General features: G+C 59.8%; 45 protein-coding genes and 1 pseudogene (2 of these 46 cut by a window edge). 34 read left to right on the top strand and 12 right to left on the bottom strand.

Annotated features, from left to right (window positions below; translation table 11 throughout):
* Both FHS09_RS13000 and hda read left to right on the top strand, forming a co-directional pair.
* A protein-coding gene (locus tag FHS09_RS13000; RefSeq protein WP_183460558.1) for a DUF2066 domain-containing protein crosses the window boundary here: on the top strand, positions 1-1,077 show its 3' portion. Its footprint begins 12 nt before the window's first position; the window shows 1,077 of its 1,089 coding nt (coding positions 13-1,089); its start codon lies off the left edge, out of view; its stop codon occupies positions 1,075-1,077.
* A gap of 1 nt (position 1,078) precedes the next feature.
* Positions 1,079-1,804, top strand: a complete 726-nt coding sequence (gene hda, locus FHS09_RS12995; RefSeq protein WP_183460556.1) for a DnaA regulatory inactivator Hda — start codon at positions 1,079-1,081, stop codon at positions 1,802-1,804.
* Positions 1,805-2,088: 284 nt separating this feature from the next.
* On the opposite strand, the gene FHS09_RS12990 is transcribed toward hda, so the two are convergent.
* Positions 2,089-2,250, bottom strand: coding sequence for a hypothetical protein (locus FHS09_RS12990; protein ID WP_183460554.1), 162 nt, complete (start codon positions 2,248-2,250; stop codon positions 2,089-2,091).
* Between FHS09_RS12990 and FHS09_RS12985 the strand changes: the two genes are divergently transcribed.
* Both FHS09_RS12985 and FHS09_RS12980 read left to right on the top strand, forming a co-directional pair.
* On the top strand, positions 2,249-2,557 hold the full coding sequence (locus FHS09_RS12985) for a hypothetical protein (protein WP_183460552.1): 309 nt from the start codon (positions 2,249-2,251) through the stop codon (positions 2,555-2,557). The genes FHS09_RS12990 and FHS09_RS12985 overlap by 2 nt on opposite strands.
* 289 nt (positions 2,558-2,846) lie before the next feature.
* Positions 2,847-3,785: a universal stress protein gene (locus tag FHS09_RS12980; RefSeq protein ID WP_183460550.1), complete on the top strand. Its 939-nt coding sequence runs from the start codon at positions 2,847-2,849 to the stop codon at positions 3,783-3,785.
* Between the two features lie 54 nt (positions 3,786-3,839).
* Here the strand turns inward: FHS09_RS12980 and FHS09_RS12975 are convergent, their stop codons facing one another.
* Together FHS09_RS12975 and sodB are read right to left on the bottom strand one after the other, a co-directional pair.
* Positions 3,840-5,738, bottom strand: coding sequence for a DUF885 domain-containing protein (locus FHS09_RS12975; RefSeq protein ID WP_221191992.1), 1,899 nt, complete (start codon positions 5,736-5,738; stop codon positions 3,840-3,842).
* A 94-nt stretch (positions 5,739-5,832) separates the two neighbouring features.
* The gene (sodB, locus tag FHS09_RS12970) at positions 5,833-6,414 is read right to left on the bottom strand and encodes a superoxide dismutase [Fe] (protein WP_183460548.1); all 582 of its coding nucleotides are present in this window, start codon (positions 6,412-6,414) and stop codon (positions 5,833-5,835) included.
* 254 nt (positions 6,415-6,668) lie between these two features.
* On the opposite strand from sodB, the gene FHS09_RS12965 reads away from it, so the two are divergent.
* The 4 genes from FHS09_RS12965 to FHS09_RS12950 all read left to right on the top strand — a co-directional run bounded on the left by FHS09_RS12965 (position 6,669) and on the right by FHS09_RS12950 (position 10,242).
* Positions 6,669-7,403, top strand: coding sequence for a hypothetical protein (locus FHS09_RS12965; protein WP_183460546.1), 735 nt, complete (start codon positions 6,669-6,671; stop codon positions 7,401-7,403).
* Positions 7,404-7,565: 162 nt separating this feature from the next.
* Positions 7,566-9,083: a fumarate hydratase gene (locus FHS09_RS12960; RefSeq protein WP_183460544.1), complete on the top strand. Its 1,518-nt coding sequence runs from the start codon at positions 7,566-7,568 to the stop codon at positions 9,081-9,083.
* A gap of 361 nt (positions 9,084-9,444) precedes the next feature.
* Positions 9,445-9,789 (top strand): 4a-hydroxytetrahydrobiopterin dehydratase, encoded by a 345-nt coding sequence (locus FHS09_RS12955; RefSeq protein ID WP_183460542.1) that lies wholly within the window; start codon positions 9,445-9,447, stop codon positions 9,787-9,789.
* 222 nt (positions 9,790-10,011) lie between these two features.
* The gene (locus tag FHS09_RS12950) at positions 10,012-10,242 is read left to right on the top strand and encodes a DUF1272 domain-containing protein (RefSeq protein WP_183460540.1); all 231 of its coding nucleotides are present in this window, start codon (positions 10,012-10,014) and stop codon (positions 10,240-10,242) included.
* Between the two features lie 159 nt (positions 10,243-10,401).
* Here FHS09_RS12950 and FHS09_RS12945 read toward each other — a convergent pair whose 3' ends face one another.
* Positions 10,402-11,172: a TlyA family RNA methyltransferase gene (locus FHS09_RS12945; protein WP_183460538.1), complete on the bottom strand. Its 771-nt coding sequence runs from the start codon at positions 11,170-11,172 to the stop codon at positions 10,402-10,404.
* A 110-nt stretch (positions 11,173-11,282) separates the two neighbouring features.
* Between FHS09_RS12945 and nhaA the strand changes: the two genes are divergently transcribed.
* On the top strand, positions 11,283-12,707 hold the full coding sequence (gene nhaA / locus FHS09_RS12940) for a Na+/H+ antiporter NhaA (RefSeq protein WP_183460537.1): 1,425 nt from the start codon (positions 11,283-11,285) through the stop codon (positions 12,705-12,707).
* Positions 12,708-12,726: 19 nt separating this feature from the next.
* On the opposite strand, the gene FHS09_RS12935 is transcribed toward nhaA, so the two are convergent.
* From FHS09_RS12935 to FHS09_RS12920, 4 genes are all read right to left on the bottom strand, one after another.
* Entirely contained in the window at positions 12,727-13,491 is a 765-nt protein-coding gene (locus tag FHS09_RS12935; RefSeq protein ID WP_221191991.1) for an RES family NAD+ phosphorylase, read from the bottom strand.
* A complete protein-coding gene (locus FHS09_RS12930) occupies positions 13,488-13,850 on the bottom strand; it encodes an MbcA/ParS/Xre antitoxin family protein (protein ID WP_183460535.1) in 363 nt (120 codons plus the stop codon). Before FHS09_RS12930 ends, FHS09_RS12935 begins: the two co-directional genes overlap by 4 nt.
* A 119-nt stretch (positions 13,851-13,969) precedes the next feature.
* Complete coding sequence (locus FHS09_RS12925; RefSeq protein WP_183460533.1) at positions 13,970-14,737, bottom strand: Mut7-C RNAse domain-containing protein; 768 nt, start codon at positions 14,735-14,737, stop codon at positions 13,970-13,972.
* Positions 14,738-14,981: 244 nt separating this feature from the next.
* Entirely contained in the window at positions 14,982-16,103 is a 1,122-nt protein-coding gene (locus FHS09_RS12920) for a YncE family protein (RefSeq protein ID WP_183460531.1), read from the bottom strand.
* Positions 16,104-16,640: 537 nt separating this feature from the next.
* Between FHS09_RS12920 and FHS09_RS12915 the strand changes: the two genes are divergently transcribed.
* From FHS09_RS12915 to FHS09_RS12900, 4 genes are all read left to right on the top strand, one after another.
* Positions 16,641-18,011, top strand: coding sequence for a hypothetical protein (locus FHS09_RS12915; protein ID WP_183460529.1), 1,371 nt, complete (start codon positions 16,641-16,643; stop codon positions 18,009-18,011).
* Positions 18,012-18,020: 9 nt separating this feature from the next.
* Positions 18,021-18,401, top strand: coding sequence for an MmcQ/YjbR family DNA-binding protein (locus FHS09_RS12910; RefSeq protein ID WP_183460527.1), 381 nt, complete (start codon positions 18,021-18,023; stop codon positions 18,399-18,401).
* A gap of 17 nt (positions 18,402-18,418) precedes the next feature.
* A complete protein-coding gene (gene trxA / locus FHS09_RS12905) occupies positions 18,419-19,273 on the top strand; it encodes a thioredoxin (RefSeq protein WP_183460525.1) in 855 nt (284 codons plus the stop codon).
* Between the two features lie 102 nt (positions 19,274-19,375).
* Positions 19,376-19,693, top strand: a complete 318-nt coding sequence (locus FHS09_RS12900) for a YqfO family protein (protein WP_183460635.1) — start codon at positions 19,376-19,378, stop codon at positions 19,691-19,693.
* A gap of 56 nt (positions 19,694-19,749) precedes the next feature.
* Here FHS09_RS12900 and FHS09_RS12895 read toward each other — a convergent pair whose 3' ends face one another.
* Entirely contained in the window at positions 19,750-20,289 is a 540-nt protein-coding gene (locus FHS09_RS12895; RefSeq protein WP_183460523.1) for an NUDIX hydrolase, read from the bottom strand.
* Between the two features lie 207 nt (positions 20,290-20,496).
* Positions 20,497-21,519, bottom strand: a complete 1,023-nt coding sequence (gene adhP, locus FHS09_RS12890; RefSeq protein WP_183460521.1) for an alcohol dehydrogenase AdhP — start codon at positions 21,517-21,519, stop codon at positions 20,497-20,499.
* 424 nt (positions 21,520-21,943) lie between these two features.
* Between adhP and FHS09_RS12885 the strand changes: the two genes are divergently transcribed.
* The 11 genes and pseudogenes from FHS09_RS12885 to FHS09_RS23400 form a co-directional block, all read left to right on the top strand.
* Positions 21,944-22,555 (top strand): NUDIX hydrolase, encoded by a 612-nt coding sequence (locus tag FHS09_RS12885; RefSeq protein ID WP_183460519.1) that lies wholly within the window; start codon positions 21,944-21,946, stop codon positions 22,553-22,555.
* Between the two features lie 183 nt (positions 22,556-22,738).
* The gene (locus tag FHS09_RS12880) at positions 22,739-24,556 is read left to right on the top strand and encodes an ABCB family ABC transporter ATP-binding protein/permease (protein WP_183460517.1); all 1,818 of its coding nucleotides are present in this window, start codon (positions 22,739-22,741) and stop codon (positions 24,554-24,556) included.
* 252 nt (positions 24,557-24,808) lie between these two features.
* Positions 24,809-26,542: a dipeptidyl-peptidase 3 family protein gene (locus FHS09_RS12875; protein WP_183460515.1), complete on the top strand. Its 1,734-nt coding sequence runs from the start codon at positions 24,809-24,811 to the stop codon at positions 26,540-26,542.
* Between the two features lie 237 nt (positions 26,543-26,779).
* Positions 26,780-28,243 carry an AlkA N-terminal domain-containing protein gene (locus FHS09_RS12870; RefSeq protein ID WP_183460513.1) on the top strand — a complete coding sequence of 488 codons (1,464 nt, stop codon included), beginning with the start codon at positions 26,780-26,782 and terminating at the stop codon, positions 28,241-28,243.
* The gene (locus FHS09_RS12865; protein ID WP_183460511.1) at positions 28,240-28,740 is read left to right on the top strand and encodes a methylated-DNA--[protein]-cysteine S-methyltransferase; all 501 of its coding nucleotides are present in this window, start codon (positions 28,240-28,242) and stop codon (positions 28,738-28,740) included. Before FHS09_RS12870 ends, FHS09_RS12865 begins: the two co-directional genes overlap by 4 nt.
* 135 nt (positions 28,741-28,875) lie before the next feature.
* Complete coding sequence (locus FHS09_RS12860) at positions 28,876-29,406, top strand: gamma carbonic anhydrase family protein (protein WP_183460509.1); 531 nt, start codon at positions 28,876-28,878, stop codon at positions 29,404-29,406.
* Complete coding sequence (locus FHS09_RS12855) at positions 29,403-29,609, top strand: DUF1289 domain-containing protein (RefSeq protein ID WP_183460507.1); 207 nt, start codon at positions 29,403-29,405, stop codon at positions 29,607-29,609. Before FHS09_RS12860 ends, FHS09_RS12855 begins: the two co-directional genes overlap by 4 nt.
* Positions 29,610-29,681: 72 nt before the next feature.
* On the top strand, positions 29,682-33,239 hold the full coding sequence (gene dnaE / locus FHS09_RS12850) for a DNA polymerase III subunit alpha (RefSeq protein ID WP_183460505.1): 3,558 nt from the start codon (positions 29,682-29,684) through the stop codon (positions 33,237-33,239).
* A 122-nt stretch (positions 33,240-33,361) separates the two neighbouring features.
* Complete coding sequence (locus FHS09_RS12845) at positions 33,362-34,318, top strand: acetyl-CoA carboxylase carboxyltransferase subunit alpha (RefSeq protein WP_183460503.1); 957 nt, start codon at positions 33,362-33,364, stop codon at positions 34,316-34,318.
* A gap of 627 nt (positions 34,319-34,945) precedes the next feature.
* The gene (locus FHS09_RS22870) at positions 34,946-36,697 is read left to right on the top strand and encodes a glycoside hydrolase family 5 protein (RefSeq protein ID WP_246394983.1); all 1,752 of its coding nucleotides are present in this window, start codon (positions 34,946-34,948) and stop codon (positions 36,695-36,697) included.
* A 439-nt stretch (positions 36,698-37,136) separates the two neighbouring features.
* A pseudogene (locus FHS09_RS23400) lies at positions 37,137-37,448 on the top strand (cellulose binding domain-containing protein); the annotation flags it as partial.
* Here the strand turns inward: FHS09_RS23400 and FHS09_RS22865 are convergent.
* On the bottom strand, positions 37,415-37,648 hold the full coding sequence (locus tag FHS09_RS22865) for a hypothetical protein (RefSeq protein ID WP_246394981.1): 234 nt from the start codon (positions 37,646-37,648) through the stop codon (positions 37,415-37,417). The pseudogene FHS09_RS23400 and the gene FHS09_RS22865 sit on opposite strands and share 34 nt — an antisense overlap.
* Between FHS09_RS22865 and FHS09_RS12835 the strand changes: the two genes are divergently transcribed.
* Both FHS09_RS12835 and FHS09_RS12830 read left to right on the top strand, forming a co-directional pair.
* Positions 37,647-38,582 (top strand): glycoside hydrolase family 5 protein, encoded by a 936-nt coding sequence (locus tag FHS09_RS12835; protein ID WP_246394979.1) that lies wholly within the window; start codon positions 37,647-37,649, stop codon positions 38,580-38,582. The two genes, FHS09_RS22865 and FHS09_RS12835, sit on opposite strands and share 2 nt — an antisense overlap.
* A gap of 171 nt (positions 38,583-38,753) precedes the next feature.
* Positions 38,754-40,349 carry a cellulase family glycosylhydrolase gene (locus tag FHS09_RS12830; protein ID WP_183460499.1) on the top strand — a complete coding sequence of 532 codons (1,596 nt, stop codon included), beginning with the start codon at positions 38,754-38,756 and terminating at the stop codon, positions 40,347-40,349.
* 336 nt (positions 40,350-40,685) lie between these two features.
* Here FHS09_RS12830 and FHS09_RS12825 read toward each other — a convergent pair whose 3' ends face one another.
* Positions 40,686-41,225, bottom strand: coding sequence for a DegV family protein (locus FHS09_RS12825; RefSeq protein WP_246394977.1), 540 nt, complete (start codon positions 41,223-41,225; stop codon positions 40,686-40,688).
* A gap of 889 nt (positions 41,226-42,114) precedes the next feature.
* On the opposite strand from FHS09_RS12825, the gene FHS09_RS12820 reads away from it, so the two are divergent.
* The 8 genes from FHS09_RS12820 to FHS09_RS12785 form a co-directional block, all read left to right on the top strand.
* The gene (locus FHS09_RS12820) at positions 42,115-45,399 is read left to right on the top strand and encodes a TonB-dependent receptor domain-containing protein (protein WP_183460495.1); all 3,285 of its coding nucleotides are present in this window, start codon (positions 42,115-42,117) and stop codon (positions 45,397-45,399) included.
* A 342-nt stretch (positions 45,400-45,741) separates the two neighbouring features.
* The gene (locus tag FHS09_RS12815; protein WP_246394975.1) at positions 45,742-47,544 is read left to right on the top strand and encodes a cellulase family glycosylhydrolase; all 1,803 of its coding nucleotides are present in this window, start codon (positions 45,742-45,744) and stop codon (positions 47,542-47,544) included.
* 89 nt (positions 47,545-47,633) lie between these two features.
* A complete protein-coding gene (locus FHS09_RS12810; RefSeq protein ID WP_183460493.1) occupies positions 47,634-51,011 on the top strand; it encodes a family 43 glycosylhydrolase in 3,378 nt (1,125 codons plus the stop codon).
* Positions 51,012-51,245: 234 nt separating this feature from the next.
* Entirely contained in the window at positions 51,246-52,208 is a 963-nt protein-coding gene (locus FHS09_RS12805; protein ID WP_183460491.1) for an LpqB family beta-propeller domain-containing protein, read from the top strand.
* Positions 52,205-52,870, top strand: a complete 666-nt coding sequence (locus tag FHS09_RS12800) for a hypothetical protein (protein WP_183460490.1) — start codon at positions 52,205-52,207, stop codon at positions 52,868-52,870. The genes FHS09_RS12805 and FHS09_RS12800 overlap by 4 nt, the downstream gene beginning before the upstream one ends.
* 139 nt (positions 52,871-53,009) lie before the next feature.
* The gene (locus FHS09_RS12795; RefSeq protein WP_183460488.1) at positions 53,010-54,347 is read left to right on the top strand and encodes an endo-1,4-beta-xylanase; all 1,338 of its coding nucleotides are present in this window, start codon (positions 53,010-53,012) and stop codon (positions 54,345-54,347) included.
* A gap of 148 nt (positions 54,348-54,495) precedes the next feature.
* On the top strand, positions 54,496-56,259 hold the full coding sequence (locus tag FHS09_RS12790; protein ID WP_221191990.1) for a glycoside hydrolase family 6 protein: 1,764 nt from the start codon (positions 54,496-54,498) through the stop codon (positions 56,257-56,259).
* 103 nt (positions 56,260-56,362) lie between these two features.
* A protein-coding gene (locus tag FHS09_RS12785; protein WP_183460487.1) for a cellulase family glycosylhydrolase crosses the window boundary here: on the top strand, positions 56,363-57,671 show its 5' portion. The gene runs 86 nt beyond the window's last position; the window shows 1,309 of its 1,395 coding nt (coding positions 1-1,309); the start codon lies at positions 56,363-56,365; the stop codon falls past the right edge of the window.

The following is a 57,671-nucleotide window of genomic DNA, read 5'->3' as shown; positions in this document are numbered from 1 at the left end:
CTCCGGCTCTGCTCGCTACCATTGGCATTGCTACTCTGGGTGCTGGCCCTACCGGCCCAGGCCCGCGTGGTGCCGGACCTCTACGAAGTGGTGGAGGCTGTGCCCAGCCGCGGCACCACCGACCGCACCGCGGCCAGCAGCCGCGGGCTGGAGCGCGTGTTCGTGCGGGTTACCGGCGACGCCGCTATCGGCAGCAATCCGCGCCTGCAGCCGGTGCTGCAGCGGGCTCAGCGGTATGTACAGAGCTACCGCTACGAGACCGAGGACAACCAGCTTTACCTGCATCTTTCCTACGAACCCCAGGCCATCTCCGAGCAGGTGCATAAACTGCAATTGCCCATGTGGCCCAACAACCGCCCCGGTACCCTGGTGTGGATGGCGGTGGACACCCTGAGCGACGGGCGCAGTGTCCTGCGCCAGGAAGACTACCCGGAACTCTTCGCGGTACTGGACAGTCTCGCCATTGAGCGCGGCCTGCCGGTGGAATTCCCGGTGATGGACCTGAACGACCAGCGTAACATGCCCCTCGGTGAGCTCTGGGCCCAAGACGAGCAGGCCGCGGAACGCGCCGGCGTACGCTACGGGCCGGATGCCACCCTGATGGGCCGCCTGTTGCAGACCTCTGGCGAGCGCTGGCAGGCCAACTGGCTGCTGATCCATGGCGGCCGCAGCTACGCCTTCGATGCCAGCGGCGACTCTATGGAAGAGGTTGCCCTGCGGGGCATCAACGAAGCCGCCGATCTCCTGGCCCAGCGCTACGCCGTGCGCTCCGACAGCACCAGCCAGCAGAGTGCGGTGGTCCTGGAACTCTCCGGTATCGACAGCTTCGCCGACTACACCGAAGCCTCCAGGTACCTGCAGGAGCTGGCTGTGGTCAGCAGCGCGGGCCTGCTGTCGATCAACGGTGACCGCATGCGGGTGGCTCTCACCACCTCCTCGCGGCTGCAAAACCTGCAGGATGCCCTGGCCCTGAACCGCAGGTTGCAGGCGCAGGCGGACGAAGGCCCCATCGATCTCAGCGGCTATCGCGCGCCACTCGGCAGCGCGGAGCACCCGTTGCGCTACCACTGGCGTTGAGATGACCGCGGAAAAAGGTGTGCCGCAGCAGCTTCCGCTGGGAATATCCCTGCGGGACGACGCCACTTTTGCCAACTTCTACCTGGCCCACGCCGATCCCAATCTCCAGGTCGTAGAAGCCTTGCAGCGATTTGCCGAAGGCGGGGGTGGTGATACGGCGCTCTACCTCTGGGGCGAAGCCGGCAGCGGTGTCAGCCACCTGCTGCAGTCCGCCTGTCTGCACGCCGAGGCCAACCGGCGCAGCTTCCAGTACCTGCCGCTGGCAGAGCTCCTGGACATGGACCCCGCCCCTATCCTCGACGGCCTGGAACAGCTGGAACTGGTCTGCATCGACGATCTGCACCGGCTCGAACAGCAGCCCCACTGGCAGACCGCGCTGTTTCATTTATACAACCGGGTGAGAGACGGCGGCGGCCAGCTGCTGCTCGGCGCCCGCCAATCCCCTCGCGGCCTGGACATAGCGCTGGCCGACCTCCGTTCCCGCCTGCAGTGGGGGCTCATCTACCAGCTGCAGCCCCTCAACGACCGCGACAAAATTGCCGCCCTGCGCCGGCGCAGCCGCCTGCGCGGCTTCGATCTCCCGGAAGACGTGGCGCAATATATCCTCCACCGCGCGCCGCGGGGCACCCGGGCTCTGTTCCTCTGCCTGGAACAGCTGGATCGCGCTTCGCTGATGGCGAAGCGGAAGATCACCATTCCTTTTGTCAAGGAAGTGTTGGGAATCTGACAGCGGCGGACTATTTCTCCGGCGCCACCAGCGCACCGTAGACCAGTGCGCTGCTTTCCGTATCGATGTTCTGCAGTGCCGGGTCCTCCCAACGATCAGCTTGCCGCGGCAAGCCGTGTCAGGCGGTGGGATAGCATGGTGGCTCCAGTTATTGGTTATCTTTGGTGCAGTTTCACAATCGTAATTGAATACAGGTCTTGTGTAAGGCGAATATGAAAAAATTCTAATCTTAACCTGGCAGCTGTGGCTTTAATGGTTCTGCAGGTACAGCCCGCCCCCAGCATTCAACCGCTATTTCCTATTTCGAACAGGTCGCGATTGCGGGGGTAGTAGTCGTGGGCGTAGTCCAGTTCCCCTGGTGAATCGGCAAAGAGGGTGGCCAGGGATTGGCGCGCGGTGATGGCGTCGCCGACCTTGGCCAGGCGGGTGAGCCGCCGGTTGTCCATGGCCGCCACTGTCGGAAAAGCCGATGCTGCCGACGGGCAGCACCGCCTGGCCGACGGTATTCAGGGTGGCGATAATGGTTTTTTCCCCGGCCTGGATCTGCAGGCGGGTGTTGGCGGTAAACCCTTCGGCGCGACAAATATCACTGTCGCTGCGCATATACACCACCGCTTCCTCGTGGGTGTCTATCCCCATCCTGAAGGCTTGCAGCTGGCCGGTTTCATCCATCGCCTGCCTCGGTATCGCCGTTGCCGGATTGCGCCGGTTCACCGGAAAGAGCGGCCCGGAGCTTCCATAATGATTGGATAGGGGTCGGGCCTTAATGGCACTAAGTTGAGACCTGGGCGGCCCTGCTACCGGGGGCTTTTTGCGGGACACGCCGTGAATCCATCCCTGGAGGCTTGTCCGCGAGGTCCCTCTCGCAGACAGTCCCGCAAAAAGCCCCCGGCATCAGGTCCTTCGCATCATAGCTATCGCTTAACTTAGTGCCATTTGTAGTGCCATTTGGGTCGGGCCTGTTTTTGTCGCTATTGAATTCTAGTTGGAATGCACGGGTTGGCCTTTAATTCCGAGATACCAGAGGGGCGAGGTACTGGTTATGCAGAATTTTCATAACATCCTGTTTGTCAGCCACGCGATCGGCGATGAGAGCGGCAGCTTGATGCAGGCGCTCAGCGTTGCGCGCAATAACCGCGCACCGGTGAAGGTGGTGGTAGTCTGCCCGGATTTGCCGGAGGAGTTCGGGGAATACAAACGGGTGTATATGGATGCCCTCTCGGAGCGGGTGAGGGAATCTGTGAAAAACGTCCTCGGTTCGCTGAAGCTTGGTGAGGATGAGCTGGAGGTGGATATCGAGGTGGACTGCGGCAGCACCCCCGCCGAGCGCGTTATCCACCGGGTGCAGCGCGACGATTACGACCTGGTGGTCAAGAGTGTAGAGGGGAAGAAGCAGCGTGCGGGATTCAAGGCGATGGATATGGAGTTGCTGCGCAAGTGCCCCTGTCCAGTATGGCTGTGCCGTCCGGCCAAGCACTCTCCGGGCGATATCCGCGTAGCCGTGGCCGTGGACCCGGATTGCAAGGAACCCAATAGCTACGACCTGGCGATACGCCTGCTGCGGCTGTCGCACTCGCTGGCCGACAGTTGTAGCGACGAACTGCATATTATCTCCTGCTGGGATTACGACGTGGACGCCTACCTGCGCCGCAATTTCCCCATCAATGTCTCTGACGAGCAGCTGAACCGTGCAACTGAATCGGCGAGATCCAAACACCGCTCAAAGCTCGATGTACTGATCAATGCGGCGGGTATCGGCGATGTGTTGGATATCCACCACGCCATCGCCCGCCCGGACCGTTTTATCCCACTGGTAATCGAAGAGAAAAAAATCGACCTCCTGGTGATGGGAACGGTGGGGCGTACCGGTATCCCCGGATTTATCATGGGCAATACCGCGGAAAATATCCTGCAGAAAATCAGCTGTTCGCTGTTGGCGTTGAAACCCCGTGGCTATGTGTCGCCGGTGAAGGTCTATTGAAGGAGGGCGTTGACGGGGGATGCGGGCCGCGCAAGGCGGCCCGCGGAGTTGGGATTACTGTTGGGACTGCTGTGTCTTCACAGCGGCGACCCACTCGTCCACCAGCTCCTCCAGCACATCTAGCGGCACGGCGCCGTTGGCCAGGACGGTGTCGTGGAAGGCGCGGATGTCGAACTGGTCGCCCAGCTCGTTTTTGGCTTTCTCCCGCAGCTCCACGATCTTCAGCATGCCAATCTTGTAGGCGGTGGCCTGCGACGGCATCACGATATAGCGCTCGATCGCCTTGACCACGTCCCCCTGCGGGTTGGGGCTGTTTTCCCCCAACCAGCCGATGGCCTGTTCGCGGCTCCACTTCTTGCTGTGGATACCGGTATCCACCACCAGCCGGCAGGCGCGCCAGAGTTCCATGGCCAGGCGGCCGAAGTCGGAGTAGGGATCTTTATAGAAACCCATTTCCTTCGGCACCATCTCCGAGTAGAGCCCCCAGCCCTCGATATAGGCGGTGTAGCCGCCGAATTTGCGGAACTTGGGAATCCCCTCCAGTTCCTGGGCGATGGAAAGCTGCATATGGTGGCCGGGAATGCCCTCGTGGTAGGCCAGCGCCTCCATCTGGTAAGTGGGCATATCCTTCATGTTGTACAGGTTGGCGTAGTAGATGCCCGGACGCGAGCCGTCGGGGGCAGGGCGCTGGTAGAAGGCTTTGCCGGCGGATTGTTCGCGGAAGGGTTCCACCGCCTTGACGACCAGGTCGGCCTTGGGCTTGGTGATAAACAGCTCGTCCAGGCGGCCCTTCATGGTCTCGATCAGTTCAGTAGCCTCCTTCAGGTAGCGCTGCTTGCCCTCCTCGGTGTTCGGGTAATAGAACTGTTCGTCGGTGCGCATGAATTCGAAGAAGTCCTGCAGGCTTCCCTCGAATCCCACCTTTTTCATGATCCCGCGCATTTCGTCGTGGATGCGCTCCACTTCCTTCAGGCCGATCTGGTGGATCTCGTCGGCGCTGAGGTCGGTAGTGGTGGTGCGCTTCAGGGCGAAGGCATAGAAGTCGTCGCCGTTGGGGAATTTCCAGGCGCCGTCGTCGGTGGTGGCCTGTTGTTGCAGTTCGCCCATGTAATCGATCAGGTTTTCGTAGGCGGGCTTGGCACTGCCCAGCAGCGCTTTGCGGGCCTGTTCGATCAGTGCGGTTTTCTGTTCGTCGGGGATATCCAGTGCATCGACCTTGCCCTTGAAGTCGGCGAACAGGGTGCTGTCTTTCCCCTCCTCAAAGGGAGCGCCGGTGATCAGGTTGCGGCTGTCGTTGATCACGTAGGGGAAGACGAATTTGGGGGCGATGATACCGGCCTTGGCGCGCTCCTTGAGGTTCGCGATCAGCTGCTCGAAGTGTTTGGGCAGATTGTTGAGGCGCGCGATATAGGCGTTGGCGTCGTTGGCGTTGTCGATACGGTGCTGGTTGATCAGCAGCGAGGGCACTTCCGAGTGGGTGCCGAACATCTGGTTGACCGGGTAGTTGTACAGGCGCCACTTATAACCCTCGATATCCATCTCCAGATTGCGCTTGAGCAGAGAGAGGCTGAGGCGGGTGGCATCGTCCAGCTCGGCGGGATCGAGCTTGTTCAGCTCGGCCAACTGGCGCTTGTTGATATCATTGGTTTCGGCCTCGAATTTCGGCGATAGGTCGTCCCACTTGCCGTAGTCCTCCTTGATGCCCAGGAAAGTCTTGAATTCGGGGCTGCGGTCGAGGTGCTCCTGGAAAAAGTCCTCGAACATCTGGTTGGTCCGTGCGATAGCTTCGGCGTTGGGCTGGGTGGCTTTGCTATCTGTCGCTGTGTTCTCTGCTTTCTCAACGGTGGTGGTGTCGATAGCCTGTTCGGTGGCACTGGATTCCCGCCCCCGGTCACAGCCTGTCATCACCAGCACGCTTATGGCGGCGGCGATCAGGGTCTTGTTCAACTTCATGGTGGTGTTCCGGTCAAAGTCAAAAGCGTTGTTTTGTTTTGGGGTTCCGCATGAAAAAAGCGGGCACTGGGCCCGCTTGTTCCGACTGCCGTTATCAGGCGAAGTTCTGGTTGACGAAGTCCCAGTTCACCAGGCTCCAGAAGGCTTCGAGATATTTGGGGCGCAGGTTGCGGTAGTCGATGTAGTAGGCGTGCTCCCAGACATCGCAGGTAAGCAGGGCAGTCTGGTCCGAATCGGTCAGCGGGGTGCCGGCGTTGGAGGTGTTGACGATAGCCACAGAGCCGTCGCTCTTCTTCACCAGCCAAGTCCAGCCGGAGCCGAAGTTATTCACCGCGCTGTTGGAGAACTCCTCCTTGAACTTGTCGAAGGAGCCGAAAGCGGCGTTGATGGCCTCGGCCACTGCACCGGTGGGCTCGCCGCCGCCGTTGGGGCTCAAGCAGTTCCAGTAGAAGGTGTGGTTCCAGACTTGCGCGGCGTTGTTGAACACGCCGCCGGAGGAGGATTTGATCACCTCTTCCAGGGACTTGCCGGCCTCTGCGGTGCCTTCCAGCAGGCCGTTCAATTTGTCTACATAGGTCTTGTGGTGTTTGCCGTAGTGATACTCCAGAGTTTCCTCGGAGATGTGTGGTTCCAGGGCATTCTTCGCATAGGGGAGTTCGGGCAATTCGAAAGCCATGGTGTCTTCCTTCCTTTGTCTTAGGTTGTTGGTGGGGGCATTCTACACGCGTGGAGAGGCATTATTAACCCGGCGCGTGGTCGATAAGAGTAGTGGGGGCTGGTTCCGCAAAGACAAGCGTGTGGGCTAGGCTTTAGCTAAACCGATTACTTTTTCGTCAATTTTTTGGTATAACTGCCGCTGAATTCGACTAATCACAGAGCATGCGTATCGGCGATCCCGCCGCGCGCCTGTCAACACCGGATATGTCAACCATGCAACGCAGAGAGCCTACACTGGACGGCACCAGCGCAGCCGTAGAACCCCAACTGGAGCGCCCCATCGGCCGCTCCTTCCGCGAGCCGGCCGCCGAGCCGGAAGAGCGCAGCGGTGGCGGTGGTGTGTCCATGCTCGCAGTAGTGGCCCTGATCCTGGCGCTCGCCGGCCTGGGGGCCGCCGCCTTCCTGTACAACCAGTGGCAGCTCAGCCGCGTGGCACTGGTGGATGCGGAGAGCCGTATCGTCGAACTGGAGAAGCGCTTCGAAATGTCTGACGAGGAGTCCTCGGCCTCGGTGGAGGTGCTGAACGCCAAGGCGAAGGAGAATTCCTCGGAGATCCGCAAGCTGTGGGGCGTGGCCTATGACACCAACCGCAAGAACATCGCCGCCAATACGGGCGCCGCAGCCGCCAACAAGAAGCAGCTGGCCAGCCTGGCCTCCCAGGTCAAGGGCATGGAGTCCAGCGTGAAGAAGATCGCCGCGGTGGAGTCCTCGCTGACGGAACTGCGCAAGTCCAATACCGAAAGCCAGCGTGAACTCAAGGACTCCCTCGCCCGCCTGGAGCGCCAGCTGGCCTCAGTGCGCAGCGACCTGACTGCGCGGGTGGGGGCCAACGAGGAGGCTGTGGAGTCCATCGACGCCTACCGTCGGTCGGTGAACCGGGACCTGGTGCAACTGCGCGATGCTATCCGCAGCCTGCAGTCCGGCTCCGCTACTGCTTCCACTCCCTGACCGCATCCCGAGCCATATCATAGGTAGGGCGAACCTTGGTTCGCCCTTTTTCGTGGAACCACTCGGGCGAACACAGGCTTTCCCCCTCTGGATCCAATCCCCGCCAAAGTCCCACAATTCGTGTAAAATCGCCGCCTTCGAGATGTTACACCGGAGCCGGCCATGACCACTATCCGCCAGGATGACCTTATCAACAGCGTCGCCGATGCGCTGCAGTTTATCTCCTATTACCACCCACAGGATTTCATTCAGGCCCTGCACAAGGCCTACGAGAAGGAAGCCAACCCGGCGGCGAGGGACGCCATGGCGCAGATTCTGATCAATTCCCGTATGTGCGCCGAGGGCCACCGTCCCATCTGCCAGGATACCGGCATTGTGACCGTCAAGCTGAAAGTGGGCATGAATGTGCGCTGGGATGCGGAGATGAGCGTGACCGATATGGTCAACGAGGGCGTACGCCGCGCCTACCAGTTTTCCGACAATGTACTGCGCGCCTCAATCCTCGAGGATCCGGACGGCGCGCGCAGGAACACCGGCGACAACACCCCGGCGGTGATTCACTACGAGATAGTTCCCGGCGATACCGTCGAGGTCTATGTCGCCGCCAAGGGCGGCGGCAGTGAAGCCAAGAGCAAATTCGCGATGCTGAATCCCTCCGACTCGGTAGTCGAATGGGTGCTGGAGATGGTGCCGAAGATGGGGGCTGGCTGGTGCCCGCCGGGCATGCTCGGTATCGGCGTCGGCGGTACCGCGGAGAAGGCCATGCTGCTGGCCAAGGAGTCGCTGCTCGATCCCATCGATATCCAGGAACTGCAAGAGCGCGGGACCTCCAATCGGGCCGAAGAACTGCGCTTGGAGCTGTACGACAAGGTCAACCGGCTCGGCATCGGCGCCCAGGGCCTCGGCGGCCTCACCACGGTGCTGGATGTCAAGGTCAGGGACTACCCGACCCACGCCGCCAACAAGGCGGTGGCGATCATTCCCAACTGCGCTGCCACCCGCCACACCCACTTCACCCTCGATGGCTCGGGCCCGGCGCGTCAGGTCCCGCCGAAGCTTGAAGACTGGCCGCAGGTGGCGCGGGAAGCCGGTGGCAACACCCGCCGCGTAAACCTGGATACGGTGACCCGCGAGGACGTGCTCAGCTGGCAGCCGGGGGAGACCTTGCTGCTGAACGGCAAAATGCTCACCGGCCGCGACGCCGCCCACAAGAAAATGGTGGATATCCTCGCCGGGGGCGAGTCCCTGCCGGTGGACCTGGCGGGCCGCTTTATCTACTACGTGGGCCCGGTGGACCCGGTGCGCGAGGAAGTGGTCGGTCCCGCCGGCCCCACCACCGCCACGCGTATGGACAAGTTCACCCGCACCATGCTGGAGGAGACCGGTCTGTTGGGAATGATCGGCAAGGCCGAGCGCGGCCCCACGGCGATTGAGGCGATCCGCGACAACCGGGCCGTCTACCTGATGGCCGTGGGGGGCGCAGCTTACCTGGTGGCCCAGGCCATCAAGGACGCCAAAGTCGTCGCCTTCCCGGAATTGGGAATGGAGGCCATCTACGAGTTCCAGGTGGAGGATATGCCGGTAACCGTGGCGGTGGACAGCCAGGGCGAATCGGTACACAACACCGGACCGCTGATCTGGAAGGAAAAAATCGCCGCCGGCGAGGTGGCGGTAAAATAATTCCCAAGGAGCGCGGAACTCCAGCTCTGCTTATGGGTCGGAAAGGGCGCTAAATTAAAGTTCCGGTGACCTGTCACCGGCGGCTGTTTGCGGGACACGCTGTGAATACTTCCCCGTAGCCCATCGCGGTCATTCGTGGCCGCGATGGTCCCGTAAGCAGCCACCGGCATCAGGGCCTCGTATTGCGGCCCGTGGTCGCTCATTCAGTTTAAATATTTCTTCGCTTTTTTTAGCACTCTGTCCCATTTGCTTGGGGCAAAACCAAATAAAATTGGTTTTCTGTCGGTTCGCTTGTTTCCACACAAAGCGGCGGGTAGAGTGGGGCGCAACTCAATAAATAATAATTGATAGGAGCTACCCCATGACTGATCTCGCCCAGCAAAAATGTGAAGCCTGCCGAGCTGACGCACCGCTGGTCAGTGACGAAGAACTGGCGGAATTGTTGCGGGAAATCCCCGACTGGACCCCGGTCTCCCGCGACGGAATTATGCAATTGGAGCGGGTGTTCAAATTCCGCAATTTCAAGCAGGCGCTGGCATTTACCAACCGCGTGGGCGAGATTGCGGAAGAGGCTGGTCACCATCCTGCACTGTTGACTGAGTGGGGTAAGGTCACTGTGACCTGGTGGAGCCACGAGGCCAAAGGGTTGCACAAGAACGACTTTATTCTGGCCGCGCGCACCGACCGACAACTGGAAGCGGAGTAGCAACGAGCCTCCCGGCTGGCGCTTCGTTTTTTGTTTAACCTGACTCCGTGACTTCAGGGCGGATGCAGAGTGCAAGATATTGGCGTCACAGTGGATTTTCCGAAGGAGTGGCGTATCCGGGACTACGTCCGACTGAGGAAAATTCGCTGTGGCGTCAAAAGCTTGTGCTCTGCGCCGTCATGACGTCAAGGATTCAGGTTTAATGTACCAAACGGGGCTGCCATGTTGAGAATGAAATCGAGCTGTGAACGCTGCGGCGTTCGACTGGGGCTGGCTGACCGGGCCTATATCTGTTCCTACGAATGCACTTTCTGCCCGCAGTGCAAAGAGGCGCTGAAACACAGCTGTCCAAACTGCCAGGGCCAGTTGGCGCAGCGTCCGACTCGCACCAGTTCACCGACAGAAGTGCCGGACCACGGCTTTAAAGCCAAATTGCAGAGACTCTTACCGTGATGCTGTTCTTTCTCGCCAATTCGGTGAAGACCGGGGTGGTGACGAAAATCCTGTAACCGCGGTCGGATAAAGCCCTTGTAGGAGCGGCCGTTGGCTGCGAACGGCATTGTCGTTGGCGATGCAGGTCGCGGCCAACGGCGGATGGCCGCCCCGCCGCTCCTACAGAAGGTTTTCCCTGGCCTTCTGTGCCCAGAGCAGAAATTCCCGGTTGCCGTCCCCGCCCTTGATGGGGCTGTCGATATAGGCCTCCACTTCCAGTCCCAGCGATTCGCACAGGGTGGTGATTTTCTCCCGCACCTGGGGATAGAGCTTTTCGTCCCGCACCAGCCCGCCCTTGCCGATATGTTCCGGCCCCACTTCGAACTGGGGTTTTACCAGGCCGAGCAGGTGACCGCCGGGTTTCGACAGTGCCGGCAGGCGGGGCAGTATCAGGGTCTGGGAGATAAACGACACGTCCATCACAATGGCGTCGAAACCATCGTTGCCATAGGGCGCCAGTTGCGCGGCCTCCAGATTGCGAGCATTCACGCCCTCGAACAGTCGCATGCGGGGATCATCGCGCAGTTTCTGTGCCAATTGACCGCGCCCCACGTCCACACCCACTACCAGTTCCGCGCCGCGCTGTAGCAGGCAGTCGCTGAAGCCGCCAGTGGAGCAGCCCACGTCCAGCACGCGCCAGCCGCGCGGGTCCAGCCCTGTATAGTCCAGGATTGCCGCCAGCTTGAGCCCGGCGCGGGAGACATAGCGGTCTTCCGGCAACGGCTCCACCCGCAGCTCCCAGTCCTCGCCCACCGGTTGCCCGGCTTTCTGTGCCGGTTGCCAGCCGGCGCCACCGGCGAGCCATACCCGGCCGGCATCCACCAGCTTCTTGGCATGGGTGCGAGAGCTGGCCAGGTGGCGCTGTACCAGTAGCAGATCCAGTCGAGTCATAAATGGTTATGAGTTTCTGTCGGCATGATGGATGAAGTGGATGCCATCCTAACCTCCGCCCACGCCGTTGAGAAGCTCTATGCTTAGTGGATACGGGAGGTTGGCGGTAGATGGCGAAAGGCGTTCTGGGCAAATTCAGGGTTCGCAAGGGGAGAGTTTTCCAGGCACCTCTGGAGGGAGCCTTTGGGCGCCTGGTAACGCCTTTCGAGGAGTTTATTCACCGCCAGAGCAGCAGCGGCCTGCTGTTGATAACCTGCGCGGTGATTGCCCTGATCATAGCCAATTCCCCACTGCAGGAAGGCTATGAACACCTGCTGGAACTACCCGTCAGCCTGAATGCCGGCGACTGGGACTTCTCCCTCAGCCTGCACCATTGGATCAACGACGGTCTGATGGCCATCTTCTTCTTTCTCGTCGGCCTGGAACTCAAGCGCGAGTTTCTGGTGGGCGAGCTGTCGGACCTGAAACATGCGGTGCTGCCGGTGATGGCGGCCGTCGGTGGCATGCTGGTGCCGGCGCTGATCTACGCAGCTTTCAACAGCGGTACCGAGGGGGCGCGGGGTTGGGGAATCCCCATGGCCACGGATATCGCCTTCGCGGTGGGCTGTATCGCCCTGCTGGGCAATCGGGTGCCGCGGGCGGTGGTGACCTTCCTGGTGGCGCTGGCCATCGTCGATGACTTGGGCGCGATACTGGTGATCGCCATTTGGTACACCGATAGCGTCAATATGGTGGCGCTGGCGGTGGCGGGTATATTGGTGGTAATCCTCTGGTTGCTGAAATTCGCCGGCGTCCGTCGCTCTCCCGCGTATATCTTTGTGGGGGTTTTACTCTGGTACGAGCTGCATATCACCGGTGTGCACGCCACCCTGGCGGGGGTGGTCACCGCCATGGCCATCCCGGCCCGGCCGAAATACGATCCGGTGGCATTCAGCACTTTCGTCAAGGATATTATCCGCAGCTTTGACCGCTGCTTTCGCCCCGGGGACAGGATCATCGCCAACGATGCCCTGCGCGCGCGGGTGAACGCGCTGGGCAAAGGAGTCAGTATGGCGCAGTCGCCATTGCAGCGCATGGAAACACGCCTGCATATACCGGTGGCTTTCCTGGTGATCCCCATTTTTGCCCTGGCCAATGCCGGCATTCCCGTGGACAGCTTTACCAGTACCACCGCGGTGTTCAATCCGGTGACCCTGGGGGTGATCTGCGGTTTGGTGCTGGGCAAGCTGGTGGGCATCGTCGGCGCCACCTGGTTGGGTTGGAAGCTGGGGTTTGGCACGCTGCCCACCGCCGCCAGCTTTCACCATATTGTCGGCGTGGCGCTGTTGGGAGGGATCGGCTTTACCATGTCAATCTTTATTTCCGAACTGGCTTTTCCCGGTAATCCGGAATTGCTGGTGCAGGCCAAGGCCGGTGTATTGCTAGCGTCGGTGATCGCCGGCATTGCGGGTTTCCTGGTATTGCGCAGGGCGCCGGTGTCGGAGGAATTCGAACCGGAAGAAGAGGAGATCGAGCAACGGAGGGAGGAGGGCTAGGCCAGTATAGCGGGGTTGATTAAGAGGGCGGCATTGGCAGCCGGCCGTCCACTTCGAACTGGCTGCGGGCAAATTGGTAGAGGCGGCTACCCACCTTGAACTCGACGCGATCGATAGTGGCTTGGGAATAGATACCCGTCTCCCGCGCCGGGCGCCGGCTCACCAGTGCAGTGGGATCGAAAATAGCCACGTTGATGCCGCCGCGCCGGTCCCGTGCGGAGACATACTGCGCCAGCTGCACCTCGCGCTCGCGCATTTCGCTGCCCAGAGCCTGGCTGTCATGGTAGCTCGAGGGGGAACTGAGAGACGGGTAGCGGTTGAACGGCGGCTGTTGCAGCAGTACGGCCCGCTCGCAGCTGTAGCGCAGGGTGAAGGCGGTGTGTTGGGTGTCGATGCGGTTGGGGGGCGGGGTATCCATGCCGGATAGGTACACAAAACGATAGAAGGCGCACTCCGCGAGGGCGGTATCTATCTGCACTGCGCCGTAGAATATTCCCGGCTCGAAGTGCCGGCCGAAACGGGAGCCCCAGAGCAATGGCGGGTAACGGAAGGGGGAGCCGAGCAGGTAGTGCAGGTCAGCGGCTGCCGGTGGCAGGGGCGGTTTGCTGTGGGTTTCCAGCAGTTCCTCCAGTACTGCCTGGCTCTCCAGACTGCTGGTGATCGACACCGTGGCCACTTGGCGCTGGCTTTCCACGATGCGCCAGCACTGGCCGTCCAGGGGACGGATGTAGCGCTCTCCCTGCGCCTCGGCCCAGATATTCGAGCCGTGTCCCGAGGTGCTCAAGCTGCGCCCCGAATGGCGTCCAGGTAGTTACAGGTTCGCGCGAGGCCGTCGATGCGTTGGATAAGTTCCAGCGGGCGGCCGCCCAGATGGTGGTTGTAGGTCTGCATGAAGTGGCGGATGTTGGCGGTATCGCCGCCGTTCAGCGGCACCAGGGAGCGGTAGATGCGGATCACCAGCATGGCGATTTCGCCGGTCTTGGAGCAGGGATCTATGGTGCCCCCCTGCTTGAGGCGGCCCAGGGAGGAGCGGCTAAGTCCCAGCACCGCCATCAGTTCGGTATTGCCGAGCCCGAGGGCCGCGGCGGCGCCGAAAAAGCCCTCTGCCAGGGCGTGTTCCGGATCAACCTGGATCTTGTGCATAGACCGTCTCCACTTCCACTCTGGGATAAATAGCCGCTCATTATGGGAAAAATAACCAAATAAGTCCCAAAATGCAATGGAAACTTTACCATTGCCCGTGAAGCACTCCTGGGAAAATGTCATGCTGGCGGTTCGCTGCTATCGCCGGTGTGTTGCAGCACTTCCTGTACCAGCAACTGCATGCGTTCGAAATGGCTGCCTTTCCAATAGACGCGCCGGCAGTCCCCGCATTGGAAGAACTCGTGAAAATAGCGGCGGGTATTCTCCGGCAGCAGCGGTTCCACCGCCCCCTTGCTCACCTCAGCCAGAAGGCCGTTGCAGGCGATACAGCGGGAAAAGGGGAGGGCCTTGCGCTCCAGTTGCAGCCGCTGCACCACTTCGGCCAGTTGCTGGCGCGGCCTGGTGGCGCGCACATAGTAGCCGCGTCGCAACTGCTTGCGCTTCAGCAGTTCCAGATCGCGGGTCAGCAGGATACGCCGCTGCTCGACGGAAATGCGCAGCAGCGTATCGTCGTGGTAGTCGCCGCGGAACAGGCTGTCGAACCCCAGCATGCGCAGGTAGCCGGCCAGGCGGCCCAGGTGGCAGTCGAGCACGAAGCGAGTGACGCGCAGGGGGCGCGGGCGCAGGCGGGTGACGTCGGAGATATCCAGCGCCTCGAACACCGGGTAGACGCTGACGCGGTCGCCGTCGCGCAGCCGGTAAGCGAAATCCACCGACTTGCCATTCACCAGGACCAGGTCCACCTCTGTGTGCGGCACGCCGACATTCTCGATGGCGTCCTTCACCGAGTCGGTCGGCACATACTCCCGGACGAAGGCGCGCTGGCGCCGGTGTCGCGGCAGGAAGTCGTTCAGTTCCCGGTAGAAGCGAAAGGTGACACTGGCCATAGGCAGAAAAAGGCGCCGGAGTTCAGCGCCACTGACTGAGTCTTCGCACTTTTCAGTCTAGGGCCTGTGCACACTAAATTCGATGGCTGCGACGGAGGCCGTTTTTTCGCAAGGCAAGGTGCAGTGAGCGCGGTGTGGCCCGCCACATAAGCGAACTGCAACGCAGCATTGCGAAAAAACGGCCCCGTCCCTTAACCCGGCAATATTTTATTGCCGGGTTAATAATAAAAAGCTGGGTCAGAAATCAAACCCGGACACCAGCACCCGGTCGCCGCTGTCGATCCACCGCGACCAGGCTGCCGGTGGCGCTGTCGGTGACATATAGAACCCCCTGTTCTGCATCGAAAGCGGCGTCGCTCAGGACGGCTGACGCGTTGAAGGGGCTGCCGCCGCCAATCAGCTGCTCATCACCGCTGTTGAATTCGCCATCCGGGCCCCGGTCATGGCCGGAAATTACGCTGCGGTCGCCGGTGTCCAGATCCACAGCGATAACAGTGTCGTTGTTGGTCCCCAGGAATTGTGAATCCACTATCACCGCGCGGTTGTTGGCAGGGTCCAGAGAGACGGATTTCGGGGTCACCAGTACATTGCCACTGCCGGTAGCCTGATCCGAGATCACCGCCCGGTCGCCAGTGGCCAGATCCACGCTCATCAGGTGGCCTATATCTTCGTTAATTAACTGCACCAGCAGCAGGCGGTTGTTCTGCGTATCCAGCGTCGCGGATATCGGGTCCAGAATCGCCTGGCCGGTGCCGATGTCTGTCTCGTCGGTGCCGTCTCCCCTTGAGATCAGGGCGCGATCGCCACTGTCCAGATCCACCGCGACCAGGCCGCCCCTCTGGGCCACCAATACGCGGTTGTTGGCAGCATCCACCGCCACCGCCCGGATACTGCCGAATGCCGGCCCCCCGCCCACGGCATCACCGGAGAGGATGGAACGATCCCCGCTTTCCGGGTCCACGGCCACCACGACCTGCGCCGACGAATCAGCTACCAGCAAGCGGCGGTTGGCGGCATCCACCACCAGGTCTCGAGGGTTGCGCAACTGCGGGCCTTCCCCACGAATCTGGTTGGGGTTGTCCGCATCGAAGCCGGAGAGCGGGGCGCGGTCGCCGAGGGTGCTGCCCGGGATCAGGTTCATGCCGTAGAGCGATTGGTCTGCTCCACTCAGCACCACCGCCGCGGGTTGGCCGGAACTGGCGTTGGGCAGCAGTGCCACAGCGGCGAGGCGAAGGAAGTCCGGGCCGCTGCCCAGACTGTTTTCCAGCGGAAACCGGTCGCCGCTGCTCAGATCCACCACAAAGACCTTGTCGTGGCCCGTGTCGGTGGCCCAGATCCGGCTGGCGTCGCTGGGGTCAAACAGCATATCTCCGACCTCGTTGAGTCGAGGGCCTTTGCCGAGCTTGGTCCCTTCCTCGTCCGGCCCGGAGAGAGGGTCTTGCTGCCGTCGTTGAGATTGACACCCAAGAAGATGTCGCCACGACCGAAGCCCTCCCCTTCGGCAACCACGGCCAGCTCGCCGCCACCGGCGGGGTCAAATGCCACGGCGTGGGGGGAGGTGAATAGAGAATATTCCGCAGGTGGGGAGCAGTATGAATCGACAAACATTGACCGCGCCCGGATACCTGTCCAGATGCTGATGAGCGATAGCTATTATGAAGTCTGGAAAATGCAGCAGGATTTCGCCTTCAAAATCGCAAGAGCCATTAGCCGAGTAAATGGAGAGCCGCTATAGTAGCCGCCGGTAGGAACTCGCTGTGGGTTATGTCGCCGCCGAGGGTAGAAGTTGCGGTCTGGAAAGCGGCTATCGGCGCACTGCCCACCGATAGACTTGGCACTGGACGAGCAGGATTTGTGGCAGCGAACCCTCACAAAAAAACGAGTAAACAAAGGGGAAACCGGCATGAACCTGATCCGTACACTGCACTGGCCGCTGGCCGTAGTGGCAATACTGCTGGCCTTCGGCGCCTGCGGCGGCAAGAAAGAGGAAAAGTTCGGCGAGGCGGCGGTAGACGCAGGGGTATCGGAGCAGGTGGAAGCGGCCGGTGCCGGGGAGGTGGATAAGGATGCTGTAGCGCAGGCCTATGTGGAACTGGTGCTGGAACTGGGCAACCATGACGAGACCTATGTGGATGCCTACTACGGCCCCAAGGAGTGGAAGGAGAAGGCGGCCGCGAGCGCGGCGACGCCCGCCGACCTGGCCCGGCGCGCGAAGGAGTTGATACAGCAGCTGCCGGGCGAGATTGCCGCGGACGGCGCCATCGACAACCTGCGCGCTCACTACCTGAAGACCCAACTGCGCGCGGTGCAGGCCCACGCCGAGAGCCTGGCCCGAAACGGGGAAAGGAATTTCGCTCGCGAGGCGCAACTGCTCTACGACACCCAGCCGCCGCAGCAGGTATTTGCCGAGTTTGAGCCGGTACTCGCCGAGCTGGACGAGCTGCTCCCCGGGGACGGCCCCCTGCACCTGCGCGTCCAGGAATTCAAGAAACAGTTCGAAATCCCCGCGGACAAGCTGGAGGCGGTATTCGATGCCGCCATCGACGCCTGCCGAGAGCGCACCAAACAACATATCGGGCTGGCGGCCAATGAGAATTTCGTGCTGGAATATGTCACCGACAAACCCTGGAGCGGTTACAACTGGTACCAGGGCAATGCGCAGAGCCTGATCCAGGTGAACACCGAACTGCCGATCATGATCGACCGCGCCATAGACCTCGGTTGCCACGAGGGTTACCCCGGCCACCACACCTACAATGCGCTGCTGGAAGACGAACTGGTGAACAAGCGCGGTTGGGTGGAATACAGCATCTACCCGCTATTTAGCCCCCAGTCCCTGATCGCCGAGGGCAGCGCCAACTATGGCATCGAGCTGGCGTTTCCCGGCGGAGAAAAGATTGAGTTTGAAAAGTCAGTGCTGTACCCGCTCGCGGGACTGAATCCGGCCGATGCAGAAAAATACGATCGTGTATTGGAGTTGATCGAAAAACTCAGCTTCGCCGGCAACGAGATCGCCCGCCAGTATATCAACGGTGAAATCGACGGCGACGAGGTGGTGGAATTATTCCAGCAATACACCCTGATGAGCCCGGAAAAGGCCAGGCAGCGCCTGCGCTTCGTGGATGCCTACGGGGCCTATGTGATCAACTACAACTGGGGCAAGCAGCTGGTGGCGGACTATGTGGAGCAGGGCGCGGATTCTGTCGATGAACGCTGGCAGCGCTTTGGCAAATTGCTGTCGTCGCCGCGGCTGCCCTCTTCCCTTAACTGGTAGGCACGGGCGATGGACTACAAAGCTGCGCGCGATTATCTGCTCTCCCGCCCCGAAGCTGTCGAGGACTTCCCTTTCGGCCCGGATGCCGCGGTTTTCAAGATAAAAGACAAGATGTTCGCCCTGCTGAGCACCCGCAGGGGCGTAGTCAGCGTCAACCTCAAATGCGATCCCGACGAGGCCCAGGCGTTGCGGGATATTTTCCCGGGCGTGCTGCCCGGTTACCATATGAACAAGAAGCACTGGAACACGGTGTTGCTGGACGGCAGTGTGCCGAGCTATGAAATTGAGAGGATGATGGACAATTCCTACGGGCTGGTGGTCAAGGGGCTGCGGAAGGTCGAACGCGAAGCCCTGGAACTGGCTTACGGACCGGATGCGGTCTACCGATAAATGAATCAGGAGTAGTTGTGAACGAATTTATAGTCGATGTAACGGCGCAGAACGCCCAGCAGGTACTGATCGAGGAATCCATGAAACGCCCGGTGGTGGTGGATTTCTGGGCCGACTGGTGCGAGCCCTGCAAGCAGCTGATGCCGGTGCTGGAGAAGCTGGCCAAGGAATATGACGGCCAGTTCCTGCTCGCCAAGGTCAATGCGGACTCCGAGCAGATGCTGGCGGGCCAGTTGGGCGTGCGCAGCCTGCCCACGGTGATGGTGCTGAAGGACGGCCAGCCGGTGGACGGCTTTGCCGGCGCTCAGCCGGAGAAACAGATCCGCGAAATGCTGGACAAGTACCTGCCCAAACCCTGGGATCTGAAACTGCAGCAGGCCCAGGCGCTGGTGGCGGAGAACAGGCTGGACGAGGCACTGCCGGTCCTGCGCCAGGCTTACAGCGAGTCCGATGAGCGCGCGGATATCGCCAAGCAATTGGCGGCGGTGCTGCTGGAGCAGAATCGCACCCAGGAGGCGGAGACGGTGCTGGGCAAGATCATGCTGGCGGATCAGGACAGCGACTACCAGCAGTTGATGTCGCAGCTGGAACTCAAGCAGCAGGCGGCGGACTCTCCGGAGATCAAAGCTTTGCAGCAGGCGCTGGAAAAAAATCCGCAGGATTTCGATTCCGCCTACCAACTGGCGATACAGTACAGCCAGAACCAGCGCCACCAGGAGGCGCTGGACCTGCTGCTGGACATCCTGCGCCGGGATATGAATTTTGCCGACGGCGCTGCCAGGCAGGCCTACCTGGATATGGTGAAGAGCCTGGGGGCTGGTGATCCACTGGCGACACAGTACCAGCGCAAGCTGATGACCCTGCTTTATTGATTTGAATCGACTCTGTAGGAGCGGCCGTTGGCCGCGATCGATGTGGGAAAATATCGGCCGGCTATCGCGGCCAGCGATTGCTCCTACAGGGCTGGAGAAACCGTGTACAAACTCTGCGTCTATATTCCCGAAACCCACCTGGAGAAGGTGAAAACCGCACTGTTCGCCGCCGGCGCGGGCCGGATCGGCGACTACGACTGCTGTTGCTGGCAGGTGCCGGGCATCGGCCAGTTCCGCCCGCAGGCCGGCAGCCAGCCGTTTATCGGCGAGATCGGTGTAGTGGAACAGGTATCGGAATACCGGGTGGAGATGGTGTGCGCCGACGAGTTGGTGGACGCAGCGCTGGCCGCACTGCGCGAGGCACACCCCTATGAGGAGCCGGCGTTCGACCTGTGGAAATTGGACGAGCGCTGCGGTTGATCCGTATTCGCCTCCAGCGACGAACAAAGGTTTGCCCCTGCTTTTCCTGCATTCGTTTATAGTTTGCGGTGGATAACGCCGCGGTGCAGGGGATAGCCGCTCCCCTTGCGGTCCTCGAAATAGTGCTCGAGGGCCCGATGCATAATTGGGAAGGCCATTTCCTCCCAGGGGATTTCATCCTCCCCGAACAGCGCCACCTCCAGTGACTCGGGCCCCGGGCCGAAATCTGTATCAAGGAGCTCGCCGCGATAGATCAGGTACAACTGGTTGATATGCGGGATATCGTAGACGGTATAGAGATCGTTCACGCGAATATTCGCCCGCGCTTCCTCCCAGGACTCCCTAAGAGCCCCCTCCTCACTGGTCTCGCCGTTTTCCATAAAACCCGCCGGCAGGGTCCAGAGCCCCAGGCGCGGCTCTATGGCTCGCTTGCACAGCAGCACCCGGTCGCCGAGGTAGGGAAGCACGCCGACGATGACCCGGGGGTTGATATAGTGGATTGCGCCGCAATTCCCGCACAGGTGGCGGGGGCGGTCATCGCCCTGGGGAATGGAGAAAGTGACGGCGTCGCTGCCGCAGTAACTGCAGAATTTCATGGCGCCAGTATAACCGCGTCCGCGCCGGCCGTCAGTCTGTCGGAGCCGTGATCCAGGGAGGGTCGAGGATCAGCCATCGACCGGGGCGCGAACGATCCGGCGGGTCATGCAGTGCCCGCTACCGCGACCGTCAGTGAAGGCCACGCCAGCCCCCACTTGGCGCCTGCTCGCTATGTTTTCCAGCCGTTCCTAGAACCGGTTTGTCAGCTAAAGGGTCATAACGATCCGGCCTTCAATTTTTCCTTCCCTCATGCGGTCGAAAATGCTGTTGATATTGTCGATAGGCTCAGTGGTAAAGTGGGATTCCACTTTGCCGTCACCGGCAAACTCCAACGCCTCTTCAAGGTCCGCACGGGTGCCGACAATTGAGCCGCGAATGGTTTTGCGCGATAGCACCGTATCAAAGATATCGAGGTCGAAAGTGCCCGGAGGCAGGCCGTTGAGCACCATGGTGCCATGACGCCCCAGCATGCCCACACCCTGTGTGAATGCACTGCCGGAAACGGCGGTAACCAACACGCCGTTGGCGCCCCCCATTTGCTTCTGTACTTCAGCTACGGGATCTGTGTTTTTAGCGTTGAGGGTCAAATCCGCCCCCAGGGAACTGGCCAGTTTCAGCTTTTCATCGTCGATATCCACCGCAATCACTTTCATCCCCATGGCTTTGGCGTACTGAACGGCCATATGCCCGAGTCCGCCGATACCTGAAATCACGACAGTTTCTCCGGGCTTGCATTCGGTTTCCTTCAAGCCTTTGTAAACCGTTACCCCGGCGCAGAGAATCGGAGCGGAACTGTCGAACGCCAACCCTCTGGGCAAACGGGCGACATAATCAGCATCCGCCAGCACATACTCGGCAAAGCAGCCATTGACGGAATAACCGGTATTCAACTGTTCTCCACAGAGAGTCTCCCAACCTGTTACGCAATGGTGACAGTGTCTGCAGGCGGTGTGCAGCCAGGGTACCCCGACCCGGTCCCCCTCTTTGACAATCTTTACGCCTTCACCAACCTGAACCACAACACCGGACCCTTCGTGCCCGGGAATAAATGGCGGATTGGGCTTGACCGGCCAATCCCCTGCCGCGGCATGCAAATCGGTATGGCAAACGCCGGAGGCTTCTATTTTGACAAGAACTTTTCCTGGAGAAACATTGGGAACCGTCACTTCCTCGATGGATAACGGTTTGCCAAACTCATGTACAACGGCAGCTTTCATAGTCCTGGACATTTGGTGGCCCGCCTTTTTTCTCTGATTCTGTTGGTATGGAACCTGTTCACTAAAGCCCGCAGACCTCTGTCGTAGTTCGAACGACCCGTACGGCGCTCACTGCGCTTCGTCCCGGGCGAAAACGGCCTCAGTCGCCGGGATTACACACGGGGAGTATAGATAGGGCCAACGAGGCTGAATTGAGGTACATCAATCAACAGGTCAATTACCCTGCCGACGGCCAGGAGCGAGAAAACAATGATGGGTTAGGGGGTTGTTGTTGGCGCAACCTGCGATGCTTATGCTGCCTATAATGGTTTTATGGGTTTCATATTGTGATTGGAAGGCGACAAGTGACGATTGTAGCGGCCAATTTGATCACTTTCGGCTTTAGCGTATAGTTTGTACAGCCACCTTGTGAATTGGTGGTTTGAGCAGTGACCCTATGCTGGATGTAATCGAACACAAACTCGCCAAATTGAGCGGCCAATTGCTGGAAAAGGTACCGAAAGGCCCCGATTTACAGGGACATGCCGCGGTATTGCTGGCCCTGACCGAGGAGCCGGACCCGCAGGTCATCCTCACCCTTCGCGCCCGCCATCTCTCCACCCACTCCGGGGAAGTATCCCTGCCCGGCGGCCGCTGGGACGAAACCGATCCCTCGCTGGAGTTCACCGCCCTGCGGGAAACGGAGGAGGAGATCGGACTCCCCGCCGGCCAGATTCGCCTGCTGGGCCCGCTGTGGTCGCGCAGCACCCGCTGGCAGGTACAGGTCACTCCCTGGGTGGGCGTGGTTTCCCCCGATGTGAACCTGACCCCCAACCCCGGCGAACTGGATGCGGTTTTCCGCGTGCCGCTGTCGTTCTTCCTGGCCGATCCCCGTATCCGCACCGACCGGATCACTATCGACCAGCGCGCCGTCTACCTGCCCGCCTATCTCTACCGCGGCTACGAAATCTGGGGTTTTACCGCAGGCGTGCTGACCGAGTTCCTGGTCAAGGTACTGGATGCGCCTATAGGCCGGCGGGACGATGTGCCGCTGCGGGCATTGAATTAAGGCGAGCCGCATTGCTCTTGCCCGTAGGAGCGGCCCATGGCCGCGATCCCAGTTTTCAGTCAGCGCTGTTCCGGTCCCGCCGCCGGAAGCTTGTTGACCTCAAGCTTGCTTGAGGGCCTACCCTTACCGCATTGCTGTCAACCGCGTGCGTATAATGCGCGCCAGTTATTCGCGAGCAGAGCCATGCCCAGACCCAAATCCGATATCGCCCTGGACCAAGTGCACTGGGGCGCACTGAAGTCCCTGTTTCCCTACCTGCTGGAATTCAAGCGTGCGGTCTCGCTGGCGCTGCTGTGCCTGGTGGGGGCCAAGGTGGCGGGGGTGGGGTTGCCGTTTCTGCTCAAGCATATCGTCGACGACCTGGACAGCGCCGGCGGTGCGGCTCAGGCCGTCGCGCTGCCGCTGGGGCTGCTGTTGGCCTACGGCGCGGTGCGTTTTTCCAGCGTGCTGTTCGGCGAACTGCGCGATACGGTTTTCGGCCGCGTTACCGAACGCGCCCAGCGCCGGGTGGGGCTGGAGGTGTTCGAGCACCTGCACAGGCTGGATATGGATTTCCACCTCAACCGCCGCACCGGCGGCCTGTCGCGGGATATCGAGCGCGGCAACGCGGGCATCGGTTTCCTGATGCGCTTTATGGTGTTCAACATAGTGCCGACACTGGTGGAAATCGCCATGGTGGTGGGGCTGTTGTGGTGGAACTACAGTGCTGCCTTCGCGCTGCTGGTGCTGGGCGCGGTGGTGGCCTATATCGGCTTTTCCGTGGTGGCCACCGAGTGGCGCACCCGCTTCGTGCGCGAGCTGAACCAGGCGGAATCCCAGAGCAGCAGCCGCGCGGTGGACAGCCTGCTCAACTACGAGACGGTGAAATATTTCGGCAACGAAGCCCACGAGGCGCGCCACTACGACCGCGAGCTGGCTTTTTGGGAATCCGCGCGGCGCAAGAACCGCCTGTCCCTGTTCGGCCTCAACGCGGGCCAGGCGTTGATTATTGCCAGCGCCATGTGTGGCGCTATGGTGCTCGCCGCCGTCAATGTGACCCGCGACGCGATGACGATTGGCGACTTTGTGCTGATCAACGCCATCATGATGCAGATCTTTATCCCGCTGAATTTTCTCGGTTTTGTCTACCGGGAAATGAAAGGCGCCCTGGCGAATATCGAGAAAATGTTCGCGCTGCTCGCGGTGGAGCCGGCGGTAAGCGATAACCCCGATGCCCGCGAGCTGGAGGTGCGCAGCGGCCGTATCGATTTCGAGGAGGTACATTTCGGCTACCGCGAAGACCGGGAAATCCTCCGCGGTGTCAGCTTCTCGGTGGCGCCGCGGCAGAAAGTCGCCATCGTCGGCGCCAGCGGCGCCGGCAAGTCCACCCTGTTCAAGTTGCTCTTCCGCTTTTACGACGTCAGCGATGGCCGCATCCTGATCGACGGTCGGGACATCCGCGAGGTCGACCAGCAGTCCCTGCGCCGCGCCATCGGCGTGGTGCCCCAGGACGCGGTGCTGTTCAACCAGTCGATCCTGGAAAACGTGCGCTACGGCCGCGCGAACGCCAGCGACGAGGAAGTAATGGAGGCGATACGTCACGCGCAATTGGATGACTTTATCCGGCAGCTGCCGGAAGGGGCGGATACCCTGGTGGGGGAGCGTGGGCTGAAACTCTCCGGCGGTGAGAAACAGCGGGTGGCCATCGCCCGTGCACTGCTCAAGCGGCCCCCGATCATGGTGTTCGACGAAGCCACCTCATCCCTGGACAGCCGGTCCGAACGGGGCATTCTCGCCGCCATGGGGGAGATCGCCCGCGAGCAGACCACCCTGGTGATCGCCCACCGGCTGTCCACGGTGGTGGACGCGGATGTGATCCTGGTGATGGACCGGGGCCGTATCGTCGAGCGGGGTGCCCACGGCGAGCTGCTGGCCCGGGACGGCCACTACGCGGCGCTGTGGCGGATGCAGCAGCAGGAGCACAGTGCGGAAGCGCTACCTTCTGCTGTGTCATCCGTTTAGAAACCCTGTTTCAATTCAAGCTCTCGTTTACTCATCATACCGGTGCAGGAATGTCATGCCGGACTTGATCCGGTACCGGTATCCCGTTCGGTGGCAACTGCGTTCCGGCCTGCGCCGGAACGACGAGTCAATGAGAACCTGATTTGAAACAAAGTTCTTACAATCCCGACGGGCCATTTCCCCCTTCTTGATAAAACCACGGCGCCGGACTAATGTGGCGCCGGAGTAAAGATAACGACAGGCACAATTCCTATGAAAACGCCGATAAAAACTGTACAGATTGTCGCCACACTGCTGGCACTGATTTTTGTGTGCGCCTGCTCGCCGCGGGACAAGCAGGCGGAAAACGCGGAACAGACTGAAACTGAAGCCCGTATCGTCGAATCCGAAACGGTACCGGCGGCTAAAAAACAGCCGGTGGAAAACGCCGACGACCGCTTCGATATCTATGCCCCGGTGATTCTGAATGCGGACCTATCCGATCTCTCCGACAACCAGCGGCAGATGATCGGCCTGCTGATCGACGCCAGCAAGATCATGGACCACCTCTTCTGGCTGCAATCCTACGGCCCTGCGGAGGAGCTGTTGTCCAGTATCGAGGACAGCCGCAAGCGCGAATTCGCCAAAATCAATTACGGCCCCTGGGACCGCCTGAACAACAACGAGCCCTTTATCAAAGGCTATGGCCCCAAACCGCTGGGGGCCAACTTCTACCCCGCGGATATGACCAAAGCCGAATTCGAAGCCTGGAAACAGCCCGGCAAGGATGGCCTCTACTCCCTGGTGCGCCGCAACACTGAGGGCAAGCTGGAACTGGTGCCCTACAGCCAGGCCTACAAGGATCAGTTGACCCGCGCCGCAGAAATCCTGCGCGAGGCCGGCGGGCTGGCGAAGGACGAGGAGTTCGCCAACTACCTGCGCCTGCGCGCCGATGCCCTGGTGAGCGACGACTTCCGTCCCAGCGATATGGCCTGGATGGATATGAAGAACAATGCCATCGACGTGGTGATCGGCCCTATCGAAAACTACGAGGACCAGCTGTTCGCTTACCGCACCGCCTACGAATCCTATGTGCTGTTGAAAGACAAGGAGTGGAGCGAAAAGCTGGCCAAGTTCGCCGCCTTCCTGCCGGAACTGCAAAAGGGCCTGCCGGTAGCGGAGAAGTACAAATCGGAAACACCGGGCACCGACTCCGACCTGAATGCCTACGATGTGCTCTACTACGCGGGCCACAGCAACGCCGGCTCCAAGACCATCGCCATCAACCTACCCAACGACGAAGAGGTGCAACTGGCCAAGGGCACCCGCCGCCTGCAGCTGAAGAACGCCATGCGCGCCAAGTTCGACAAGATACTGGTGCCCATCAGCGACCTGCTGATCGCCGACGACCAGCGCAAGCACATCACCTTCCCGGCCTTCTTCGCCAACACCATGTTCCACGAAGTGGCCCACGGCTTGGGCATCAAGAAGACCGTTACCGACGGCGACTCTGAACCTCAAAACGTGCGCCAGGCATTGAAGGAGTCCTCCTCCGCATTGGAAGAGGGCAAGGCGGATATCCTCGGACTGTATATGGTGACCGAGCTGCACGGGAAGGGCGAACTGGAAGACGGCGAACTGATGGACAACTACGTCACCTTCCTCGCCAGCATTTTCCGCAGCGTGCGCTTCGGCGCCGCCAGCGCCCACGGCAAGGCCAATATGATGCGCTTCAACTTCTTCAAGGAGCAGGGCGCCTTTACCCGCGATGCCGAAACCGGCGAGTACAGTGTGGATTTCGACAAGATGCAGGACGCGATGACCAAACTGTCGAACCTGATCCTCACCATCCAGGGCGACGGCGACTACGCCAAAGCCAAACAACTGCTGGACAGCAAGGGCGTGGTCGGTGCCGAACTCCAAGCCGACCTGGACCGCCTGTCGGAAGCGGATATTCCGGTGGACGTGACCTTTATCCAGGGCAGGGAAGTGCTGGGCCTGAAATAGGATAAAGCCGCTGGCACGGCCCCGCTTGTGGGCCGTTGCCATTGGTCCGGCAGGTGAACAGTTCCCTGCTGTTCATCCGCGAGAACACCGGCCGTTTTCATATCGACTCCTCAGTCTTTGCGCTCGCTCCCCTTTCCGGCCAGCCGCGACACAGAAGTTCCTTTCTGTCGCTTCCGAAAATGACTAGTACACGATGCCGCCCGCTCCTAAACTGGCCCGCAACCAGAGGAGATTGCCGTGCAACTCGACCACAGTATCTGTTCCAGCGCCCGCCTCGCCCGTGACCGGCGGTTCGACGGGCGATTCTTTACCGCGGTGAAGACCACCCGGATCTTCTGCCGGCCCATCTGCCCCGCGCGGCCCCCGCTGGAGCGCAATGTCACCTACTACGCCACCGCCGCTGAGGCGGCGAACGCGGGCTACCGGCCCTGCCTGCGCTGCCGGCCGGATGCGGCGCCGGGCAGTCCGGCCTGGGGGCTGGTGTCCACCACGGTGCAGCGGGCGCTGAAGCTGATGCGTAGCGAGCGCGAGGCCCAGTCCATCGAGACGCTGGCGGACAGGCTCGGGGTCAGCAGCCGCTACCTGCGCCAGCTGTTCGCGGAGCACCTGGGGGTGAGCCCGCTGGCGGTGTGGCAGGCGGAGCGGGCGCTGTTCGCGTTCGGGCTGCTGCGGGATACCGGCCTGCCGGTGTCGCAGATTGCCTACGAGTCCGGCTTCAACAGCCTGCGCCGCTTCAACGGGGTGTTCAAACATATCTACCGGCGCACGCCCTCGGATGTGCGCCGGGAATCGGTGGAGGGGGAGGCGGGTGGCGCCGGGGCTTCGGGTACCCGCCTCTACCTCCACTACCGGCCGCCGTTCCACTGGCGGGAACTGCTGGCGTTTTTCCGCGCCCGGGCTCTTGCCGGTGTGGAGCAGGTGGAGGACGAGGTGTACCGCCGCAGCTTTGTGCTGGACGGGGTGCGCGGTGTGCTGCGGGTGCGCGACCAAGGGTCGAAAAACCGCTTGGTGGTGGAGGTCTCCGGGGAGGGCGGCGCGGCGCTCTACCTGCTGAACCAGCGCCTGCGCCGGCTGTTCGACCTGGATGCGGATACTGCGGAGATCACCGCGCAGCTGGCTGCGGACCCGCTGCTCGCGCGGGAGCTCGCCCGCACACCGGGGGTGCGCCTGCCCGGAGCCTGGGACCCGTTCGAATACGCCATGCGGGCGATTCTCGGCCAGCAAATCTCGGTCGCTGCGGCCACCACCATCGCCGGGCGGGTGGTGGCTCGCTATGGCGAATCCTTTGTCGACGACTCGGGGGAGGAGCACCGGCTGTTTCCAGCTCCGCAGCAACTGGCGGATGCCGATTTCGACGGCCTGGGACTGACCCGCGCGAGGGCGCAGACCCTGCGCGAATTCGTCGCCGCCACCCTGGACGGGCGGGTGAATTTCGCCGAAACGGAGCTGGCCGACTGGTGTGCCCGGGTCACCGCGCTGCCGGGTATCGGCGACTGGACCGCGCAGTACATCGCCATGCGCGGCCTGTCCATGCCGGACGCCTTCCCCGCATCCGACCTGGGCATACTGCAGGCACTTGGGAAAAACGGCGAGAAAGCCAAACCGACGCAGGCCCTGGCACGGGCCGAGAACTGGCGGCCCTGGCGGGCCTACGGCGCGCTGCTGTTGTGGCAGTCGCTAAAGAATGGAGAGGATCAATGATCAGTTATGAAATTTACTCCACCGGATTCGGCGAGGTGGGTATAGCCGCAGACGACGAGGGCATAGTGGCACTGGAGTTCCACAGCGCCGAGCGCCCCATGCGACTGGAGAAAGACTGGCAGCGGCAGTCCACGGCGCAGACCGACCTGGCCGCGCGGCAACTGGAGGAATACTTCGCCGGTGGGCGCCGGGATTTCGAGCTGCCGCTGAATCCCCGCGGCACGGATTTCCAGCGTCGCGTCTGGGATGAGCTGCTGCGCATTCCCTACGGGAACACCCGCAGCTACCGGGAGCAGGCGGAGGCGCTGGGCAACCTGAAGGCGATCCGAGCGGTGGCGCGGGCCAACGGCGCCAACCGCATTGCGGTGGTGATCCCCTGTCACCGGGTGATCGGTGCCGACGGCAGCCTGACCGGCTACGCTGGCGGGCTGGAGATGAAGGCGCGGCTGCTGACCCTGGAAGGGGCTGGTTTCGTACAACAGAATCAGCTGTTGTAACCTCTGGGACCGTGGAGTTCCAGCTCCGCAAGGCGGCGCAGCCGCCCCTGGCAAAAGCGCAAGATCCATCCGCTGGCCACAATCCCCTCAGACCGCGATAATAGCGCGCCTGAATGATCGGAACGCGGGAGTCAAATGCTGTACAAACTGGGTGAAAAACAACCGCAACTGGAAGGCGAGGGGCACTATATCGCCCCGGGGGCCCAGGTAATCGGCGATGTGCAACTGCTCGGCCACAGCTCCGTGTGGTTCAACGCCGTGGTGCGCGGCGATTGCGACCGGATCACCATCGGCGAATACAGCAATATCCAGGACGGCGCGGTGCTGCACACTGACCCCGGTATTCCCCTTACCATCGGCAAGGGGGTGACTGTCGGCCACAAGGCGATGCTGCACGGCTGCGGAATAGGTGACTATAGTCTGATCGGGATCAATGCGGTGGTGCTGAACGGGGCCAGGATCGGCAACTGCTGTATTGTCGGCGCCAACGCCCTGGTCACCGAGGGCACCGAGATCCCCGATTATTCCCTGGTGCTGGGCACCCCGGGCAAGGTGGTCAAAACCCTCGACGAATCCACCTTCGAACTGCTCAAGGCCAGCAGCGACCACTACGCGGCCAACGGCCGGTATTTTTCCGAACAGCTCACCCCGGTTTCCGATTCGTGAGGTCAGAGAGAGAAGCGGCGGCCGGGCGGCCGGTAAAATCCCCCTGTATTTCCGTGTGCGCACTCAACAGCGACGATATCTGCGAGGGCTGCTTTCGCAGCGGCCGGGAGATCAGCCGGTGGGGCGTCATGTGCGATGACGAGCGGCGGCAGGTATTGCACAGCTGTACAGAGCGCGCGCGGCAGATGGGCCGCCTCTGGTAAAGAATTTTAAAAATACCTTGTAGGAGCGGCCGCTCCTACAGGTTAAGTTGCCGAGAATTAGATCGAAAAAACATGACCCAACCTTTTGTCCACTTAAGAGCCCACTCCGAGTTTTCCCTGATCGATGGCCTGGTGCGCATTAAGCCGCTGGTGGCCCGCGCGGGAGAGCTGCAGATGCCGGCACTGGCGCTCACCGACCAGACCAATTTCTACGGCCAGATCAAGTTCTACAAAGCCTGCCTGGGTGCCGGTATCAAACCGATTACCGGTGCGGATTTCTGGCTCAGCGAGGGCGGTGAGGACAAGCCCACGCTGATCACCCTCTACGCCATGAACGGCGACGGCTACCGCAATATCACCGAGCTGATCTCCCGCGCCTGGATGGAAGGGCAGTACCACGGCCAGGCCTATATCCGCCGCCAGTGGCTGAAGGAGTATAGCGCCGGGGTGCTGGCACTTTCCGGGGCCAGGTTCGGCGATGTGGGCCGCGCGCTGGTGGCCGGGCGCACTGCCCAGGCGCGGGACCTGGCCGGGGAGTGGGCGCAGACCTTTCCCGGGCGCTACTACCTGGAACTGCAGCGCACCGGCCGCCCCGGGGAGGAGGAATACCTGCACGGCGCGGTGGCTCTGGCGCAGGAACTGCAACTGCCGGTGGTGGCCACTAACGACGTGCGCTTCCTCGAAGAGAGCGAGTTCGAGGCCCATGAAGTGCGGGTGTGCATTCACGAGGGCCGCGCGCTGGACGACCCCAGGCGCGAGCGCCGCTATTCCCCGCAGCAGTATTTTCGCACCCCCGAGGAAATGTGGGAGCTGTTCAGCGATATCCCCGAGGCGCTGCACAACACTGTGGAAATCGCCAAGCGCTGTACCTCGCCGATCCAGTTGGGCAAGTATTTCCTGCCGGAATACCCGATTCCCGAGGGCATGACCGAAAACCAGTTCTTCGAGAAGGTTTCCTTCGATGGGCTGGAGCGGCGCCTGGAAAAAATTCTCGACAAGTCCGCGCCGGATTACGCTTCGCGACGCAAGGTCTACGAGGACCGGTTGCGCTTCGAGCTGGACATCATTATCCAGATGGGCTTTCCAGGCTACTTCCTGATCGTGATGGACTTTATCCAGTGGGCCAAGGAACACGATATCCCGGTGGGGCCGGGGCGGGGTTCCGGCGCCGGCTCGCTGGTGGCCTATTCCCTGGATATCACCGACCTGGACCCGTTGCAGTACGACCTGCTGTTCGAGCGCTTCCTCAACCCGGAGCGGGTATCCATGCCCGACTTCGACGTGGACTTCTGCATGGAGAAGCGCGACCGGGTGATCGGCTATGTGGCGGACAACTACGGCCGCCAAGCGGTGAGCCAGATCATCACCTTCGGCACCATGGCCGCCAAGGCGGTAGTGCGCGACGTGGCGCGGGTGCAGGGCAAATCCTACGGCCTGGCCGACAAGCTGTCGAAAATGATTCCGCCGGACGTGGGAATGACCCTGCAGAAGGCGTTCGACCAGGAAGAAATCCTGCGCGAATTCCTGGAAAGCGACGAAGAGGCCCAGGAAATCTGGGAGATGGCGGTGCAGCTGGAAGGGGTTGCGCGCAACGTGGGCAAGCACGCCGGCGGCGTGGTGATCGCCCCCACCAAACTCACGGATTTCGCGCCGCTCTACTGCGACGAGTCCGGCGGCGGTCTGGTGACCCAGTTCGACAAGAACGACGTGGAAGACGCCGGGCTGGTGAAATTCGACTTCCTCGGCCTGCGCACTCTCACCATCATCGATTGGGCCAAGCGCATGGTGGATGAGCAGCGCGCGCGGGAGGGGCTCGAACCGCTGGACATCGTCGCGCTGCCGCTGGACGACGCACCCACCTTCAAGATGCTGAAAAGGGCCGAGACCACCGCGGTGTTCCAGTTGGAATCCCGCGGCATGAAGGACCTGATCAAGCGCCTGCAGCCGGACAACCTGGAGGACATGATCGCCCTGGTGGCCCTGTTCCGCCCGGGCCCGCTGCAGTCCGGCATGGTGGACGACTTTATCAACCGCAAGCACGGCCGCGCCCAGGTGGCCTACCCGGACGCGAAATACCAGCACGAGAAACTGAAGCCGATCCTCGAGCCCACCTACGGCGTTATCGTCTACCAGGAACAGGTGATGCAGATCGCCCAGGAGCTGGCGGGCTACACCCTCGGCGGCGCCGACCTGCTGCGCCGGGCCATGGGTAAGAAAAAGCCCGAGGAGATGGCCAAGCAGCGGGAGATCTTTGAAAGCGGCGCGAAGGAGCAGGGGGTCGATCCGGATCTCGCGATCAAGATCTTCGACCTGGTGGAGAAGTTCGCCGGCTACGGCTTTAACAAATCGCATTCGGCCGCGTACGCCCTGGTGTCCTACCAGACCGCCTGGCTCAAGGCTCACTACCCGGCGCAGTTCATGGCCGCCACCATGTCCTCGGACATGGACAAGACCGACAAGGTGGTGACCTTTATCGAAGAGTGCCGGGCCATGAAGTTGGAGCTGGTGCCGCCGGACGTGAACCTGGGCAGCTACCAGTTCTCGGTGGACATCGACAACCGCATCATCTACGGCCTGGGTGCCATCAAGGGCCTGGGTGAGGGGCCGGTGGAAAATATCATCGCGGTGCGCAAAGAGGGCGGGCCCTTTAGCGACCTGTTCGACTTTTGCTCCCGCATCGACCCGCGCAAGGTGAACAAGCGCGCCCTGGAGGCGCTGGTGCGCTCCGGCGCGCTGGACAGCATCGGCCCCAGCGCCGACGGCGACGACGGCCTAAACTACTCCCGCGCGGTGCTGTTCAACGCGGTGGACGAGGCGGTCAAGGCGGCGGAGCAGCAGGCCGCGAATGCCAGCGCCGGGATGATGGACCTGTTCGGCGAAGTGGTGCCCTCCGCGGCGGAGGGGGACGTCTACGCCGAGTTCCGCCGCGCGCGCCCCTGGGGTATCCGCGAGCGTTTGGAGGGAGAGAAGAATACCCTCGGTCTCTATCTCACCGGCCACCCCATCGACGAATACGAAGACGAGCTGCAGCACCTGGTCAAGGCGCGTATCGCCGACCTGAAGCCGGGCCGGGAAGCACAAAAGGTGGCGGGCCTGGTGGTGGCCATGCGGGTAATGAAAACCAAGCGCGGCGACTCCATGGCCATCGTGACCCTGGACGACAGAAGTGCCCGCCTGGAAGCGGCGGTGTTCAGCGAGGCCTTTGGTGAGCACCGGGAAAAGCTTGCCAAGGACTCCCTATTGGTACTGGACGGCCCCGTCTCCCATGACGATTACAGCGGCGGCCTCAAGATGACCGTCAACAATGTGTCCACCCTGGATGAACTGCGCCAGGGCAGTGTGACCGGCGTACGTTTGCAGCTGGACAGCGCCACCGCACCGCGGGGGCTGGCCAGGCGGCTGGCCGCCTGCCTGCAGCCTTATACCAATGGCCCCGGCAGCAACTGCGGTGTCACCCTGGAAGTGGCGCGCAGCGATGCCCGCGGTATCTATCGGTTGCCCGGCGAGTGGAATGTGGAGCCCAACGATCAGTTGGTGCAGTCATTGCGCGAACTGCTCGGTCGGCAGCGGGTGGTGCTCAACTACAACGAGCGGCAGGCTCGACTAGCTGGTTCTATCCCGGTAAGCTAGCCGCCATTTTTATACGACCGTTTTCGTGGCCGAATGCAACTTGGCGGCAGGCGAGAATTTTGCGGGTGGCACTGGTGTGACGCTCTAGGCATTATCGGAACAGATTTCAAGGCGCGGATTTCATGAATTTCAATTTTCTCGAATTTGAACAGCCGATTGCTGAACTGGAAAGCAAGATAAAAGAGCTGCAGCATGTGGGCGACGACAACGAGCTGAATATCGCCGACGAAGTGACCCGCCTGCGGGAAAAGAGCGAAAAACTCACCGAGTCCATCTACGCGGACCTGACCCCCTGGCAAGTGGTGCAGGTGGCGCGCCATCCCCAGCGCCCCTATTCCCAGGACTATATCAAGCGCATCTTTACCGACTGGGACGAACTCCACGGCGACCGCCACTTCGGCGACGACAAGGCGATCATCGCCGGTATCGCGCGCCTGGACGGCGTGCCGGTGGCGGTGATCGGCGAAGAGAAGGGCCGCACAGTGAACGACAAGGTGGCGCGCAACTTCGGAATGCCCAAGCCGGAGGGCTACCGCAAGGCCCTGCGCATCATGCAGATGGCGGAGCGTTTCAAACTGCCGGTGCTCACCCTGATCGACACCCCCGGGGCCTATCCGGGAATCGACAGCGAGGAGCGCGGCATCAGCGAGGCTATCGCGCAGAACCTGGCAGTGATGTCGCGCCTGCGCACCCCGATCATCTGCACGGTGATCGGCGAGGGCTCCTCCGGCGGCGCCCTGGCCATCGGCGTCGGCGACCAGCTGAATATGCTGCAGTACTCCACCTATTTCGTGATCTCCCCGGAAGGCTGCGCCAACATCATCTGGAAGACCGTGGAAAAAGCGCCATTGGCGGCAGAGGCCATGGGCGTGACCTCCAGCGTGCTGGAGGAGCTGGGTATCGTGGACGAGACCATCCCGGAACCCCTGGGCGGCGCCCACCGGGACCCGGATACCATGGCCGCGCGCCTGAAGGAACGCCTGTCCGCACAGGTGGAACAGCTGCGCAACGTACCTGTCGACGAACTGCTGGAGAAGCGTTACCAGCGGCTGATGAGCTACGGCAATATCGCCTCCTGATATCTGATTCGAGACTGCTGTAGGGCGAATCTTGTGTTCGCCCTTGGTGGATATCAACACGGACCTGGAGGAACACGATGTTCGCCCCTTGTAAGGACCGGCTTCTTTCCTTTTCCCTCATTTCCCCATCCGTAATCCTCAACCCGCAAATATAAAAATTTGAACCGGTTCATAGTGATTCCCTGGTGGGCGTCACATTTATTTGCCGTACAAATAAATATAATATAAATATAATATAAAGGATAATAATTAGGGTAATTCACAGCGATGACCAAGCAACTGATCGTCGGTCTTCCAGGGAGAGGATTACCGGTAACTACTTCCATTCCGCAGCCATATACGGCAACTGCAACCTGCACCCGTCGCAAAGCCGGCGTCACCCGACTTCTGCTGGATAATCCGCCCCCCTTTGTCGGGGCGATCGATTTTATCTGAGAAAAATAGACCCGTTATCTGGAGTTAAGCCGCACCTCCGGGCGCGAGGCTATTTCGTGCCGGGGTGAAATTGACGGAATCCCCTTCGGGGGCAAGGGGCGGAAAGCCCCATCTAACGCCGCTTTAAGTGGCATATAAAAAAAGCCTCCAGCTTTATCGGGGGACATCTACTTGGATTGAGGAGAGAGACTTATGAAGTCCCTAATTTCTATAACCTCGCTGTTTTTATCGCTCATATTTAGTTCCCTGACTTATGCGCAAAGCTGCGGTAGCGGAGGAGGGGCAACGGTATGCCTCACTGCCACCGGCTCAGCCGATAACATAGCTTTAAGCTGGACGGTGTCCGGAACAGTCGATTCAATACAGGTCTACAGAGACACGGATAGTAATCCAAGCGGCCGCAGCCGATTGGCAATACTGAGCACCAGTGAGCGAAGCTATACCGATACTACAGCGGTGGCCGGCACCCAGTATTGGTATTGGATCAAGTTCAGGGCGGACGGGAAATTTTACAATTCCAATGCGGCAACAGCGGTGCGGGAGGCAGGTTGTGACGCTACAGCCATTACTCCCTATATCCAGGTCGACGGCGCATGGAGCCAGGTTTCCTCGGTAACCATCCCGTCCGGAACGCAAATCACCTTTGGTCCGCAACCGGTCAGCGGAGGAAGCTGGTCCTGGAGCGACTGTGGCACTTCCGGGGATGCGAGAGAGCAGGCAATTGCTCCAACCGCCTCCTGCACTGCCACCGCGGTGTATACCAACAGCTGCGGAGCGACATCATCCCAGGACTTCGTTGTCACTGTCGACGGTGGCAGTTCGTCCATTTACCCGAATTACAATATCAACCCCCTCCCTGCAGATATGACAGGAATGAGTAGCAATGCGCTCGATATAGCCAACAATATCACGCTGGGGTTCAACATCGGGAACACCATGGAGGCGATCGGAGGAGAGACTGCCTGGGGTAACCCGATGATTACCGCGGATTTTGTCAGCCTGGTGAAACAGAGCGGTTTCAATGCGATACGACTGCCCCTTGCCTGGGACCAATATGCCGATCAGGCCACAGCGGAGATCGACCTGAGCTGGCTTGCCAGAGTCAGGGAAGTTGTTCAGTATTGCGTGGACAATGACCTGTACGTCATCGTCAACATCCACTGGGATGGCGGCTGGCTTGAGAACAATATTACTCTGGAGCGGCAGGCGGAAAACAACGACAAGCAAAGGGCCTACTGGCAGCAAATCGCTACCTATCTGCGGGACTTTGATGAGCATGTGATGTTTGCCAGTGCGAATGAGCCCAATGTCGCCGATGCGGAAGAGATGTCCGTTTTACTGTCCTATCACCAGACCTTTGTCGATGCCGTGCGCGAGACCGGTGGAAAAAATGCCTTCCGGGTGCTTATCGTCCAGGGGCCGGATACGGATATTTCAAAGACGAACGACCTGATGACCGAAATGCCGGTGGATACGGTTTCAGACCGCATGATGGCGGAGATCCACTTTTATACGCCGTGGAATTTTGCGGGCATGACAGCGGACGAGAGCTGGGGCAATCAGTTCTATTATTGGGGCGCCGGCAATCACTCCACCACAGATGCAGCGCATAACCCCACATGGGGTGAGGAAGACGACCTGAATGCGCTGTTTTCCCTGATGAAAACGCAATTCGTCGACCAGGGCATCCCCGTGGTAATGGGTGAATTTGGCGCCATCCGTCGTACCGAACAGCTTTCAGGGGACGATTTGACCTTGCACCTCAAGTCGCGGGCTGACTACCATCGGTTCGTTGCACAGCAGGCGAAGGCCTATGGAATGGTTCCCTTCTACTGGGATAACGGCGGAACCGGGAATCACGGCTTTGGTATCTTCGACAGGAACACGAACACGGTCTTTGACCAGCAGGTTCTGGATGCCTTGATGCAAGGAGCAGCAAACTAAAACCTGGAGGCGGGGTTTACTGCTTGCCAATGTATCTGCAGGCAGTAATCCCTTTTCAAGGATCTGTGTCAGATCCGGCCTGAATCAGGTTACATCGGAAGCCCCGGCGGGATGTCCCGCCGGGGCTTTTGTTTGATCCGGATATACTGCTGTCGCCACATTCTTCTTTTGCCTTCAGACCCCCAGGTAAAGGGTTGCACCAGCTGCTGTGCGCTAACTTGGACCTGGTAAAAGCGTTTACTACTCAAAGCTGGACGACACTCCCAACCGTGCCCGCCATAATTCCCCTCGCAGAATTATCATATAAATATAATTAATTTGAAGTGGTTCACAATATGAGCGAGAACCTGACCGGGGGCTTCCGTTTGGCGGAATTTTCCTCCAGTTGTTGAATGCCGCGTTCAAAGGTGAAATTCAGTAGTAAAAATAAAAACACACAATGATGGGAGAGATAGAAATGTTTCGATCAATCAATAAGCACTTACTGATGTGGCTGCTTTGTTTGTTCGTACCCTCCGCCTTTGCGGCGCAGGCAACGATGAACATAGTCAGTGACTGGGGCCAGGGGTTCCAGGGAGAGGTAGTGGTAGTCAATGACGGAGCCACGACGATATCCGGCTGGTCCGTCGAGTTCGATATGGCGGTGGATATCAACAACCTGTGGAACGGCGTCATCGTATCCCAGGTTGGAGATCACTATGTGGTCGAGGATGCCGGCTACAATGGGACCATCCAGCCGGGCGGCCAGGTGAGCTTTGGTTTTACCGCCTCGCCAGGCAATGTGTCGCCGGTAGCGGTGATCGTCGATGGCGGTGGATCCTCATCCAGCTCGAGTTCCAGCTCGTCTTCGAGTTCCTCGTCCAGCTCAAGTTCGTCCAGCAGTAGCAATTCTTCCTCCTCCAGCTCCTCCAGCTCCTCCAGCTCCTCCAGCTCCTCCGGGGCTGCGGCCATGTTTAAAGGGGTTAGTTTGGCCGGTGCTGACTTCGGTGAAAGTAACTTACCTGGTGTCTTTGGAACGGATTACACCTATCCAAATCAGGATGAGGTGGATTATTACAAATCCAAAAACATGAATATCATACGGCTGCCTTTCCGCTGGGAGCGTTTACAGCGCACAATGAACCAGGCCTTTGATAGCGCAGAATTTGCGCGTCTTGACGCGTTTGTTACCCAGTCTACCGCCAAAGATATGTACGTATTACTCGATCCGCACAACTATGCGCGGTACTACGGTAATTTAATTGGGAGCTCCCAGGTGCCTAACAGCGCCTTCGCCGATTTTTGGAGTCGTTTGGCAAACGAATACAAAGATAACTCCCATGTGATTTTTGGCCTAATAAACGAGCCCCACACTATGCCCACCGAGCAGTGGGTTAGTGCTGCCAATGCCGCCGCCGCCGCTATTCGCAACACCGGCGCCACCAATTTGATTACGGTGCCGGGCAATGCGTGGACTGGAGCACATTCGTGGAATCACACCTGGTACGGCACCGCTAATGCCACCGCCTTGCTGGATTTCGTGGATCCAGGCAATAATTTTGTGGTGGAAGTTCACCAGTATTTTGACAGTGACTTCTCAGGCACTTCGGAGCAATGCGTTGTACCGGATGCCTCTGAAGTGTTGTCTGACTTTACTTCATGGCTCGCCGCTAACAACTTGCGTGGCTTCCTCGGTGAGTTTAGTGGTGCCTCTAACGACGACTGTAGGATGTCTGTTGAAAGCGCACTTCAGTACATTGATAACAACAGAGAGCACTGGATAGGTTGGACTTGGTGGGCAGGTGGCCCCTGGTGGACATGGGAATCCAATATTCTGGTTATAGAGCCCACTGCGGACGGCAGGGAAGCGCCGCAGATGTCTTGGTTGGAGCCATATTTACCGTAACAACACAAAACCCCCGGGCCGGGACGGCCCGGGGCTTAACTAACTCAAGTACCATTCCGACTGACCTTAGATGGGGAGGATATCAAAAGGAAGTGCAGAATTTCGCCAGTTGCTGTCAGCGGAGAAAGTTTTTTGAAAAAAATAAAACTCACCATGATGGGAGAAATAGGAATGTTTCGATCAATCAGTAAATACCTGCTGATGTGGTTGCTATGTTTGTGCGTACCCTCCGCCTTCGCGGCGCAGGCTACCATGAACATCGTCAACGACTGGGGGCAGGGGTTCCAGGGCGAAGTGGTGGTCGTCAATGACGGAAGCACGGCCATATCCGGCTGGTCCGTCGAATTCGACATGGCGGTGGATATCAACAATCTGTGGAACGGCGTCATTGTATCTCATGTCGGGGATCACTATGTCGTCGAAGATGCCGGCTATAACGAAAGTATTCAGCCGGGCGGTCAGGTGAGTTTCGGCTTTACCGCCATACCGGGGAATGCGTCGCCAGTGCCGGTGATAGTGAACGGCGACGGTGGCAGCTCCTCTTCGAGCTCGAGCTCCAGTTCTTCCAGCAGCAGCTCCAGCTCTTCTTCCTCCAGCTCCAGCTCTTCGAGCAGTTCCAGCAGCTCCTCGAGCAGCAGTTCCGGCGGCCGGTTCCCGAATTACAATATCAATCCTCTCCCCGCAGACATGACGGGAATGAGCAGCAGTGCGCTGGATATTGCCGACAACATCACTCTGGGGTTCAACATCGGCAACAGTTTGGAGGCGACTGGAGGCGAGACCGCCTGGGGTAACCCGGTGATTACCGCGGAATTTGTCGGCCTGGTGAAACAGAGCGGTTTCAATGCGATACGGCTACCCGTCTCCTGGAACCAGTATGCCGATCAGGCCACGGCGGAGATCGACCTGAGCTGGCTGGCCAGGGTGAGAGACGTCGTTCAATATTGCGTGGACAATGACCTGTACGTCATCGTCAATATCCACTGGGATGGCGGCTGGCTTGAGAACAATGTGACCCCGGAAAGGCAGGCGGAAAACAACGATAAACAGAGGGCCTACTGGCAACAAATCGCTACCTACCTGCGCGACTTCGACGAGCACCTGATGTTTGCCAGCGCCAATGAGCCCAATGTCGATAGCGCCGAACAAATGTCCGTTTTACTGTCCTACCACCAGACTTTTGTGGACGCCGTGCGGGAAACCGGTGGCAAAAATGCCTACAGGGTGCTGGTGGTTCAGGGGCCGAATACGGATATTACAAGAACGAACGAGCTGATGACCGAAATGCCGGTGGATACGGTTTCAAACCGTATGATGGCCGAGATCCACTATTATACCCCGTGGCAATTTGCGGGTATGACGGAGGACGCGAGCTGGGGTAATCAATTCTTTTATTGGGGCGCCGGTAATCACTCCACCACGGATACAGCCCATAACCCCACATGGGGCGAGGAAAACGACCTGAACGCGCTGTTTTCCCTGATGAAAACACAATTTATTGACAACGGAATCCCCGTGGTGTTGGGTGAATTCTCCGCTATGCGCCGTACCGGGCAGCTTTCAGGAGACGATTTGGCGTTGCACCTTGAGTCGAGAGCCTACTACCACAGGTTCGTCACGCAACAAGCGAGAGCCTATGGGATGCTACCGTTTTATTGGGACAATGGCGGAACTGGGAACTTCGCCTCGGGTATCTTCGACAGGCCGGCGAATACGGTGTTCGATCAGCAAACTCTGGATGCCTTGATGCAGGGGGCATCAAACTGAAATCTGCAGGGTAGGGTTACAGGCTTCGGGCCCTGTAGTTGATTATGTGGCGGCCTGCTACCGGGGGTTTTTTGCCAGACACGGGCTAGGCGCCCCCCTTAAATACTTCCATGTACGCTCTACGCGGCCTTCCCTGGCCGCGTAAGGTCTGGAAAAAGCCCCCGGTTAGGGCCTTCGCATGGTGTATATCGCGTCTTTCGCTATAAGTGTCCCCCGCGCATTTTCGTCGTTCCGGCGCAGGCCGGAACCCAGATGCCATAGGACTACCGGTACCGGATCAAATCCGGGCTGACGTTTCCGCGCAGGTATGACGAGAATGAGAGTTTGATTTGACTACTATACCGCCAGGGCCAACGACACAGTCCCCGGCCCCAGGTTTATACCGCCGGACAGGCTCATCACCGAGCGGTAGATTTTTACCTTGTGTTCCCGCGATACCTGCTCCAACTCCGCAAACCCCGCCATCTCCGGCAGCTGCTCGAGTTTGCCGGCAATACTTACCACCACCATGGGCACCAGCAGATCTCCGGCCTGAATTCTGTCCGCCGCCAGCTTGAACAGCGCCTCGGTGCAGTTGTCGTAGCCGCGGAGGGTGTCCGCCACGGTGCTGCCATCGCCGTGCATCGACAGGATAGGGTGCATATCCAGGTGGCGCGCGGCGATGGCTTTGAGCCAGCTGATACTCTTTTCGTTCTTGTTTCGCGCACGCTCGCGCACATAGTAGACGTCCCTGATAGCCGCATAGCCGTGGATTTTGCGGCTGAACACCTCCGCCTTTTCCTTGATTTCACGGCCGCTGATCCCCTTGCTGTTCTCAGCGGTTAGTGGAGAGGCTGGGTGGAATCTATCACTGCTGAAACCCCTGGGGGAGTGCAATCCGGGACGAGAAGCTTGCTTTTTACTGCCAATGTCCGTCGGCGTTCGGATTCTCCACGTTGTTTCCAATGGCGCTAGTTGGTACGAAAGTGGTAAGAATAATTGTCACGCAGGAATGTTTACTCGGTAAATTGTTTAACTTTAGGTGATTTTTCCGCCAGCATTTGTCATATAAAACGTCTTCTCGGTCGAAGGTGCTCCGCATTACGCCGGGTGGAGTGAGGGAGGTAAAGGAATGCGCCCAGCGACCACAAACTTGGTAAAAATATTTGTCCCCGTGCAAACCTGGACGACCTCCCCTGGCACCTCATCCAAAATCCCTCCCCTATAAAAGAAAGGAAAAATTTGTCCCTGCTGGCCGAGTGCATATTCAGGTGATAAATATAATAAATAAGACGGATTAGAACGATGATTGAGAGAGAGCAGCCGAAATCCTTCCTTGGGAGGGTTGCCGGCAAGTGTCCCCCATTCCGCTACCGAATGCGGACCCCCGCGTTTTTCCGAAAAATGGACTCGGCGGAATTCCCTCCTTATTTGTCTCTTCCATCTTTATTACCACCGGCTGCGGATTATCCACCGGCCGGGATTGTTCGAAATGTAACCCGGTAGTGATGTCCAGCAATGATGTATCAGGGGCCTTTGCGTACAAGGGCCCGAGGTGAATGGCACTAAGTTAAGCCAAAAAGCTTGATGCAAAGGGCCTGATACCGGCGGTTCTTTGCGGGGCTGTCTGCGAGAGCGACCTCGCGGACAAGCCTGCAGGGACGTATTTGCGGTGGGCGCCTGGTCCGTGTCCCGCAAAGAACGGCCGTCCGCTCTAAAGCCTTGACATAGCCATTCGACGTGCCCGAGGTAACAAAACCAATAAGGAAAGTCACGGAGAGAGAAAATGATTGGTATGAAACCCCTGGCTGTAGCCATTGCCCTGACGGGTACTGGCGTCGTAGTGCCCGCAATTTCCCAGGAATCCGCACCCGCCAGTGAAGATGGCATGGAAGAGGTGGTGGTCACTGGTTTGCGGAGTTCACTGGAACACTCCATCGATATCCGCAGGAATTCCACTCAATTTGTGGAGGCCGTCACAGCCGAAGATATCGGCAAAATGCCGGACCAGAATATTGCCGAGACATTGCAGCGCCTGCCCGGTGTGCAGATAGACCGCCGCGACGGCGAGGGCACCAAAGTGCGCATCCGCGGCCTGGACCAGAATGTCACTCTGCTGAACGGTGAGCGCTTCACTTCCGGCATGGAATATTTTCAGATGAATGAGTGGAAGCAGGAATACGACGGCTCCCTCGAAGGAGTGCCCTCGGAACTGCTTGGCGGCGTGGAAGTGTACAAGACCCCCGTCGCCTCCATGGTGGAGGGGGGCATGGGTGGCGTGGTTAACCTGAAGACCCGCAGTGCCTTCGCCCTGGATGCGCCGCTGGTGGCCGCCAATATAAAAGGCGATTACGGCCAGGATTCCGGCGACGCGCAGCCCTCCGGTTTCCTGGTGCTGGGCAACAACTGGAACGATAAGTTTGCAGCGATCGTCACCCTCAGCACCACCAACAAGACCCAGCACACGGACTTTATCCAGAACTTCTCGCGGGAGAATAGCGGCATCCTCACCACCAACGGCGGCGCGGTGCAGGACACTTTCGACAGCATGGCCGCAGAGCGGGACGTCAGTGTGGAGGAACTGGGTTCGTCGATGACCTTCGACGAATTCCTGCAGACAGTACGTGACGCCGGCGGTACTCCCTACATGGCTCCCGGCATGTACTACGTGATGGATACCGAACAGGAGCGCGAGCGCATCGGCGGCTCCGTCACCCTGCAGTGGCGCCCCACCGATTCCATGGAAGTGGGCTTCGACTGGTTCCGCAACGAACTGGAAGTCGTAAACCACCAGTACACGGTCAAGCACCCCATGGCCACCGACGGATTTGCCGGTTTCGACGAGAGCCAGCCCTTCAGCCTGGATACCAGCGGCAAGGTCGGGGTGGTGGAATCGGCGGTGTTCAATGCCGACGGCGCCGGCATGGAAACCAATACCGCCGGGGAGGTGAGCGAATCCACCGCGGACAATTTCGCCCTGCGGGTCAGCTTCGACGACGGCGGCCCCTGGCGCGCCAGCGGCAGCATCAACTACGCAGCGGCCGACCAGAAGCAGCGCGCCGGCTATATGGACTCGCGCATGACGCCTTACAACGTGACCAGCTGGGTGGGCACGGATGCCAGCCCCAGCGGTTGGGCGCACACGCCCAACAATGTGGGGCCGGACGGGGGCAGTTACGGCTACAGCTACAGCGCAGGAGACCGGCCGGATCTGGCGATGCGCAATGCCGACTGGCTGCAGAACCCCGCCTACCGCAACTACAAGTCCGCCTGGGCCCTGGGCTCGGATGTGGAATACGACAACTGGTCCGCGCGCGCGGATGTGGAGTACGACATCGCCCTTGGGGACCTGCGCACTCTGAAATTCGGCCTGCGCATGGCCGGGGAGGATGTGGAGTTCAACGAGCTGCGCTACCTGACAGACTTTTCCCGGACCCAGGGCGCCGCCAGCCCGGCACAGTTCGATGAGGACGGCAACCTGATCGCCGACTCCACTTTTGATCCCGACGCGGATCCGGGCGAGGGCAATCCTGGCATTCAGGAAGCGGTCTACTACGATCTGTGCGGCAACGGTGGCATTCCCGCCAACCAAAGCTGTGATATCGATGGCGACGGCATCGACGACAACCAGCCCTTCGGCCCTTGGGGTTATTTCCATGACTCTGCCATCGGCTCGAAAGCGGGGGAACTGACCACCTCCAGTGGCATTCCCTTCTCCCAGGCGCTCTACGGGGCGGATTTCGACCGCTGGAGCAGCTCCCCGGGTGTGATTCCCTGGCAGAACTTCACCATGAACCCAGGCGCGTACACCAGCGTCGGGGACTTCTTCCCCTCCGGCGGCTACCTGGGCCGGGTGATCATGCCGGATGCCGGTGTAATCACCGACGATGTTTCTGCCTGGCACGATGGCCTGGCCCCTAACGCACCTTCGCGACTGTTCCTGGTGCCGCTGGAATCCTGGGCCGCGGCACAGACCACCAGCGCCTTTTATGTGGAGGCGGATTTTGTCGGTGAGGCGCTGCCCTACAACCTGAATGTGGGACTGCGGGCGGTGAAAACCGATGTGGAAATCACCTCGGTGGTCACCACCCCCCAGGCCAGTCTTCAGTCCCTCGCCACCGACGGCTGGAACAGCCAGGGTGTGTTGCTGGACGGCACCTTTACCACCGAAACCACCGAAGAGACCTACTGGGACCTGCTGCCCAGCGTCAATTTCGCGCTGGATACCAGCGAGGACACCAAGCTGCGTTTCTCCGCCGCCAAGGTGATCGCGCGGCCCAACCTGCAGGATATGGGCAAGGGCTTTTCCAAAAACTACACCCGCGTGGACGCGGCGGGCGGCGGTGACTACTTCCAGTTCACCGGCGGCAGCGCCGGTAACCCGCTGCTCGAACCCTTCCGCGCCACCCAGGCGGATATTGCCTACGACTGGTATTTCGGCGAGCTGGGCTATGTTTCCGTGGGCGCCTTCATGAAGGCGGTGGACACCTTTATCGCCACCGAAACGCGCACCGAAACCCAGCCGGACTTCAGCCCGGACGAAGTGGGAACCGGCGGCGTCTCCCGCCCGGTGAACGGCGACGGCGGCAGTGTAAAGGGATTGGAATTTGCCCTGCAGCAGTCCTTCGACAACGGCTTCGGTTATTCCTTCAACTACACCTTCTCCGACAGCAAGACGTCGGTCACCTCAATGACCCACGACGACCTGGGCCTGCCCGGCGTATCGGAAAATGCCTTCAACCTGATGGGGTTTTTCGAAAACGAATTCCTGAGCGCGCGGCTGGCCTACACCTGGCGGGACGAATACCTGTCCCCTTACCGCTCTAACTTCGGCCTGGTCAACCACGTGGTGAATACGGTGGAAACCCCGGCGATGGCGGAGTTTTTCGACGCCTACGGCCAATGGGATGCCAATGTGACCTGGCATGCGATGGACAACCTGTCGTTTACCGCCGAGGCAATCAATCTCACCGGCGAGGAACAGACCAGCTACCTGGAATTCTCCGACAACCCCATGACCTACAGCATGTCCGAGCCCCGGGTGGCCTTGGGGGTCAACTACCGATTGTGAATTGTGGTGCGAGCTTGGGCGGGAGGTTGACCTCCCGCCGATTTTTTTCGCACGCGCTATTGAGGGGGATTTTCCATTTGAAGCTGTCCGCCCGAAGGATTTTTCGTGCCGGCGGTACTGTTTGAACAAGTGGGTGCAGCGGATTTACTGTGCCTGTTCACGAAGTCAGAAAGGAGTATGTCGGCGCGCCTGTCGGGTGCCGTGTTCATGGGAAGAATTTTAGCGTTAAAAATAAAACTCACGATGATGGGAGAAATAGGAATGTTTCGATCGATCAATAAGTACCTACTGATGTGGTTACTATGTTTGTTCGTGCCTTCCGCCTTTGCGGCGCAGGCAACGATGAACATAGTCAATGACTGGGGCCAGGGGTTCCAGGCAGAGATAGTGATAGTCAATGACGGGTCCACGACGATATCCGGCTGGTCCGTCGAGTTCGATATGGCGGTGAATATCAGCAACCTGTGGAACGGTGTCATCGTATCCCAGGTTGGGGATCACTATGTGGTCGAGGATGCCGGCTACAACGGGACTATCCAGCCGGGCGGCCAGGTGAGCATCGGCTTTACCGCCACGCCGGGCAATGTATCGCCGGTGCCGGTGATAGTGAACGGCGACGGCGGCAGCTCCTCTTCGAGCTCGAGTTCCAGTTCTTCCAGCTCTAGCTCTTCCAGCAGCAGCTCCAGCTCTTCTTCTTCCTCCAGCTCCAGCTCCTCAAGCAGCAGCTCCTCGACCAGCAGCTCCGGTGGACGATTCCGTGTTGACGAAACCGGCAATATCACCAAGAACGGTGAGGTATTCCCGCTGCAGTGTGGCTCCTGGTTCGGTCTCGAGGGTCGGCACGAGCCGTCCGACGATCCCACCAACCCCAGCGGCGCACCTATGGAGCTGTATATAGGTAACACCTTCTGGGCCAATGGCAACCAGGGCACCGGTCGCACCCTCCAGCAGGACATGAGTGAGATCACCGCCATGGGCGTCAACGTGGTGCGCTTCCCGATTGCGCCGCAAACCCTGGATGCCAATGATCCCCAGGGTCAGGCTCCCTACCTGAAAAACCACGAGTCCGTGCGCGTACCCAATGCGCGCCAAGCGCTTGAGGAGTTCATCCTGGCCGCGGATGCGAACAATATCGAAGTGATGCTGGACGTCCACTCCTGCTCGAACTATGTGGGCTGGCGCGCCGGCCGCTTCGATGCACGCCCGCCTTATGCGGACGCTGACCGCGACAACTACGACTTCTTCCGCGAGGACACCTCCTGCGCGGCTACCAACAACCCGGATGGTGTGACCCGCATCCAGCCCTACGACAAGGCCGCCTGGCTCGATACTTTGCGCGAGCTGGCCGAACTCGAACAGGAACTGGGCGTGGACAACATTATCGGCATCGATATTTTCAACGAGCCCTGGGATTACACCTGGGCGGACTGGAAAACTCATATCGAAGATGCCTATGCGGTCATCAACGAGGTGAGCCCCAACATGCTGCTGTTCGTGCAGGGCATTTCCGCCACTGCCGATAACCAGGACGGCACGCCGGAAACCATCACCCAGGTGCCTCACGGTGAGGAATTCACCAATCCCAACTGGGGCGAAAACCTCTTCGAGGCCGGCGTCAACCCGCCGAATATTCCCCGCGAACGGCTGGTATTCTCTCCGCACGTCTATGGCCCCTCCGTGTTCGTGCAGAAGATGTTCATGGACCCGGCTCAGCCCGCGTGTGACGGATTGGAAGGTGATGCCGCCGGCGACGCCGACTGCAATATCGTAATCAATCCGGAAATCCTCATTCCCGGCTGGGAAGAGCACTTCGGCTACCTGAGAGACATGGGCTACGCCGTGGTAGTGGGCGAGTTCGGCGGCAACCTGGACTGGCCGGACAAAGGCGCGGTGCGCGACCAGAATCGCTGGTCCCATATCCAGCCCGGCATTGTCGACGGACAGTGGCAGGATGCCTTCGTGGACTACATGGTGGAGGAAAACATCCAGGGATGCTACTGGTCCATCAATCCGGAATCCGGCGATACCGGCGGCTGGTACGGCCACGCCTACGATCCCATCAGCAACACCGAGGGTTGGGGTGAGTGGCAGGACTTTGATCAAAGAAAGACAAACCTGCTGAACCGTCTGTGGAGTAGCCAGTAAAAGCGGTTTTATAACTCCTGCGGGTGTCTGGCGGCGTCTGCCGCCAGACACCCGCTCATTGCGTTGTGAAACCCTAATTGGAGGGGGACATGAACAGAATGAGTGTAAATCGCTGGCCCCGTATAGGTGAAAGACAGATAAAAGAAGCGCTAAGAATCGTTTTCGCCGCTTTTTTGTTGTCCGTTTCCGGCGTCTGTCTTGCCGACAATCCGCTGGTATCCCAGGTTTACACGGCGGACCCGGCGGCGCGGGTGTTCGACGGACGAATGTACGTGATCACGTCGCACGACCTGGATACCCAGTCGGGCTACGACATGGTCGACTATCGCATGTTCTCTTCGGACGACATGGTCAATTGGCGGGACCACGGTGTGGTGTTCGATGTGCGGACCGATACCAGCTGGGCAAACCGCGCCTACGCCCCGGACATTATTTCCCGCAACGGACAGTACTACCTGTACTTCCCGGACGGCGCCGGTTCGATCGGTGTCGCCGTGAGCGACAGTCCCGACGGCCCCTTTACCGATCCTTTGGGGAGGCCACTGGTCGACCGGAACACGCCCAACGCCGACGTGCAGTGGCTGTTCGATCCAGGTGTGTTTATCGACGATGACGGCCAGGCGTACCTCTACTTCGGCGGCGGCGGGCCGGGCAATGCCCGGGTTATCCGCTTGGACGACGATATGATCAGCACCAGCGGATCGGCCATCACCATCGACGTGCCCTATTTCTTCGAAGGGCTTTACATGCACAAGAGGAACGGGACCTATTACCTGTCCTATTCCACCAATCCCGACAACGGGATGCGAATCGATTACATGACCAGCAGCAACCCCACCTCGGGGTTCCAGTACCAGGGTACTGTGCTGCCCAATCCCTGGGAAAACAATTTCAACAACAATCACGCATCCATACTTGAATACAACAATCAGTGGTACATGTTTTACCACAACCGCGCAGTGGCCAATGAGCGGGGAGCCAGCAGTTACCAGCGATCCATCAACGTGGACCGGCTCTTCTATAACGGCGACGGCAGCATCCAGCAGGTCGACGCTGGACCGGCGGGCGTGCCGAAGCTGAAAAATGTCGACCCCTTTGCCAGAAAAGAAGCCGAAACCATCGACAGCGAGCAGGGTATAGAAGCCGAGCACAGCAGCGATGGTGCCCAGAATGTGATGATGGATTTCGGAGACTGGATAAAGATCTCCAATGTCGATTTCGGCTCCGGAGCCGGTGGCTTCGAGGCCAGACTGGCGAGCAACAGTAATACCACCATCGATATTATTCTCGACGACGTAAACAATCCGCCAGTGGGCACGCTGCAGGTCTCCGTCACGGGTGGGCTGCAGAACTGGCAAATACAATCGGCCGATGTATCGGCGAGCGGCCTGCACGATCTTTTCCTGCGTGCCAACGGCCGGGTAAACATGAACTGGTACCGCTTTACCGGCGACTCGGGCGGTAGCAGCACGCTGAACGTGGAACTGGAAAGTCTCGCGGGCCAGAGCAATTTTTCGCCGTTTGCCGTGCAGAGCGATTCCGCCGCTTCCGGCGGACAGTACATCGTTTGGCCGGATAATGGCGACCAGGCATTGAGTTCGCCGTCTGACAGTGAGCAGGGACAGGTCGAAATCATCTTTTCACTGTCGCAACCGGCGGACGTGCAGTTCCAAGTGCTGGCCAGTATGGCCAATGCCAATGACGACTCGTTTTATTACAGTATCGATTCTGGCTCCTGGAGCACGCAGAACAACACCGTGACCAGTGGCTGGGAATCGCTGATGCCTGCGACCTTCTCCAATCTTGGAGAGGGCACCCACGTACTCAGAATCAAGCGCAGGGAGGACGGCGCGCGGCTGGACAGGGTCACCCTGATCGCCTCGGCCGGGGAGATCGTAGCGGCCAGCGATTCCGGCCCCGCAGCAATCAATATCAACCCGGATACCGAATACCAGCACATCAGTGGTTTCGGTGGGATCAACGTTCCGGAATGGATCGACGACCTGACTCCGGCGCAGGTGGATACCGCATTCGGCAATGGTCCCGGGCAACTCGGACTGAGCATTCTACGAGTCAAGATTCCCGCCAATCCCGACGCCTGGAGCGCACAGGTGGCCACGCCGGCGCGCGCCCAGTCGTTGTACGGCGCTACGGTATTCGCCACTCCCTGGTCGCCGCCGGCGCATATGAAAACCAATAACAATGTTATCGGCGGGCGCCTGGACCCGGATTACTACGACGATTACGCACAGTATTTGCTGGACTTTGCCGATTACATGGCCGGGAACGGTGTGTCCCTGCACGCTGTATCCCTGCAAAACGAACCGGACTGGGACCCGGATTATGAATCCTGCCTGTGGAGTTCCGGCGAGTTTATTGATTTTCTAAGCAGCCAGGGTTCGCGTTTCGGTTCCCTGAAAGTCATGGCCGCCGAGTCCCTGAATTTCAATCCCGCCCTCACCGATCCCATACTGAACAACGCCAGTGCGGAACCCCATGTCGATATTATCGCCGGGCACCTTTACGGCGGTGGTTTGCAGGATTATCCGCTGGCGCGGGAAAAGGGCAAGGAACTATGGATGACCGAGCACTATACAGACAGCCAGAATCCGGCGAACGCCTGGCCCCTGGCGCTGGACGTCGGTAAAGAGCTGCACGACAGCATGATGGCGAATTTCAGCGCCTATGTGTGGTGGTATATCCGGCGCAGCTACGGGCTTCTTACCGAAGACGGCAACGTCAGCAAGCGCGGCTACCTGATATCGCAGTACTCCAGGTTTATCCGGCCGGGCTACACACGCATTGGGGCGACGGCCAACCCGGCTCTGGATGTCTATGCCACCGCCTATAAAAATGGCGACGATATCACGGTGGTGGTCGTGAACATGAACACCTCGCCGCGCGACCTGACGCTGGACCTGCAGAATATCGGTACAGGCAGTTTCACGAAATACACCACCTCCGGCAGTAAGAACGTGAGCAACGACGGGATTGTTGATGTCTCGAACAACTCGGCGTCGGTATCGGTGGATGCCCAGAGCGTGACCACGTTTGTCAGCAGTTCCGGACCATCCGGCAGTTCGAGTAGTAGTTCATCGTCCAGTTCCAACTCGACGAGCAGCAGCTCATCCTCCAGCTCCAGTGCCTCGAGCAGCTCTTCAAGCTCCTCGTCGAGCGGCGGTGGCGACGCCTTGAGTTGCAGCATCGACCTGAACAACTGGGGCAGTGGCTTTGTGGCGAATATGACGGTGACCAACAACGGCAGCTCCACCACCAACGGCTGGTCTTTCGATGTGTCGACCGGTAATCCGATTACGGTAACCGGTTCGTGGAGTGTCACCCTGTCGGGTTCGGCCAGTCCATACACGGCCTCCAACGTCGATTACAACGGTTCCATTGCGCCGGGCAGCAGCACGAACTTCGGCATACAGGGCAGTGGCGATCCCGGTACTGTGACCTGTAATTAGAAAACCAATCCGTTATTCGAGCAGAAGCGGTCCCGCTTGGTATTTCCCCAATCGAGGCCGCCCACGGGAGAAAATGTGACTCTACAGTTTATGGGGATGAGGTTTTACCCTCGCATTGCAAAAACATTCCTGCGCTTTGTCTTTGCCGATTTCCTTCTGGTTTTTTCCGGACCCGGAAATGCCGAAATTATTTTCAGCGCAAAAGTTCTCGGCCCCGTTGCCAATATTTATTCCGTGAGCGAATCCGGCGAAGTGCGGAAAATCACCGAAAATATCCGCTGGCGGGATCTGGATGCGGATATGTCCGTCGATGGCAGGCTGGTGTTCTCTTCGAACCGCGAGGACAACCCCCGGATGGATCTGAACAGAACCTCTGAAGACTTCAATATCCATCTGATCGAAAGAGACGGCAGCGAGCCGAAAAAGATTGCTTCCAGCCGCGACCGGGAATTGAAACCCCGGTTCAGTCCCGACGGCCGGAACATCGCCGTTATCCGCAGTGGCACCCGACATCGGTTGCTCGTGGCGGATGCGGACGGAAAAGGTGAACGGGCTCTGGCCGAAGCGGATGAAATATACGATTTCTCCTGGTCACCGGATGGCCGCCGGATAGCCCTGGCCCGGCGCGTCGGGGAGGAATCCGGAATTCTGGTGGTTTCAGACGATAACTCGGAACCGCCACTTCAATTAAAGAACGCTAGCCAGGCCCTTCGCATTGTTTCCGCCCGCTGGTCTCCAGACGGTGGAAAGGTCGCCTATATCGTCCATCCCCTGAATGGTGAGAGTCGACAGCTGTGGGTGCGTTACCTGGACAGCGGCCGCGAACAGCGGATATCCCCCGAAAACCTGCAGATACAGCAGCCGCCGGACTGGTCCGCCGACGGTAGGCGGCTGCTCTACGCCGCTCTTGCCGACTATCGCTTTCACTACGACGAGGGCGCACACAGAAAGGTATACGAGGGCGCCATGCATATATATATCTCGGACCTGGAGGGCAATCACCGGCAACTGACCAGTCGGAAGGCCCTGCACAAAGCCCCGGTATTTTCCCCGGACGGCCGTCGTATCGCCTTTCTTTACGCCCCGGAGTTGGACAGCCGGCAGCTTTCCCTGCGTACCATGGACAGGGATGGCGGAAACGAGAATGAATGGTTCGGCTCGGTGACCAGGAACTCCAACCTGAGGTGGGTGCAATGAACGGTATTGAACGCGAGGACTCTGTTTATTCGCCCTACCTGGCGGTGATTTTGTTATGTGCAACCTTCCTGGCAACAATTTACCTGGCTTCCAATGAGGAGCAGCAGATGGGGGATTCCGCATATCGGATGAATACCGCCTATGAGGAGAGGCCCGCTGTTCAAGCGGCGAAAGAGCAGTCGCGGGAAGCTCCGGAATTGCAGCATCCGGAACTGGTTCCCGTGCAACTGGCAGCGGGGGAAGAGGTGCAAATCCTGGGACAGAAACTGCGTCTGCGGGAAGTCCGCGACAGCGCCGGAAGCGGGGAAATCCGCAACCTGGAATTTGTCTTCCGGCGGGGAATCCTGCCGCGGCGGTTGTTCGACGATAGCCGCAACCTGATTGTGAATTACCGGCAGCTCTACCGAAACAACGTCGGCTACGGCGCAGCGGCGATATTCCTCTACTACGAAGTGATAACCCGCGACTCGGACGGCGACGGCCTGCTGTCGTATCGCGACGGAGTGGATGTGGCGGTGAGCCGGCCGGACGGTAGCGAATACCGGGTTTTGGATCAGAACCTGGAGCGGGTGATCGGAGTGGAGTATTTCCCCGCGGAGAACGTCCTGCAGCTCGAGCTGGAGGCGGATGGTTTAAAGAGTAACCGAACCTACGCGCTCTGACAGGAAAAAATGGCAGTGTCGTAAGTGCGCAGGGCTTTCGATAATGATGAATATAAATATAACGATAAAGAACTATCGCACCACCTGAAGCGCCGCGGATTGAATCCGGGGAAAATTTGGTCAGTAGACAGGCGGTTATATGAAAAAAAATAAAATCATGGAAACACTCCTGCCTTTCGCGTTCGTGTTGCCGGCATCCGTGGCAACGGCGCAACTGGCGGAAGGGCAGGGCAAGTTTCTCGGTAATATTTCCCAGAACAGTGTGCCGTCCTCCTTCGGTGCCTATTGGAATCAGGTGACCCCGGAGAACGCAGGCAAGTGGGGTTCCGTGGAGTCCAGCCGAGACAGCATGAACTGGAGCGGCCTGGACGCGGCCTACCAGTACGCGCTGGACAACGGCATTCCATTCAAGCAGCACACCCTGGTATGGGGCAACCAGGAACCGGGATGGATCGGCGGCCTGACCCAGCAGGAGCAGCTGTCGGAAGTCACCGAGTGGATACAGGCGGCGGGGGCGCGCTATCCGCAGACGGATCTGTGGGACGTGGTCAACGAACCGCTGCATGATCCGCCCTCTTATGCCGAAGCCCTGGGCGGCAGCGGCGAGACCGGCTGGGACTGGGTGATCACCGCGTTTGAACTGGCCCGCCAGAATGTGAGCGGTCAGCTATTGATCAACGAGTACGGCATTGTCAACGATGGCAATCTTACCGGTGAATACCTGGAAATTATCCAACTGCTGCAATCCCGAGGCCTGATCGACGGCATTGGCGTGCAGGCGCACACCTTCAATGTGGTGCCGGCGTCGGCGGGCCTGATCCGGCAGAACCTGGACCGGCTGGCGGCCACCGGGCTGCCGATCTATGTGTCCGAGTTGGATATCAACAGCGCGGATGACCAAGCGCAGTTGCAACAGTACCAGGAAAAATTCCCGGTGTTCTGGGAGCACCCGGGCGTGGTCGGCGTCACCCTGTGGGGCTACCTGGAGGGGATCACCTGGCAGTCGGACGCCTGGCTGGTGGCAAACAACGGCAGTGAGCGCCCGGCGATGCAGTGGCTGCGCGAATACTTTGGAGTCAGCTCCAGCAGCTCATCCAGTTCATCCTCCTCTTCGAGCAGTTCCAGCTCGTCTTCAAGTTCGTCTTCCAGTTCCTCTTCCTCCAGTTCCGGCGGTGGTGTCGCTATCAGCTGCACCCCCGGAACTGTGGACGACTGGGGTTCCGGATTTGTGCTGAACAATTACACGGTCACCAATGAAGGCAGCAGTCCGATCAACGGCTGGACCGTGCAGATCGGATTCGACCAGATGGTGACCTCCACCAATGCCTGGGGCCTGGTACTGGATAACCAGAGCGGTACCCACCTCAGCGGCAGCAACGTGAGCTACAACGGCGTTTTGCAGCCGGGGCAGAGCGCGGTGTTCGGCATGCAGGGTGAACCCGGTGGTGTCGGTACGCCCAGTTGCACGGCGGAGTAAATGCCACAGTTTTTCCCCTCTCCCCACCCCCTCTCCCCAGTGGGGAGAGGGGCTATTGCTCCCCTCTCCAACCTATGGGAGAGGGGTTGGGGGAGAGGGCCAGGAAGTGAATTTCAAAAAAACAATCAGCGATGATGGGAGAATTAAAATGTTACGGTTACTCAAAAAAAATTTACTGATTTTATGGTTATGTTTCACGGTGCCCTCGGCGTTCGCCGCCCAGGCCACCATGAATATCGTCAACGACTGGGGCCAGGGGTTCCAGGCCGAGATAGTGGTGGTCAATGACGGCGCCGGCACTTTGTCGAATTGGTCTGTGGAGTTCGACATGGCGGTGGATATTAGCAACCTGTGGGGCGGTGTCATCCAGTCCCATGTGGGCGACCACTATACGGTCGGGTCCGCTGGCTACAACGATGCCATTCCGCCGGGCGGCCAGGTGAATATCGGGTTTCTCGGCACGCCGGGAAATGTGTCGCCGGTAGCGGTGATCGTAAATGGGGACGGGGGCTCCTCCTCGAGTTCCAGTTCCTCCAGCTCGAGCTCATCGAGTTCCAGTTCGTCGAGTTCCAGCTCCTCGAGTTCATCCAGCAGCAGCTCTTCCAGCTCCTCCTCGAGCAGCAGTTCCAGCTCCAGCTCGTCGAGCAGTTCATCCAGCAGCGGTTCCGGTGGTCGCCTGGACAATCCCTTTGCCGCGTCCAGCAGCTGGTACGTAAATCCGGAGTGGTCCGCGAAGGCGGCGGCGGAGCCCGGCGGCAGCGCCATCGCCAATGTCAATTCGGCGGTGTGGATGGACCGCATCGGTGCCATCACCGACGGCATGGGCCTGCGCGGTCACCTGGACACCGCGCTAGCCAACGGGGATGACCTGTTTATGTTCGTGGTCTACGACCTGCCCAACCGTGACTGCTCGGCGCTGGCCTCCAACGGCGAGCTGCTGATTGCGGAAAACGGTTTCGAGCGCTACCAGAACGAATACATCAGTCCCATCGTGGATATTATTTCCGACCCGCTCTATAGCGGCATCAATATTGTGGCGATCATCGAGGTGGACTCGCTGCCCAACCTGGTGACCAACCTGAGCGTTCCAGAGTGCCAGGAGGCCAATGGTCCGGGCGGCTACCGCGACGGCATCCGCTACGCCCTGAACCAGCTCTCGCAAGTGGACAACGTCTACTCCTACGTCGACGTCGCCCACTCCGGTTGGTTGGGATGGAGCAGTAATTTCGGCCCCGCGGTCAACCTGATCGGCGAGGTGGTGGAGAGCACCGATGCGGGCTGGGACAGCGTCGCCGGCTTCGTCAGCAATTCCGCCAACTACACCCCGGTGGAGGAGCCCTACCTGCCGGACCCCACACTTACTGTGGGTGGGCAGCCGGTGCGCTCGGCGAATTTCTACGAGTGGAACGATTATTTTGAGGAACTGGACTTCGTGCAGGACTGGCGCCAGGCGATGATCAACCGCGGTGCGCCCACCACCCTCGGCATGTTGATCGATACCGGCCGCAACGGCTGGGGCGGTTCCGGCCGGCCCAGCGGAACCTCCACCAGCACCGACCTGAACACCTACGTCAACGAGTCGCGTATCGACCGGCGTATCCACCGCGGCAACTGGTGCAACCAGCCCGGCGGCGTGGGCTTCCGACCCCAGGCCAACCCGCACCCTGGTGTCGACGCCTATGTGTGGGTCAAGCCCCAGGGTGAGTCCGACGGCATCTCGGATCCCAACTTCGAACAGGATCCCAACGATCCCAACAAGAAGCACGATCCCATGTGCGACCCGAACTACGGGGGAAATGAGCGCAACGGCAACAGTATGACCGGCGCCTTGCCCAATGCACCCCATGCGGGCCGCTGGTTCCCGGAAGCTTTCGAGGTACTGCTGGAGAACGCCTATCCGCCGCTGAACTAATAAAAACCAGCTGGAAAAAAACTCCCTGTAGGAGCGGGCATGCCCGCTCCTACAGGAGATGGTCAATCCGGTAATGAAGATTCCCGGAAAGAGAGAAAACAACATGAAAAAACTGATACAAGGCCTGTCGACTGCGGGAATTATGCTGGCCTCGCTAAACAGTTGGGCCAGTTTTTCCATCAATAACGGCCAGCTGCTCGACGCCAACGGCAACCCCTTCATCATGCGCGGCGTCAACCACGCCCACACCTGGTACAACAGCCGCACGCCCCAGGCACTCGCCGATATCGCCGCCACCGGCGCCAACGCAGTGCGCATAGTGCTGGCCAACGGCGGCCGCTGGACGCGCAACGACGGCGCCGATGTGGCGAATGTGATCGCCCAGTGTAAATCCCTGGCCCTTATCTGCATGCTGGAAGTACATGACGCCACCGGTTGGGGCGAGGACAGTGCGGCGGTGCATATCTCCTCCGCCGCGGAATACTGGACCAGCCCGGATATCCTTGCCGCAATTACCGGCGAAGAGGACTATGTGCTGATCGATATCGCCAACGAACCCTTTGGCAACGGCGTGGGCGAGAGCAACTACGTGGACGGCACCACCGCCGCCATCCAGACCCTGCGCGACGCGGGCCTAACCCACACCATCGTGGTGGATGCCTCCAGTTGGGGTCAGGACTGGGAAGGCTACATGCGCGACAACGCCCCGCAGATAGCCGCCGCCGATCCCCTGGGCAACCTGTTGTTCTCGGTGCATATGTATCAGGTGTACCCGGACAACAACAGCGTGGCCAACTATATGCAGGCCTTCCAGGACATGAACCTGCCGCTGGTGGTGGGTGAGTTCGGCCACGAACACCAGGGCCAGCCGGTGGATGAAGACGCGATCCTGGCCCAGGCCGAGGCCCGCGGTATCGGCTACCTGGGGTGGTCCTGGTCCGGCAATACCGAGCCCTACCTGGATATGGCCCTGAACTGGGACCCCAACAATCTTTCCGGCTGGGGCGAGCGGCTGATCAATGGCGAGAATGGCATCGCGCAAACCGCCCAGTGCGCCACCGTTTTCCCCGGCTGCGGGGGCTCATCCAGCAGCTCCTCGAGCAGCAGTTCGTCCAGCTCCAGCAGTAGCTCCAGTTCTTCTTCCTCCAGTTCCAGTTCGAGCAGCTCCTCCAGCTCCAGCAGCTCGGGTGGTGGCAGCGGCGATCTGGTGTGCACCGCCGGTTCCGTGAACGACTGGGGTGCGGGCTTTGTGCTCAACAACATCACCGTAACCAACGAGGGCACCCGGACGGTGAGCGGCTGGACGGTACAGTTGGACTTCGGCCGGGAGATCGCCATTACCAACTCCTGGAATGTCAGCCTGTCGTCCAGCAGCGGCAGCCTGCTGACCGGCACCGATGTCGGCTACAACG

The sequence above is a fragment of the Microbulbifer rhizosphaerae genome (genome assembly GCF_014191725.1).
Classification (GTDB): Bacteria; Pseudomonadota; Gammaproteobacteria; order Pseudomonadales; family Cellvibrionaceae; genus Microbulbifer; species Microbulbifer rhizosphaerae.
The sequence above is the reverse complement of the archived record's forward strand: the minus strand, read 5'-3'. Positions and strand labels throughout refer to the sequence as shown.

Coding starts and splice junctions, on each gene's coding strand:
- hda (WP_183460556.1), top strand. CDS start 1,079: ATGACCGCGGAAAAAGGTGTGCCGCAGCAGCTTCCGCTGGGAATATCC.
- FHS09_RS12985 (WP_183460552.1), top strand. CDS start 2,249: ATGGCCGCCACTGTCGGAAAAGCCGATGCTGCCGACGGGCAGCACCGC.
- FHS09_RS12990 (WP_183460554.1), bottom strand. CDS start 2,250: ATGGACAACCGGCGGCTCACCCGCCTGGCCAAGGTCGGCGACGCCATC.
- FHS09_RS12980 (WP_183460550.1), top strand. CDS start 2,847: ATGCAGAATTTTCATAACATCCTGTTTGTCAGCCACGCGATCGGCGAT.
- FHS09_RS12975 (WP_221191992.1), bottom strand. CDS start 5,738: ATGAAGTTGAACAAGACCCTGATCGCCGCCGCCATAAGCGTGCTGGTG.
- sodB (WP_183460548.1), bottom strand. CDS start 6,414: ATGGCTTTCGAATTGCCCGAACTCCCCTATGCGAAGAATGCCCTGGAA.
- FHS09_RS12965 (WP_183460546.1), top strand. CDS start 6,669: ATGCAACGCAGAGAGCCTACACTGGACGGCACCAGCGCAGCCGTAGAA.
- FHS09_RS12960 (WP_183460544.1), top strand. CDS start 7,566: ATGACCACTATCCGCCAGGATGACCTTATCAACAGCGTCGCCGATGCG.
- FHS09_RS12955 (WP_183460542.1), top strand. CDS start 9,445: ATGACTGATCTCGCCCAGCAAAAATGTGAAGCCTGCCGAGCTGACGCA.
- FHS09_RS12950 (WP_183460540.1), top strand. CDS start 10,012: ATGTTGAGAATGAAATCGAGCTGTGAACGCTGCGGCGTTCGACTGGGG.
- FHS09_RS12945 (WP_183460538.1), bottom strand. CDS start 11,172: ATGACTCGACTGGATCTGCTACTGGTACAGCGCCACCTGGCCAGCTCT.
- nhaA (WP_183460537.1), top strand. CDS start 11,283: ATGGCGAAAGGCGTTCTGGGCAAATTCAGGGTTCGCAAGGGGAGAGTT.
- FHS09_RS12930 (WP_183460535.1), bottom strand. CDS start 13,850: ATGCACAAGATCCAGGTTGATCCGGAACACGCCCTGGCAGAGGGCTTT.
- FHS09_RS12925 (WP_183460533.1), bottom strand. CDS start 14,737: ATGGCCAGTGTCACCTTTCGCTTCTACCGGGAACTGAACGACTTCCTG.
- FHS09_RS12920 (WP_183460531.1), bottom strand. CDS start 16,103: ATGCTGTTTGACCCCAGCGACGCCAGCCGGATCTGGGCCACCGACACG.
- FHS09_RS12915 (WP_183460529.1), top strand. CDS start 16,641: ATGAACCTGATCCGTACACTGCACTGGCCGCTGGCCGTAGTGGCAATA.
- FHS09_RS12910 (WP_183460527.1), top strand. CDS start 18,021: ATGGACTACAAAGCTGCGCGCGATTATCTGCTCTCCCGCCCCGAAGCT.
- FHS09_RS12895 (WP_183460523.1), bottom strand. CDS start 20,289: ATGAAATTCTGCAGTTACTGCGGCAGCGACGCCGTCACTTTCTCCATT.
- adhP (WP_183460521.1), bottom strand. CDS start 21,519: ATGTCCAGGACTATGAAAGCTGCCGTTGTACATGAGTTTGGCAAACCG.
- FHS09_RS12885 (WP_183460519.1), top strand. CDS start 21,944: ATGCTGGATGTAATCGAACACAAACTCGCCAAATTGAGCGGCCAATTG.
- FHS09_RS12880 (WP_183460517.1), top strand. CDS start 22,739: ATGCCCAGACCCAAATCCGATATCGCCCTGGACCAAGTGCACTGGGGC.
- FHS09_RS12875 (WP_183460515.1), top strand. CDS start 24,809: ATGAAAACGCCGATAAAAACTGTACAGATTGTCGCCACACTGCTGGCA.
- FHS09_RS12865 (WP_183460511.1), top strand. CDS start 28,240: ATGATCAGTTATGAAATTTACTCCACCGGATTCGGCGAGGTGGGTATA.
- FHS09_RS12860 (WP_183460509.1), top strand. CDS start 28,876: ATGCTGTACAAACTGGGTGAAAAACAACCGCAACTGGAAGGCGAGGGG.
- dnaE (WP_183460505.1), top strand. CDS start 29,682: ATGACCCAACCTTTTGTCCACTTAAGAGCCCACTCCGAGTTTTCCCTG.
- FHS09_RS12845 (WP_183460503.1), top strand. CDS start 33,362: ATGAATTTCAATTTTCTCGAATTTGAACAGCCGATTGCTGAACTGGAA.
- FHS09_RS22870 (WP_246394983.1), top strand. CDS start 34,946: ATGAAGTCCCTAATTTCTATAACCTCGCTGTTTTTATCGCTCATATTT.
- FHS09_RS12835 (WP_246394979.1), top strand. CDS start 37,647: ATGTTTAAAGGGGTTAGTTTGGCCGGTGCTGACTTCGGTGAAAGTAAC.
- FHS09_RS22865 (WP_246394981.1), bottom strand. CDS start 37,648: ATGGCCGCAGCCCCGGAGGAGCTGGAGGAGCTGGAGGAGCTGGAGGAG.
- FHS09_RS12830 (WP_183460499.1), top strand. CDS start 38,754: ATGTTTCGATCAATCAGTAAATACCTGCTGATGTGGTTGCTATGTTTG.
- FHS09_RS12820 (WP_183460495.1), top strand. CDS start 42,115: ATGATTGGTATGAAACCCCTGGCTGTAGCCATTGCCCTGACGGGTACT.
- FHS09_RS12815 (WP_246394975.1), top strand. CDS start 45,742: ATGAACATAGTCAATGACTGGGGCCAGGGGTTCCAGGCAGAGATAGTG.
- FHS09_RS12810 (WP_183460493.1), top strand. CDS start 47,634: ATGAACAGAATGAGTGTAAATCGCTGGCCCCGTATAGGTGAAAGACAG.
- FHS09_RS12800 (WP_183460490.1), top strand. CDS start 52,205: ATGAACGGTATTGAACGCGAGGACTCTGTTTATTCGCCCTACCTGGCG.
- FHS09_RS12795 (WP_183460488.1), top strand. CDS start 53,010: ATGAAAAAAAATAAAATCATGGAAACACTCCTGCCTTTCGCGTTCGTG.
- FHS09_RS12790 (WP_221191990.1), top strand. CDS start 54,496: ATGTTACGGTTACTCAAAAAAAATTTACTGATTTTATGGTTATGTTTC.